This is a genomic window from Rhizobium sp. LjRoot98 (assembly GCF_964252935.1).
Taxonomy (GTDB): domain Bacteria; phylum Pseudomonadota; class Alphaproteobacteria; order Rhizobiales; family Rhizobiaceae; genus Pararhizobium.
In genome coordinates, this window is the sequence record NZ_CAXUPW020000017.1 from 1 (window position 1) to 53,653 (window position 53,653).

Genomic DNA, 53,653 nt, shown 5'->3' on the forward strand with positions numbered 1-53,653 from the left:
CAAAGTTAAAGTGTCCTGATCCCGCAAAGTAAGAATGTCACACTCCCCGGGGTTTTGATGACCTGGGCGATTGCGGATGGGATTGATTGCGATGAGTGAGCGTGATCTGCAGCGGATCAGGAAGACCTGTGCGGCGTCGATCCGGCACAAGACGATCGGCCGGCCGTCAAACAGCCGGATCGGCGATGGGGTTCGCGATTATGCTGTGGCTCTCATTCGAGAGCGCTATGCGGACTTTGGTCCAACCTTGGTGGCCGAGAAGCTTGCCGAGCGCGATGGGCTAACGGTGTCGCGCGAGACCTTGCGGCAATGGATGACGCAGGCCGACCTGTGGCTGTCGTGCAAGCAGCGACGGACGTTCCATCAGCCACGATTGCGGCGCGAGGCCTATGGCGAACTGGTGCAGATCGGTGACGAGCATCGTTGGTTTGAGGATCGCGGTGACCCCTGTTCATTGCTGGTGTTCATCGATGATGCGACTGGCAAGCTCTTGCATCTTCGCTTTGCTGGCTCGGAGAAGCGGTGTGCAACTTTACCCTTTGAGAGATTTTGTTTTTGCCATGCAACAGAACGAACCCGTCACCGGATCCGGTGACGGGTTCTAAATCGCCTCGCAATATAGGTCGTTGAAAAGTCGCTTAATACATAAAGTGGAAAACACTTCCGCAATCAACGCCGTTCCGGTTTCGGCCAAGGTAACAGCATTCATAAATTAGCCTGACCTTATTTAAATGTCCATTCACCATTGCCTAAAACATGAAAGGCGCCGTGATTGCGGCACGGCGCAGTGATGACATTGCGCCGTGCCGCAAATGTTCTCCGCCAATCCTTATCCAAAGGCTGTACGCCAAGCTCCTTATGTCGGAATTGTCTCTTCAAACGCCCGGGGGTACAAAACGGCGTTGGCCTTGAACGCCATAGGGGCATGGCAGTTTGGCATATCTCGTAGCGCCATGCCCCGCCCAAGCTCTTGCTGATACTGAAGATTGTCCTCGGCTGAAAAAGCCAAACCGAGGGAAACAACTGGCAGCACCGTGCGGATTTTCTACGCCTACATTGCGATATGCGCTGTTCTGAGTGGCTTCGCTCTTTGGAGCCTGTTCCTGCTCGTCTCGCCGCCGGAACAAGCTGCACGGCCAACAGCGGGATTTTCCAATTCGGATTCGGTCGGCAAGCCAAACAAAGGCGCGCGAAACTCGTGCGCGATCGGCGGCATATGCCCCTGAAGACTGACGCCGGGTCTGTTTGCGCCATCCGGCGAAGGGTAAGGTTCGGGAAAACGTCCCTTGATGAAGGACAGCCCGGATGTGATGGATCGAAGACAACCTCTCAATTGTGCCAGCTAGAGGTTAAAACTCAGTCCAACCTTGATGTCCTGGGTTTTTAGCTCGGTCGGCTTTCGAAAAAAAACTGCCAAATCCGAGTGTTGCATATCTGGCGTCACCAAAATCGGTATACCGGTACTCAATTCGGCTGTTGATCCGATCTGTGCGACGCCCATGCCGACTGTCGATCCCACCTGCACCTTGGAGCCCGCGACAACGGCCCTGTCCGGTCGTTGCCGCGATGATCGGATCAATGAGGCAAGGTTTGCAACTTCTTTGAAGTCGGTGGATCATATTTTGCCGACCGTCCAGGAGCATTCAAACCGGCCTGTTTGAAGATTTGATCATGACCACCAATCCCGAACCCTGCCCGGTCTGCGGGCAACCGAAATGAGCTATAACGATGCGCATATGATGGTTATAATTCGGCTCGGACAGCGCGAATCCTAGTCCGAATGGATGATGGTCACTCATCGTTCGACTTAAATGAATGTGGCAATGTTTCACCGCTTGCCGAAATATGCTATCCTGTTTCTACACATTGAGTACGCATCCCGCAGTGGACTGCCCCGTGGCCAGCGTCTTGCAGCGTCTGCTCACCCGTTGAACTCAAGTGCTGAAAAGCGCGGTGGAGGAGAATGCAATGCATTACAGCGTGCAGTTTTTCACCTGGACCCCTAAGCAGGGCGTCCATCAGGTCGGGTCGACTATTGAAATCGATGCGGTCAGTCCGAAACTGGCCGCCGTGTCGCTGCTGGGGCTACGGCTGGACGAGACCGGTGTAGCCAAGAAACTTGCGGTGCGCGTCTGGAATACGCCAGATGACAGCAAGGCCGATTGTGCCTGCTTCTATTATCATTAAAGCAAATTGCTGCCCTACCCCACGATAGGCTGCCATGGAGAGCGGATAGGCTTCCAGCCGTCTATTGTCAATTGACGTGTGCCTTGTCGCTAAAGAGCGGCGGGTATGTTTGTTCTAACTCTAGGCGGATCGCTATTCCGACGCCGCGCGATCCTTTGGGAACCAAAGAAAAGGCTGCGTTCTTCCTGATATAATTTCAAATCTGTGGGAGATTTGGAGGCCTCGCCCGGGGTCGAGCAAATCAGCAATTTCAATATCTTGCCGGCGGATATTGCCACACTTGGCAGAAATAATTTCCTTTGATAATCAAAAGCGACTGCCACACCCAGCCACACCCAAGAGTATGTTTAGGCTTTGCTTAATTCCTTGCCTGGCTGGGCATCTGGCCCGATTATCTCTGGTCTCATCTCCCCGTTGATATGTTGACCTGGGCGCCGAAGCGACGGGTGCAGCGGCAAGCCGCTACAGTTTTAAGCAGGCTTTTAGTTTTTTCTCGTAATCGGTCGAAGGCTCCGGCGTGTTTAAGCCGCATGCGAAAAGAATAAAGGGGTCAAGCCGCCTACCGTTTTGTAACCCCAACTTCGTTTCCAGCGTCTCCAGCTTCCCTAGGCAGTGTGGACGGATTTGATCAAGATGAAGCCTGCGGCGATTGCGACGATGGAGGCGAAATTTTGTTTGGTCTTCTCGCATCGTAGCGCGATGCGCTTGAAGCGTTTGAGTTTTCCGACTGCTTGCTCGATGCGGGCGCGACCTTTGTAGAGCGCTTTGGGAAAGAACGTCGGCTTTGATTTTGCCGTTGAACGATAAGGAATGACGGGAACCGCACCCCGCCTTCTTGCGGCCTGCCGGTTAGCCTTGCTCTCATAGCCCTTGTCGCCCATGGCGGCGCGGGGATCTACATCAGGGCCAAGGCCAAGCAGGATTGGAAAGTGCGGAGCGTCACCTTTTTCGCCCCCGGTTAGATCGAAGGCGATGGGATATCCGTCGAAATCGGTCTTCAGGTGGATTTTGGTCGAGAAGCCGCCTCGCGAGCGGCCAAGCGCTTGGCCATATTGCCCCCTTTTGCGCCTGCTGCCGAAACATGCGCGCGCACTACGGTGCTATCGAACATCTGAACCAGATCGGCCGACGTGCTCAGACTGGCAAGGTGCTCGAAGAAAATCTCAAATACGCCTGACTTGCTCAATCGGGAAAAGCGCTTCCAGACACTGTTCCAATGTCCATAGCGCTCCGGCAGACCCCGCCAGGTGATATTGTTGACGGAGAAATAATGCAGGGCCTCCAAAAACAGCCGGTCATCTCGACCCTTGTCGCCCCGCCGCGGAAGCGAGGCGCGGAAAACCTCAAGTGCGACCGCCCAGTCCGCTTCTGTCATCTTCGTCAGCATCGCCGATCTCCTCTGAAACCGGCAACCCATGAATCATTCAAATACTGATTTGGGAATCGCAGAAATTAAACATGCGGCAATCCGTCCACACCGCCTAACATATCGAGCCCAGACCACAGATATTGAAGATACTGCGCGTTTACATGAACTCTAACCGCCGCGTTGGAAGCAAATTCGTTATATAGGCCGTATTTTTCAACGAGCTTTACAACATAATCGATGCTGTTGGGGCTTGAAGCTTCTGAGCACCCGCTCCGGAAGTAACGGGCTGCTGTTGCCTCTGACGTTGCTGCAAGCCGCGCATCATGCATGGCATAAGCCAGGCGATTGAGGGCAATTGACCTCGGCGTCGAAAAAACATCGTTGGCTAGAATAGGTAGATTGATAATTTCGGTTGCGATACCTGAACCTTCAAATGCCGGTCCTGTGTCAGCTCCATAGACCGTTAATATTTGGCCACTTGCTGCCCTTGCAAACTCCATCGCGTGACGAAGTTCGTGAAGTATAGTGCTGTAGTGTTCATATAGTGTGCGTGAAGTACCAATACCTATATTGATATTTCCAGGGTATGTTGTGGTAGAGTTGGACGAAGTTGTAACTTTAATACTTATTCCATGGTAAAAATTTTTTGGATTATTAGGATAATAGTTATAGTTTTTGGCCACCCAATCCTTTGTCTTTTCGAACATGTCGTTTATTTTATCGATATCTTCTTTGCGAATTTGCTCGTCGGGTTGATAGCCCCCGATCTCAACGACATCCTCCCTCCACGCAGCATCCCATTTATCCCGCAATGATTTACCGGAGTTTGCGTCAATAACTTCGAGCATCGCTGGGATTATATCCTTGTAGGCACCGAAAGCTGACGATTGCCGCAGCGCCTCCTTTATTGTCTGCCGATCTTGCAAGCTGAAATCTGCAGGATCGGGAAAGACGAGATCCAGGGCGGTGGAGGCGGAGTCGCGAAACTGAAGGGTTCGATCCGCGATGTATTCGCCAACTTTCTCATTATAAGATTCCAATGACGAGCTTTGATCATTGTTAAATTGCTGATCGGCCGAAAATGCTGTCCAAACCAGCTCGCGATCACCCTCTGTATAAATTGTGCATTTCTTTTTTGAGTCCGGTGATGCCTCTATTCGTTCTATCCACCAATTTTTAAATAATATCATAGCTTTAGCGGTGTCGTTGACTGCAGGGTCTCCCACCAACTTTGCAACAAATGAAGGGTTCGTCACATTGCAATATTTTTTTGCTGAGTTCCATGTACCGACATCTTGCCATTTGAGCGGCATGTTGTTTAGAAATATTGCGTTCGCATCTAGTAATACCTCATCATCATTCTGGTATATCTCTGGACGCTTTTGCTCTAGCTGATACCCTCCGAGAATATCATAGTTCCGGATCATCAATTGGCAGGCGCTGTCATTGTCAGCCCCTCCCCAGCTATCCCCAGTAAATGCGCCTGCTGAATAGGCGCGCATTTTGTAAAGAGCTTCTTCTCTGAAATGAATCTCAGTGGGACTGAGATCGTCATTTGCCAAGCCTCGCAATTCATCTGCAACTTTGAGGGAATAATCTTTAATGTCCGCGTAGGACTTTCTCTCGGGAAGTCTAATTGAGCCAAAAGGTGACGTACCGTCCCAGTCAAGGTTCTCAACTGCGCCGCGGGGGTATCGTAGTGTCGCTCGCTTCGCGGCATACTCTGCGAGGTATGCTTTTTTCAAAGCTTGCCCGAGGTCCTGATTTTTTATCGTTGAGAGCGGGTTTGAAGCACCCGCCGCGGAGGTGAATCTGGCCAGAAAGCGATTGATGTTCAAGTTCATCGCAGCCGTAGGGCATCGCAGCAGGTTTTTTTCTTTCGAGGCCAAGGCACTTGCGTCCCATTCGGAACTAAAGTGCGATAGTCGGGTTTCAGCAAGTACTGAAAGTTGAGATTGCGTTTGCTTCGGCAGATCATCCCATCGAGTATCGATGGGCAAAGGCTTCAGTAGTTTAGAAATTATCGTCCCGTCGGAAGCTGGTGTTGGATGCAGTTTTTTGTATTGACAGTCTTGCGATGCGAATGTTGGTGAAGCAAGCAGAACGACTGATACTGCGGTTACAAGGACTGTAAATGTACGCATGGCTCCCCCTCCTTCTGGATATTAGCATCTAGTATCTACGCAAGGGCGAACAGGTTGCAACGTTTTTCGTTGCGACACGCAATGGTTTGTTCTCGTTTGAACCGGCGCCTACGAACCCAGCAATCGCGGGAGTGGTGAGAGAGACATGACGGACTATGTAGGCCTTGCGCTGTCATCATCCTTATGATCGCCGCCCTAGCTGCGATTCTGGTTTCCCTAGCCATGCAAACCGTACAACTTTTCGGATGGGGTTGACTCTCTTTATGTTGAGAACATAATGAGAACTCTTGCGTCGGATGCGGAACGCCGATCTGAAAATCCATGCACGTTTGATCCATTGCTCGGGCACTGTGGAAGAGGGAAAGCTATGCCTACCATCAGCGCCGCAGCGCACGATATCCAATATCCTGGCCAAGTTGACGATATTGCCGCCGCCCTCGCCTTCCACCATGGTGACGTGCGTGCCACCGGAGCCTTGCTGGCAGATATCAAGTTTCTGAAGGAACAGCTGGCCATCACTCAGGTTGGGATGAGCATAGGCTTCGCCCCGTACTCTTGATGGCCTGCGTAAGCGGCCGTGTAGCCGAAATACAGGTCGTCTTCTAACGAGGCACCCGCAATGACCGCCTCGATGATCCCGAAATCGAACTTATAGGTTCGGCCCTCGACCGGCTTGGCACCAGAATGGATGCTCGGCATTGTTGCCGTCGAGGCCATCAGCGATTGCTGCAAAAAACCTGCCGCGAACGGCATCCGTCCACCTTCGATGTCGAGGGGCTGCATTTCCTTCACCCACATCGGCGGCGTTCTGGTTCCGCACGGCCTCGATGGCTTCCGGTAACTTTCCCGCGAAGTTGGCAACGGCGGCTGCAAATGACAGCGCAGCCATTAGGCAGCTCGTGCCCGATAACGGCGCAGGCCAGCCGCAATATAGTCGATGTCGTATTCCAACCCGGCACTTGCAGCCGATCTTGTGCCTTGCCGGCGCCTTCGGATCGTGAGGATACATCAGCATCGTTCCGTCTGGTGCTACGAATGGGATGTCGAGCGGTACGGCATTCTGTGTGGCCATCTGAACATGCTGCATACGTGGGTGTTCAGAGCCCGAATGCTTCCACTTCTTTGTCACATCTTGAGCGGTGATCTTCCCCGCCTCGATCTGTTGTCGGATCGCGTTGTCGCGCACGGAAAATAGGGCGGTGCGCGTTTCCTCAAGCCTGATCATCTCGCCGCGGAGCAACAGGTTTTTGTCGGACAGGCGCATGACGATCTTGCGCGCAATTTCCGCGTCGACAGGCTTCCCCTCACGAATGGCTCTGGCCACAGTTCGGTCGAACCGCTTTAAGGTCAACGTACTTGCTCATGGCCACCGGATCGCCGGACAAGAGGTTTTCCTTTGCTCTGGCGATGAATTCCACCTGTCGGCTCGTAAGGCCGATATAGCCGCCTTCCCGTCTACCGGTGATCCGGTTGAGCGTGCCGACAACGTCCAATGCCGTTTTCGTTGGGTTCTGGCCCTTGGACAGCCCCGCCTCGAAGCCCATGCGAAGGGCCTCCCGTTGATCATCAGTAATATTGGAGACCAGAGTAGCCGATTGCTCGCGGATAAGTCGCTCGGCTTCTGAGTTTCGCACTCCGAACTGGAAGAGTACCCGCATTCCGTCCGGTGAGATCAAGAAAGGCAGGCTCTGCGCCATGTTGATGCCGCCGGCGTTGAACGCTTCTCGAAGGGACAGTTCCAACGCCGCGAAAGCCTCTGGCTCAAACTGTAGGGCAGCCACCGTGCTGGCAATATCGCCGCGCTCCAATCGGTCTGCGATCGCCTTGAGCACGATGGAGGATTTGGTCGTCTCGATGGCTTCGCGAAACGCTGCGGCAACCTTTGGCTCATACTGGGCAAGAAGCTTGTCAAAGGTCATAATTCCCTACCTGTCATGAAAAAAAAGCCCGCCGAAGCGAGCCGTTTGTAGGTTTCAACTTCGGTATTCCAACTACGCTGGAAGCAGGTAATTGCACACAATCTCGGGCCGCCCACTTGTTTTTACGGTGGCTGCCTTTGTAGCACGATACACAGCGAGATAGTTTTGGAGGGCAGGTACGGCAAGCATTTCCGGACGAGATAGTTGCTGCTCGACAAATCCTGAAACGGTGTTGCCGCAATCCCAAGATCCGTACTTAAGTTCAGCCAATGAAATTTCTAGCAGTACTCCGAGCGGAGCCAATGCATAATCCGCGCGACCCGTATTATATCTCTTCCATGCCACGGTAAGAGCATTCCTGTAATGCTCACGAGCTTTCAAAATTCCAGTAATTCCATCCCGCCCCAATGTATTAGCGGCTAATCCGATGTAAACCTCTTGAGGCTCAAGGTTCTCTCTGTCCGCAGCGACAAGAGCTGACTTATAAAATCTCTGACCATCGTCAAATTTACCAATCACAGTAGCCATTTGAGCCAATGTTAAATTCTCAAGATAACTAGACCCATTAAGCACATAGTCAGGATATCGGCCAATCTTATCGAGCTGATAACTAATTTGTACCTGGCTGATTGTCGTCATCATGATGCCCGATTGGCCGCCAATGGACGATTGAGACTGCGCGAACTCCTTATAAACACGTGTCATTTCGCCTATGGCAACTTTTAGGCCCTCTTCCATTTCTAACTGACTGCTGAAATATGCACGCCATAGTTCACTTGGAAACGTCCAGGAAACGGAAATTATCAATGCTAAAACACCGCAAACATTCGCAGTGCCGTTCCATGTGGCCTTAATACGTTCCTTTACGCTGGCCTTTGCAGTCAGGCCCTTGTCATCTGCACCATTGTTTTCCATTGCGCCCCCGCACCAAATTTGATGGATGGACCAATAGATACGCAATTTCCCGCATTACGCGAGTGTTTGCTGGAAATTATATTCGACCCTGAGCAACGAAGACGACGTTGGTCACGCCGTCGAAATTGTAGGGATCGATGTTCACGATCTGGTAACCTTTGCCCCCGACCGTCGCGATGTCGTCAACCTGGGGCGTGATCGCTAGCCCAACCGCTGAGATGTAGATTTGCACGTCGCCGGTCTTGATCAGTGTCCCGTCGATGTTTCTGGCTTCGTATGCCATCGGCACCAGCGTGGCCGGATACGCTGTTTCCAACGGATCGCCGCCGTTCACCTGGTCTGGTGGGACAATGCGCGTCACGGTGCCTTGCAGGCCAAACTTTTCGATGAGCCGAGCTGCTGTGTCTCGCGCTTTCGAATAGTTGAATTTCATCGCGTACCTCTCCGGTAGTATTAGGTTGGGCTAAAATATAGCAGCAACGATTGGCTGCACTGTGGTATGCTCTCCGTAACCAGGGAGGGAACGATGAAACTGTCGACTTCTGTACTCACTGCTATAGTGCTTGTTCTCCAGCCCACGCTTGCTATGGCCGGGGAGCAATTTGCGACGGTTGAAGCAAGTACCTTGTCGAATAATCAGATTGTCACGGGGTCGCTCTACTCCAGTGAAATCGATAAGGCGCAAGACGGAACCTATGTCGTTCACGGGTATATGGTTGGTTCAGGGCGCACCATGGAGGTGGAAGCTCGGATCCCTGAAGGAGGAATAGAGGTCCCGAAACAAGGCCTGACAGTAAATGGTGCGTCGCTCACCCAGCTCCATTCCTATGAATTCAATACTTTGCAAACGAGAATTACAAAGAGCTTTTACAAGGTGGATGGTGCTGCATCTGGGGCAATCACAGTTACCGATGACCCTCTACCCATTATCGGTTGGCTTGTTATCGCGGGCGTTACGATGATACTTGTTCCGGCTGTCGTTTGCTTGGAGCAGGAAAACAAAAAACTGCTGATTAAGGTAGGGCTCAACTCAGACAACCGTCCCGAGGCCGGGCTTGAGTGTGTGCCTGCAACGTAAAGCGGTCATCAGACCACCAGCATCCCCGGCAGGATCGGGATGAGGAACGGCCAGAGCAGCCCCTCGATGGTGGTGACGACCGGCGTTGCCATGGCGACGAGATCGGCAATGTTCGTCGACGAAGATACCGAATACTCGACCTCAAGCTGCCCGATCTTCTCGCGCTTCACCGTTGCGGATCCGGTCACAACCGGCGACAGGCTGCCCGGGTTGGTCAATTCGAGGAAAGCCGCCTCATAGCTGGCGTTGACTATGGCAACCGGGATTTCACCGGTCGGGATCGCTTCGCCATAAAAGGTGGAAGCTCCTGTCCTTCCCCATGCCCGTTCCTGCTCGTACCCACCGGTGCGCGTGCCAGAGAAGAACCGCTCATACCGATCGATCACCAGCGAACCGCGCTGACAGGCCGCCGTGATGTCTGCCTCTTGGGTGCCATCGGGAATGACATAGCCGGCAGCCTCGGCATAGGCGGTAAGGCCTGCATTGTCGCCATATCCAGCCATGTCTCATCCTTGCACTGTATATTAGGTAATTACAAATCATTGAAAGGCAAAGTTCTCGGGCATGGAACTACCGGCAGATGAGTTTTGAGTACTGCCGGGACTTGAGGGCTCGCCAACCTTCTCTTTCAAGCGAGCCCTCTTCTTTCAGGCCAGCTTTGCGTCGATCAGTTCTTTCAGCTTCTCAGTGCTGATGTTCTTCGGATATTCCAACCCAAGTTCGGCTGCCTGCTTCTTGAGATCGTCCCGCTCCGAGAGCTTCGGATCGTCGTCTTCAACGCCGGTCACGATGAGATGTTCGGCGTTGATCCAAGCAACGACGACGGGATGATCCCTCACGGTATCCCAATCGGCCTGCTCAACATCGAGCGAGGACTTCCCGGCAATGACCGGGCCGCCGGGGATGCCAAAGCCGCCCGGCCGGGTGTTTTCGAGTTTGACCATGATCAGATCCCATCCAGATAGCGAACGGCACCCGGGCGGCGGATTTCGACGCCGCCGAGACGGAAGATGCCAGGCACCTCGAACTTCAACAAGCGGCGCTCCGCCTGTAGGTGCTCGCATTCAGCAGCGCGTTGAATGCGCGGCTCGTGCTGTCAGCGTCGTCGTCATGCTTGGCTTCCGGAAAGCACTTCTAGTGCCGCGAACCACGCGTTGTTCCAGGGAGCGCGCAAGATCACCACGTTCCCCGCTTCCGCCTGAGCGGAGAACGGGCTGAACCGCGTGATCTTGTCTCCTGATTCCGGAGTTGCTCGTACATTAAAGCCGGAAAGCATCTTCGTCAGGTTGGTGACCTGCGACTTGCCTGCCTGCCCCGGGTCCTGTGGCAGCGATATCTGCGTTTCGATCCCGTCGGCGTCGGCCGTATTCTTTATCAGCCGCTCGACGCCGGACGGCGACAGGAAGTCCGTGACGTGATGGCCAACGATATAACTGCCGTCCGGCAACTTGCCGATCTTCGTGCCGGCCGTTGCGTCCGGATCATTCCCTTCGATTTTCGGCGTAGAAGCCAAGTCCCACCCGCGCATCCACCGGACACCAGCTGGCACCGTATCGACAACCCGGCACCATCCGCGCTGGAACAGCAGGCCAGCAGCGGGCCGAATTTTCCAGTTGCCGCCAAGGAGTCGTTCCCGCTCGACCGTGGGCAGCGCCATGAGGCTGGCAAGGTAGCTTGGGTCTGCCGCCATAAGCGCGCGGTTGTCGCTGAGCTTGGCCGGGATGAACGTTACCGACTTTGGCGGGATCGGCGCTTCAATGCCGTCCTCATTCGGCGCGGTGTAGTGGGCAAGCTCCTCCGGGTGCTCCCCCAGATGATGGCGTCACCGATACGGACGAACCAGCGAAGCACGCCGGCACGCGACGGGATTGGTAGGCCCGTATCCTGATCGATCCACCAGGCGATGAACTCGGCGACCCAGCTGTCCGCATCTGGGTTGCATGTCGCCCTGATGTAGGGCTTCACCCCACTCATCGAGCGGTTACGCGAAACCATGTACCAGAACTGCTTGGCGCTGAAATGCGTCAGCTCGTCGAAGCAGATGAGCGGGATCTGCGAGCCCTGCCAGTTTAGGACGGTCTTGTCATGCTCGAGGTGAGCGAACGAGACCGATGCTCCGGATGGGAAGTTCCACTGCAGCACATGCTCTTTCGGAGCCGCGCCGATTGCGGGGTAGAGCTTCTCGCTCTCATCCCAAAGGCCACCCTCGTTTCGAACTTGCACTGTGGATCGCCGGAAGAACACGGCGCCGAACTGCGAATTGGCCACATGGCGCAGCGGTTCCATGAGTAGTGCCCACGTCTTGCCGCCGCCGGCCGAACCACCATAGATCGCAATATCGGCCGCTGACGCCAGAAAGGCCATCTGTGGCCCCGGTTGCGGCCGGATGATTGTCTGGGCTGCCGCGCCCTTCTCAGTTCCTGCCATTGTCGGGCAACTGGAAGATCGTCACCGGCGACACTGGCACCGGCAAATCCTTTCCGTCCTTCCCTGTCAGTTCGCGGCGGTTCGTGTAGCTTCCGCCTACTTCCTCTGCAGCCTGCTTAAGAAGCGACGACGCGAGCACCATGTTACCGCTGTTCTCAGCCTTGTCTGCCATGCGCTGCAATGCGCGGAGACGAACGGCCCGATGGCTGATGGCGATGGACGCCGTGTCTTCGAGGAAGGTCTTCCGGGTCTCTTCGAACAAGGCTCGCCACTTAGGCGCCAGACCGGAAGCCGCTTTCTTATTCGGATCGTGGCTTTCGACCAGCTGACGGCTGGCCTCGACGCCAAACTCCTTCTTGACTGCTGTCGACACGATCGACGGGCTATCAAAGCACGCCAGCGCCTGCACGATGTAGGTCTTGACCTCATCGGAGAGTTTTGCTTTTGCCATAGCTGTGTCAAAGTCCGGTCAAGGTGGGCAAGCCATTTGTGGCCGCCGGTGGAGTACCAATGAAGAGCCGATCGGAAATCATCGAGCTGCCGGAACGGCATGAGGTTTTGTCGAAGCTGACGGACTTGATCAACGGAGCGTGTTCCCCTGCCGAAGCTTCTGATTGGGCAAATCGTTGGGTACTTGCTGATCACGACCCAATCGTTGACGTCAGGATTGACGACCGAGCGGTTTGGGATGCCCTCATGCAGATGAGTGGTGCCGACCTGTATGGAGGCGACCGCGAATTTCTCCACGACCACGTGGACTATCAGGCGTGGCTCGACCAACTGCGCAATGGATTCGCCTAGGCCACCCGAAGCAGGCATGTCCCGCATGAATGCTCGATATGAGCGCGGGCAATCTCGGGCGGCCGGTTGGCTGCATCCACCATAGCACGAACGCCAGCGGCATCTGCCCCATACCGACGGACAACGCCGACGAACTGCTCTACGTCGTGTCCTCTAATCGTGAACACCGGCTGGCCTGTCATCTTGTTGAACTTGGGAGCGCCGAAAGCATCGACGTCCTGGGCGGCGTGGTAAAGCTCATGCTCGACCAGCGCCATGAACTCGGCATCGCCGCACTCCTGGCAGTATTCAGCATCAAGCGTGATGATGAAGTCCGGAACGGAGCCGAACCACTCGACGACCTGTTGCTCTGCTCGGGCCTTGGACCACTTGCCCATCGCGCCCTGAGGTGATCCGGTCTCGCACTGGCCTATCACCCGCTTGCCCTTGCGGTTGTTCTCAACCACGGTCCAGAGGTAGCCGATATGGGCATAGCAAGATGCTCGTGCTCTGGATTGGCAACAGGTGACGACGGGTCAAAGAATGTCGCCTCTACCCACTCGCTGACGTCAGGCGCCGGAGCGAACGATTTGAAACCGTCGAGGCCAAACATAGTTTCCGGGGGATATGGGCGCTGGGAGTTCATTCACCCACCATTCAACCTATGATACTTATAGACGTGTTTATTTGTGTTTGGTCGCTATCACTGTGAACAACGTGGATAAGTGGCGATTATCTTGGCTGATACTGACACTCGCCGGGATCGCTATTGCAACTCAGGGTCGTTCATCGTTCCATTCTGATGCAACCAGAAAGGGATAGATGCATGCTTTATAATGACCCCAAGTACTTTCAGCAGATAGACCACCAAAACTTCCACGAGGAACGGTCGCCCGGTTGGATATCCCCTGACTCAGCGATTTATGGGTGCGTTCACTGCGGGGACGAGATTGCTGCCAACAAAGGCAATCCTCTACCACCTCAGAATCATCACCAACACAACCCGCCAGCGCCGATACGATGGAAGTTGTTGGCGGTGGCCGTGCAGAAGTAGGGAAACTAATGAGCCGGACTTAAACACCCGGCTCTCCATTTCAGGACTGCGGGGGTTAAGTTCCCACATTGATCTATTGCCTTTGACGGGTGCTTGAGCGAATTTCGAAGGCCGAGCATTTCTATGGACTGGCATTGAAAGCTATGAGCAAAACTGTATTCGACACTCTGACCGGCATGTACTTCACGGTTGATGACTCCGATGGAAGCTATGGCACAGGCCAGGTCATTCGCCTCGCTGCGGAGGGCGTCTACTTCATCCGTTTCGACGGAAACGAGGTGCCGCTGCCTTTGGAACTGGCCTCAATCGGCGAGATGTTGGAATCCACTGAAGAAGAATTCAAACGCTGGCGTTTCTTCGACACGATCGAGGAGCGAGACAAGTGGATCGAGTGGTTGGATGCTCCTTCCAAGCCCCGCGTCGTGTCGCTCGTGAGGCCGACGAAGTAATTGGTGTCGCCCCCCCAAATGCAAAAACTCCGCCATCAATAAAGGCATGGGAATGCGGGTCGTTCTCTTGATGCAGCTAAAATACGTGATCGCTAAACCAAGCATGAACGGTTTACGAACGGACAATGCACGGCTGTCGAACTAGTCCGTAAAGCTAATCCTTTTGGTGTAGAGCTACGCCCTCTCACCGGCGGCGTTACTGCACGCGGCTTCTACGACCATTTCCGTTAAATGCGCAAAACCGATTCGCACCCTAGATAGGGCCGGCGCACTGGCAACCGCCAACTCCATTACATCCTTGAGCAATCGGCTTATGTACTGGGCCATCCGCTTTTCTGCGGCGGTAACGGATGAGCTGGCCAGTATCATCATGACGAGACCGTACATGCGCCGGTAGCTATGTGGCTGACGAGCTTCCCGGAGCCATTCAATTCGATCGATTTCCATGCGTCCCCCAAATGTGAAGAGGGGAAACGGTAGAGGCTCTCGATAGTTTCAGAATACGGCGGCGAAAGGTAAATGATCAATTAAGGTTGCCAGAGGTGCGGCGCCCGGATTTCATTGAGTGCGCTCGACTGTCTGTCGCCCTCGTCGCTTGCCTTTGGTCGACATCAGGAAGACAATCACTGGCGGGCACACGGACTGGCTGGCCTTGCGCTCCATTAAAGGAGAAAATCATGAAACTCAAATATACGGTGACAGCGATCGCTATTGCGCTTGCGACTTTGACGATTTCGGCGTGTCAGACTAGGCCAAACTACGATAATCGCCCTTCCTACAGTGGCAACGACCATGGCGGCGGCAACAGCGGTGGCGGTAGTTCCGGATACTAGCCTGCCCCCCAATGAATCTTGCTGGCACTGGAGGCGTCAGCGCTCCCATTCGGTTGACAGAACGAAAACCGTGATCTCTAAATCAAGCATGAACGGTTTACGAACAGACAATGCACGGTTGCCGTAAAGGTAGTCCTTTTGGACGAGTCGCTACCCTTGGATAGCGGGATAAATGGTTGCCCTAGTTGGACCCGAAGAAGACCAGCCGTCTCACGAGGACTTTCCCGGCACGCTTAACCGACACTGAGGGTATCGACGGTTACCCCGTCACGGCATTCTCGGTGGTTTCGGGCAGTATCCGTCAACCCGTGGCGAGATGTGCGCCTGATTTAACCCGCCGCCTCTTATGACCTACCTAGCCGCAATCACATATCTGACGCCGCGGCCTATTCCATAAAGCGCAGCGGCGATAACGAAGAACACAACAACCTTTTCCAAGTCCCCTGAGCCGTTGCCCAGCACAAGGCCAAGCGCCCCGATAGCGGCTGAAAGGATGGCGAGAGCAGTAAAGCCCCAGCAAATCACATTCGCCAGGCGAATCATCATGGGCGATGATGTGGCGGGCTCAGACATGGCAAACTCCAATTGGGATGTTGCCGTATCGCTTACACCAGAAATCCTAACTGGATTGCAAACTCCAAGCTATCTGCCGGGCTACCCCCCCAGCTTGGCTGACGGTGCTGGGTGCGTATCCAGCAGCTTGCTTTAGTGCGGGGCTCGTCAGCTTCCCCTCGGATATGGTTGCGGACACAGGATTTGAACCTGCGACATCCAGCTTATGAGGCTGGCAAGCTACCGGGCTGCTCTACTCCGACAAACTGAAAAATTGGCAGCGTTCTTTTTGAGCGATTGGCGGTGAAAAACCGATCAGAGGCCCGGTGATACCGCAACAGATCAGCCATAAAATCACCTTATGGCTTGAAATATTACACTGCTTCGGAAAATTCAGAAATATCAAGCTATACGGGTACCAAGCCGTTCAGCGTCTCAATCATCGCTTTTATGGTGTTGCGGCCGGTGGCGTCCACAACATATCCGCCCATACCCTTTAGGAAGCCGCCATTGACGACGACGCGGTGGTTTTTCGGGAAAACGTCGCGAGCTTCTTTCCGGGTGAGTTTAGGGCCAGCCTGGTTTTCCTTTTCGATCCGGCGGGCCGGTCGCCGTTCCATTGATTCCAGTTCGGCCGCCTCGGCGGCGCGGATGTTCTCGATGTCTGTAGCTAGGATGCGCAGCGGGCAACCGGCCACACCAAGGATAGCCGAAACTCCGTCGCAGTCGGAAAGCGTATAGAAGCTGTGGGGATCGCGCACGAAGGCGTAACCTACCATCAGTGGGAACCGTTTCACGATGCACGCGTCCGTCCGGTGAAGCGAAGCGAGGGGAAGACGCTGACGACGGTGAAGACTGGCGGGCGTCTGCATGACGGACGTGGCCAATATCGATCTGCTATGTGGAGAAGAACAAGAGCCGTCACGGCACGATGCGCTATTACCTGCGCATCGATGGAAAGCGGATATGCCGACTTCCGGATGATATTCAGAGCGAGCAATTTTCCATTGAATACTGGAAGGCCTGCAAGACCGCCCAGCCCGTGATGGCGCGTGTCGATATTCCGAAAGCTCTGTCCTTCATCGTGAAGCCAAACAGCTTCCGGCTCTGCGTGGAATACATGTGCAGCAACGCTTTCACCACGCTCGACAAGTCCACGCAGGATCGCCGGCGGAATATCATGGAGGCGATGTGGCTGGAACCGTTGAGCGAAAAAGACGGCAGGCTATTTGCCGACATGCCGGTGTCAAAAATGGATGTGGAAAATTTAGAGGTCCTGCGGGATCGCAAGAAAGAGGTGCCCTTTGTGGCTGACGATGCGCCGTGTCTTCGACACGAAGAAGGATGGCAAGCCCGTGGTGCCGAACATCGCTCGGCTCGTTGAACCATTCCGCGCCTATAGCGACGGGCACCACACCATCGCGCCCGACGAGATCGGCAAGTTCATCGATCACCACGGCCAGAAGTCGAAAGCCGTACTGGCGCTGTCGCTGTTAATGCAGACCGGCTTTCGCGTATCGGACTTGGCTGTTATCGGCCCGCAGCATCGGTGTGGCGATATTCTCAAGCTGCGGCTATTCAAGAACCGCAACCGGACGCCGGTGGATATCGAGATTGCCATTCACCCGATCCTTGAAGCCGTGATGGAGTTGCACCCTGTCACCGGGCTCACCAATGTGCGGACTGAGTTCGACAAAGCTTTCACAGTGAAGGGACTTGGAAACAGAGTGTCCGCATGGTTCAGCCAGGCAAGGGGCTGGCAACTGATCAGGCGCACAACGAAGCCACCGACTATATGCTGGAAGCGATGTTCGGCTGGAAGGACGGGAAGACATCCAAGATCTACACGCGCAACGCAGACCATGCGCGGCTGGCCAGACAGGCCGTATCGAAGATCAACTGTGATGGGATGGGCACGAATTGCTCGAAAGCAAGGACGGGACGGAGGGGTGAAATAGGAACCGACTGCCACACCCGCTATATTTTCGATTGATTTCAAGGTCTTACTGGTGGAGCAAGAAAGGTTTGGAGGCCTCGCCCGGAATTGAACCGGGGTGCAAGGATTTGCAGTCCTCTGCGTCACCACTCCGCCACGAGGCCTCACCAGTTCAAATAGTCGAACTGTGGCGGCGGTTTAGAATGATCCTAGACAAATCGCAAGAGGGTATTTCTGAAAAACGTTCTTGGTCATTTCTGAGATGCCGTTTCCGAACCCTTCTTCCACAGCTTTGGGGATGAACAAGCCGGTGTGCGAGGAGCCGAAAACGAGATTGCGGCGTCCCGGTCAAAGCGCCACGTCCCTGCCCTGTTGCCGGGCGCATTCTCACGAAGGTGACGGGCGACGGATTCGTGAATTGGTGCGCAAGTGCTGCCGTCGGCTGTTCGATTGATGAAGCGCCAAAGCCCTTAGCGAAACGGCACTGTTTCTAACGCCCTAACGATGCCAATCGTTCAGCTCTTGGCTGGAGCGATCCGCATTATCTGTCCACGTCTCAATTGACGCGCGGGCAACCCTGGCGGTTTGCAAGTTTCAAGACAGTGTATTCGCCACGGCGTCCAATGCCGTCAACGACAACAAGGCGCCGGTTTATCGAGCGGATGCCGGGATCACGCATTCCGTACTGATAGGCACGGCGGATTGCCTGCCGTTCACTGCAATTGCTGCGCGGACGATACTCATTATTGTATCGCCGGTCTCTGTATTCAACTGCGGGACTGTCGCGTCCGATGTATATGTCCAAGGATTGGGCCAACGATGCTGGTGCCTGAACAGTCGAAATGACTGTGGCCATCAATGCCACGACCAAAACTTTTGTAAAAACGGTTCTCACATTGGCCTCCTGGGTTCCGTCCACGAATAGAGCCGATAGGTCAACGAAATCCTACTAAATAGGTTCCAAAAATAGGGTGCGATAGGGGAACGGCAACATTTGCCGATGCGCAAGCCGCATTGAAAATTCATAGGCTTACAGCCCGTTAATCGGGCGTATTGAAGGAAAAATCATGTCCCTTATTTCCGCCGCTACTCATGATTTAGAGTGCTCCGGTCGGTTCATGAGGTCGCTAAGGCATTATCTTTCAGGGGGCAAAACTATCGTCGCGCCGGACGGTGACAGGTTTGCAGCCATGTCTACAAATCACGCAATCTTCCCCACTCCTTTAAGCTGCCATAGCTGAAGTGATATCAGATCAATGATAACGGCGGATCAGCCCGACGAGTTTTCCCTGTATCTTGACCCGGTCCGGTCCAAAAATCCGCGTCTCATAGGCAGGGTTGGCGGCTTCCAGGGCGATCGAGGCGCCTTTGCGGCGAAACCGCTTCAATGTCGCTTCCTCGTCATCAACCAGGGCGACGATGATTTCACCGGGGCTGGCGCTGTTCGTATTGCGGATGATGACCGTGTCGCCGTCGAGAATGCCCGCCTCGATCATCGAATCACCGCGCACTTCAAGTGCGTAGTGCTCACCGGTCCCAACCATCTCGAGCGGCACGGAAATATCATGTGTATTGTTCTGGATCGCGGAGATCGGTACGCCGGCGGCGATCCTGCCCATGACCGGTATGGAGACGGTATCGTTGTTTGCGGCGGCCTTGACGGGTGCGGCAGGTGCCGGTTGTGCACCAAGACTGCCCTGGATGACGCTCGGTGAAAAGCCGCGCTTGGGCTGGAGGCTCGTGGTATAGGCTTCTGGTAACTTGATCACTTCCAGCGCCCTCGCCCGGTTGGGCAGACGCCGGATGAAGCCTCGCTCCTCAAGCGCTGTAATCAGCCGATGAATGCCGGATTTCGACGCAAGATCCAGTGCATCCTTCATCTCGTCGAACGATGGCGGTACGCCCGATTCCTTCATTCTTTCGTGAATGAACAGAAGCAGTTCCTGTTGCTTGCGGGTCAGCATGAACGATCACTCCAGAATCGAGAAACAAATCAAGAACGAACACTATCTGTTCCATATGTGTTCCGCAAGTCCCTAAAATTCGTGAGTGTTTTCAACGCAACAGAAAATCATGCTGCATAGCGGCTCCTTTCCGCTCAGCATTCCGCCTGCCATTTATCGCGGGAAGCTATCTGTTGGAACCTTTGCGCGGCCGGTACCGTTTCGGTTTATCTCGTAACAATGCGATGGACGGCCTGCTCCGGATGCCGTCCGAGGAGGCTTTGATGGCGAAATACACCGATGAGCGCGCTTCCGATGCCGATGTGCAGAAAACCGTGGAATTGAGCGGCGTGCAGGCCCGTCAAGGCTTTTTAGGCCGGCCGGTACTGATGGTATTAATCTGCGGCCTGGTCCTTGCAATGCTCGCCTGGGCCGGTGCGGAAGTGTTTGGCGAAAGCACAGACAACGACGCTGCGACCAAGGTTGAGGAAAAGCTGCCTGCCCCGAACAATGGCGCTCCGGCCACGCAGGGAACCCCGGCCGATCCGGCGCAAATGGCACCTGCGGACAAGGACCCGACGCCACAGACAGGCTCAGGCGGATAAGCGGATCGGATCCGGCTCAAGCCTCTGCCGAATCGGGAGAAGGCCTTACGCCCAGCTTCCTAGCTGGAAGCCGGCCATTTGCGCGCCCACCAGACCGAAAGCCGCCGCCGCTTTCGCCGGACGAAGGCAAGGTCGTGCGACAGGACGAGAAGGCCAAGGGGAATCATCCAGAAACCGAGAACCGGGAGAAAACCGAGAATGCCGCCAAAGATCAGCGCGCCGCCGATGGAAATGCGCAAAAGGCGCGATTGCGGCAGCCGCATGCGCCACGTGCCGATGACGAGTTCGTGGGTGCGGGCATCGATGCCGAATTTTTTTGTTTTCCGCTGTTCTGCCATCAAATACCACCTGCCAAATGTCTGGCCACCCGCCATGCCCTGCGAACGCTGCAATCCTGCGGGTTTACCCCCGGCAAATCAACGGCGCGCTTTCAACTCTCACATGGGGAGTTGTCCACAATCAGACAAGATTGTGCATTTTTTTTGAAAAACCGCTTGGCAAATCGGAAAAGCATTTGTATTAGCAGCCTCACTTCTGCAGCACACACCGCCGCAGATTATCCCTGGTAGCTCAGCGGTAGAGCATTCGACTGTTAATCGACAGGTCGCCGGTTCGAATCCGGCCCGGGGAGCCAATTTCCAAAGGCCTTGCTGAAAAAGCAAGGCCTTTTTGGTTTCTGGCAATACCGCCCTGCGCCGCCTTCATGTCCTACCGGTAACCACTGGCGTCCGCCGGTTTTCCGGCATCCTGCACCTCGGTCATGTAGCGCCAGCAGTCCGGCCGCGATCCGTCGAGATCGGTAAAGCCGTAAATCTTGGCGAGATCGCCGCTTGAGGTCGATTGCCCGTTGAGGCGTCCCCGCTCCGGATCCGCAGCCAGGGCTGAAACGGCGCGGCCGGTAAAGCGCGGGGTTTCGGAAATCACGAAATGCGGCTGGGCCTTTATCGCTTCCATCCAGTTTTCCTCGCGCACACCAAAGATGTCGAGCATCATTTCAGAACGCATCCAGCCTGGAGAGATTGCCACCGATGTCGCTGCATGCGGCGCCAGATCCTGCGCGTGTGCCCACGCCATGCGAATGACACTGGTCTTGGCGAGATCGTAGAACGGGCTGAGCCGGTAGTGGGTGGCATTGTATTGCGCCGTGCCATCGGTCATCTCGACCAGCAAGCCACCAGGATTCTCGATCATCAATGGCAATGCGTAATGGGCGGTGACCAGATGGGTATCGATCGCCAACCGCAAGAGTTTCAGGCCATTTTCAAGCGAGTGTTCCCAGACCGGCTTGTTCCATTCGGTCAAATACTCGCCGCCCCAGATGTCATTGACAAGGATATCGAGCCGCTTTTCGTCGCGGCGGATGCGGGCGACCACAGTCTCGACTTCGGCGTGGATGAGATGATCCACCCGCACGGCAATGCCTTTGCCACCAGCCTGTGTCACAAGTTCAGCGGTTTCTTCGATCGTTTCCGGGCGGCCATAGTCCGATTGCCGGGTTCGTGTTGTGCGGCCGGTCACGTAGACGGTTGCGCCCGCTGCCCCCAGTTCCACGGCGATGCCACGGCCAGCACCACGCGTCCCGCCGGCCACAAGTGCGATTTTCCCTTGCAGGTCGCTTACCATGTGAATGTCCTCCTTACTGGAATCGGAACCACAAACAGAGTTGATAATAACCGAACGTTCGTTCATAAACAAAGTGAACGCAAGGGGAAAATAATGCCGCGCCCACGCACATTGTCTGACGAACACCTGCTTGATCTGGTGCTGACGCTGATCCACGCAGAGGGGCCGGAGACGGCGACGTTTGCCGCTGTCTCCAAGGCAAGCGGCCTGTCCGGCTCGACACTGGTGCAACGTTTTTCGACCAAGGCAGCGATGCTGCGTCAGGCTTTGCTGCATGCCTGGGATCAGCTGGACGCCGAGACGGCCCAGCTGTGCGAAGCAATCCCTAGGACACCGCAAGGTGCCGTTACCTTGCTTGCCGGTCTGTCAGGAAATTATGGTGACAGCTCTGCCGTCTATGCCGACGGCCTGCGTTTGTTGCGAGAGGACTTTCGGGATCCCCAACTGCGAGCGCGGGGTGCAGCCTGGGGGCGAACGCTGGTCGGGGCCCTCAGCACGTGTTTTACGAATGCCAACCGCCCGGAAGTGACCGCACGGCTGATTCTTGCTCAATGGCAGGGCTCACTGGTTTGGTGGGGATTTGAGGCGAATGGTCCGGTCGTGCCTTATGTCGAATCGCAGCTTCAGGAATTTCTCGCCGAACTCGGCCATTCACCTCGCCCCTCGCCGGCCGTCGCCGCCAAGCGAGATTTCGCGTAAAAACTTGGACATTTTCTGTCCGGTGATGGTGAAATCGCGGCTCGCAATATCTATCTGGGGCGGAGGCGTGAAATCGCCTTCGCCAAGCAAGTCGTGGGGGATGGTGCGTGACTGACTATCGATCCCGTGCAGCCCGGTTGAAGAGCTTTTCTCTCGGAAGCCAGTGGATTGCCTATCATCACGGCGAATCGGGTGATGCGCTGTTTCGGCGTGCCGATGGTAGCGCCTATGCCAAAGTGGCGACCGGCAGCGGCGTGGCGCTGCTGGATGACGAGCGCCGGCGCACTGCATGGCTTGCCCCCTTCAAGATCGGATCCCCGACCGTTCTCGATTGGCAGGTGTCGGACGACGTCGCATGTCTCGTGACAAGCGCCGTGCGCGGCATTCCTGCGGACCAGCTCGAAGCAGCGAGCCTTCTCAAGGCCTGGCCTTCGATCGCGGCGCGCGTGCGCGATCTCCACGCTATTCCGGCAAAAGATTGCCCGTTTGACCGTGGGCTTCAGACCATGTTCGACCGGGCGGCTGATGTTGTTGAACGCGACGGCGTCAATCCGGATTTTCTCGATCCGCGCGATCAGGACACGCCGCCGCACGTCTTGCTCGACAGAGTGCGGGCCGAGTTGCCCGAACGCCTTGCGCAGGAAGACATTGATCGCGTCGTTTGCCATGGCGATGCCTGCATGCCCAATTTCATGATCGACCCGGAAACGCTTCGCTGCACGGGAATGATCGATCTCGGACGGTTGGGCATGGCGGACCGCTATGTCGACTTGGCGCTGCTGACCGGCAATACCCGTGAAATATGGCGCACCGCCGAAGAGGCGCAGACCGCGCAAAATCGTTTGTTCGACCTCCACGCGATCGCACCTGCCGACCGGGGAAGGCTCGATTTTTACCTGCGTCTAGACCCACTGACCTGGGGCTAGCGAAGGACGGCGGCCACGCGACTTCTTAAAAAACATGGTGTATAGATCAGGCTTACAACCATGATCGGGAAGAGGAGCAGACTATGCCGTCGATCGAGATTCTTATTGCTTTCATCGCTACTACGGCTGTCTTTGCCTACATTCCCGGCCCGGCCATGCTGTATGCAGCCGCCCAGACTATTGCTCGCGGCCGCTGGTCCGGGCTGATGGCGGCGCTTGGCATTCACCTCGGCGGCTACGTCCACGTCATTGCTGCGGCCGCTGGCCTATCGATCCTGTTTCACGCCGTGCCGACCCTGTACATGATCGTCAAATTGGCCGGTGCAGCCTATCTTGTCTGGCTGGGCATTTCCCTGTTTCGGGCCAAGGTCGAGGGTGATACCGCCCTGCCCGGTATCGAACCGAAGTCCGGCCGGCGTGCCTTCTTCGAAAGCGTCACCGTCGAAGTCCTTAATCCGAAGACGGCGATCTTCTTCGTGGCTTTCCTGCCGCAGTTTGTGGATGCGTCAGCTGCTTTCCCGGTGTGGCTGCAACTGGCGATCCTTGGAATGATCGTCAACATGATGTTTTCGTCTGCGGATATCGTTTGCGTGTTTCTGGCCGGTGCCGTGATGACCAAGCTGCGCCGCTCAAGCTCCGCGCAACGCCTGATGCAGCGCGCTGGCGGCACCATGCTGATTGGGCTCGGTGCGCATCTGGCTTTCCAGAAAAGCTGAATTCCCCTCGCCGCTAATGGCTGCGGCCGTCGCTTTCTAAAGAGAAGCGGCGGTTGAAATTTCGCCACCGGCATTCCGTCGCAAAACGATGAAATAAAAAGCTTTCTCCGCGAAACCTTTGATCTGTCATACCCGTATCTGCGTACACACTGACGTAAGATGTGATGCGCGGATTAAAATGAAAAACAACGGCCTTTCCCACGAAAAACCCATTATCATCTGGTTTCGCAAGGACCTGCGGCTGGACGACAATCATGCGCTGCATGCGGCTGCCCAAACCGGGCGCGATATCATCCCTGTTTATATCCGTGAACCTTCACGGCTCGGCACCGGGCCGCTTGGGGCAGCCCAGGCCTGGTGGCTGCATCATTCGCTGACGGGACTGGAAAAGGCGCTCAAGGGCCTTGGAAGCCGGTTGATCCTGCGCAGCGGCAAGCCGGACAGTGTTCTGTCCGAGCTGATAGCCGAGACCGGTGCATCGACTGTCCACTGGAATCGCAGGTACGATCCGGATGGCATCGCCGTCGATAGCCCGCTGAAAGATACGTTGGCTTCGGCTGGAACAACCGTCAAGAGTTTTGCTGGCCAGCTTCTGCACGAGCCCACCCGGTTGAAAACGGGCTCGGGAACGCCCTATCGGGTCTATACGCCGTTCTGGCGGGCGCTTGAGGCATCCGGCGAACCGGATCAGCCGCTTGACCGCCCGGACGCGCTGGTTTCTCCAACCAAATGGCCTGGCAGCGATACTTTGGCCTCTTGGGCGCTTTTGCCAGCCGCGCCGGATTGGGCAAAGACGTTTTCAGACGTCTGGACACCGGGTGAAGAAGCGGCGCTCGAGCGGCTGGAGGCATTTGTCGAGGACTGTCTGTCAGGCTACAAAGTCAGGCGCGATCTGCCGGCCGCTGATGGCACATCGCGGCTCTCGCCGCATCTGGCCATGGGAGAAATATCCCCTGCCCGCATCTGGCACGCCACCCGCAATCTAAGGGACACTCCTACTGAGGATGTCGTCACGTTTCGCAAGGAACTGGTCTGGCGCGATTTCTCTTATCACCTGCTCTTCCACAATCCGGATTTGCCAAGGGAAAATCTCAACCGGAAATATGATGCTTTCGCATGGTCAGGAACCGGCGATGCGTTCAAACATTGGACGAAAGGGCAAACCGGCTATCCGATCGTCGATGCGGGCATGCGCCAGCTCTGGCGGCACGGCACGATGCACAACCGGGTCCGCATGATCGCGGCATCCTTCCTGATCAAGGATCTTCTGATCGACTGGCGCCGTGGTGAAGCCTGGTTCCGTGACACGCTGGTGGATGCGGATCCGGCCTCCAATGCGGCAAGCTGGCAGTGGGTGGCCGGCAGCGGCGCCGATGCGTCGCCTTTCTTCCGGATATTCAATCCTGTCCTGCAGGGCGAAAAATTCGATCCTGATGGCGTTTACGTCAAAACCTTCGTGCCAGAGCTGCGAGACCTGCCTGCAAAGTTCGTTCACCGGCCATTCGAGGCGCCTCCGAGCATCCTTGATGCCGCCGGGGTGACGCTCGGGGAGACATACCCGAAGCCGCTCGTGGATCATGCAAAGGCGCGCGACCGCGCTCTTGCCGCCTATAGCAAGATCAAGGACGCAGGATGAACGCCCCGTTTTCCCATGCTTCGCATCATGTACCTGGCCACCGCTTGTCGATTGCAGTCATAGGCTCAGGCGTCTCCGGCAGTTCGGCCGCCTGGGTACTTAATCCTGTCCACGATGTCACGCTCTATGAAAAGGATGATCGCCCCGGCGGCCATACGGCAACCGTCGATATCGATTATGATGGCACGCCGATCTCGGTCGATACCGGTTTCATCGTCTATAACGAGGCCAACTATCCGAACCTCACAGCGCTGTTTGCCGAACTGGATGTCACCACGCACAAGAGCGACATGAGCTTTTCGGTGTCACTCGATCAGGGACGGCTGGAATGGAGCGGCGACAATCTGGCGACCGTCTTTGCCCAGAAGCGCAATCTCGTCCGGCCGTCCTTCCTGTTGATGCTGCGCGAAATCCTCCGCTTCAATCGCATCTGCCTCGAAGATCGCAGCGCCGGGCTGCTCAAGGCCATGTCGATCGGCGACTATCTCAATTGGCGCGGTTTCTCTCCCGGCTTCACAAACAATTATCTGGCACCAATGGCTGCCGCGATATGGTCGTCACCGGCAGCCAGGATGCTGGATTTTCCGGCCGAGAATTTCATCCAGTTCTTCGATAATCACCGCCTGATCTATTCCAAGCCACACCCCTGGCGCACGGTTACCGGTGGCAGCCGCAATTATCTGTGCAAGCTGCTGCGGCCGCTTGGAGACCGCGTCCGTCTCGGCTGCGGGGTAGCGTCGATCCGGCGGGAGGACGGCAGGGTCACTATCATTGACGTGCAAGGCACAACGAAAACCTTCGACAAGGTGATCATCGCTGCGCACAGCAATCAGGCGCTGGCGATGCTTTCCGATCCGACACCCGCAGAGCACGCGCTGCTGTCGGCCGTTCCCTATCATCCCAATCGGGTCATCCTGCACCGCGACACGGCGTTAATGCCGAAACGGCCAAAGGTCTGGGCGTCATGGAATTACCTGCGGTCGGTCAAATCCTGCGGCTCGCAGGGCGTCGCCGTCAGCTATTGGATGAACCGCCTTCAGGGTATCGCCCCGGAGCATCCTTTGTTTGTGACGCTGAATCCGGAGCGCGAGCCAAAGTCTGGGGCGGTGTTTGCCGAATTCTCCTATGATCATCCGCAGTTCGACGCAGGCTCCATGGCCGCCCAGCGTGCCCTGCAGGCGATTCAGGGCGATAACGGTACCTTTTTTGCCGGTGCATGGACCGGATATGGTTTTCATGAGGACGGCCTGACATCCGGGCTTGCAGCTGCAGAGGCACTTGGCGGGGGCATCCCCTGGCGCCAGCAGGTCTCATCGGTGCTCAGGGAGGCGGCAGAATAGAGATGCGCGCGTCACCCGGCTCGGACATGACGAAGAATGGCGCACCGCCACAAGCGGCGGCCGTGCTTTATGCCGGTAAGGTGATGCATCAGCGGATGAAGCCGGTCGGCCACCGTTTCAGCTATGGCGTGTTTTCTCTGATGATCGATCTGGACCGGTTGGACGAGGCGGATCGGCTGAGCAGTGTTTTTTCTGTCAATCGCCGCAATCTTCTATCCTTTTATGAAGAGGATCATACGGGCGACAGCGCGGTGCGGCTGCGCGGCTATGTCGATGCCCTGCTGGCCAAGAATGGCTTGCCGATGCGGCCAGAACGCATACTTCTCGTGTGCTATCCGCGCATTTTGGGCTTTGTCTTCAATCCACTGGCTGTCTACTACGCCTATGATAGCGGCGGCGCGCTCAGTGCGATGATCTATGAGGTCCGCAACACATTCGGCGAGCGCCACACCTATGTCTGTCCAATCGGTCCCGGTGATGTGTCCGATGCCGGTATCCGCCAGCAATGCGACAAGCTGTTTCATGTCTCACCGTTCATTCCAATGGCCATGCGCTACCAATTCCGCATGCTGCCGCCGGGAGAGGAAATCCGCTGGCGCATTCTGGAGACGGACAAGGATGGGCCTTTGCTTGCCGCAACCTTCTCCGGTGTTCAAGTGCCGTTGAAAACAGGCAAGATTTTGCGTCTTGTTGCCCGCATTCCGCATCTTACATTCAAGATTGTCGCAGGGATTCATTGGGAGGCATTGAAGCTCTGGGGCAAAGGCGTCCGCTATATTCCGCGGCCGCAAGCGCCGGAACTGACGAGCGCGTGGAAGGAGGGTCGCAGGACAAGCCTTGTTTTTTCTCCTGAATCCCAGGTTGGCGGTCCGGCGGAATGAGGTTATTTTGCGTCAAGAACAATGATTGCTGAGGATCTGTCGCATGAGCACAGCAGGCACCGGTTATTGTGATCCGAAAGACGGAGAGCGTCTTTCCGCTGAAAATCTTTCGCGCATAGTCAAAGGATTGCCCGCCAAAGCGCAGATGGTTCTGCGTGGTCTTGTGCACATGCAGGCCGGTTGTCTGAAATTGACCTTACCCGATAGCCGCACCGTGGTCGTCAAGGGCAAGGTCCATGGACCTGTCGCCTCCGTGACATTGCACAACTGGAATTTGCCGCAGCGCGCGCTGACCGGTGGCACCATCGCCGTTGCCGAAAGCTATATGGATGGTGACTGGGACAGCCCGGATGTCGGTGCGTTTCTCGAACTCTTCCTCGTCAACACCGATGTTGGCCGCAATTTCTCCAATGGCGCACGCGGCGTGCTGCGTCTGGTCGAAAAATTCCGTCACTGGATGAACGCTAATACCAAATCCGGTTCCAGGAAGAACATTTCTGCCCATTACGACCTGGGCAATGCCTTCTACAAGCAGTGGCTCGATCCGACGATGACCTATTCGTCTGCGCTCTATTCGACGGGTGCCAATGACCTGCAATCTGCCCAGCGCGCCAAATACAAGGCCCTGGCGGACGCGGCGGGCATTACCTCCAGCCATCATGTGCTGGAGATCGGCTGCGGTTGGGGTGGTTTCGCCGAATATGCGGCGAGTGAGATCGGTTGCAAGGTGACAGGCCTGACCATCAGCCGCGAACAGCTGGCCTTTGCCAATGAACGCATGAGGAATGCGGGCCTGTCCGATAAGGTAGAGATCAAGTTCCAGGATTATCGCGACGAGGCGGGCCTCTATGACCGGATCGTTTCCATCGAGATGTTCGAGGCCGTCGGCGAAAAATACTGGCCGGCCTATTTTTCCCAATTGCAACGCTGCCTGAAGCCGGGCGGCAAGGCTGGGCTTCAGATCATCACCATCAAGCCTGAAGCCTATCAGGAATACCGGGCCAATCCGGATTTTATCCAGAAATATGTCTTCCCCGGCGGCATGCTGCCCACCCCGCAACATCTGATCGACCTCGGCCGCAAGGTGGGCCTGAAGATCAGCGGCGATTTCGGCTTTGGGCTGGATTACGCTCGCACGCTCGCAGAATGGCGCCAGCGCTTCTGGAGTGTCTGGGACAAGGTAGAGCCGCTCGGCTTCGATATCCGCTTCAAGCGGCTATGGGAGTTTTACCTGTTCTATTGCGAAGCCGGTTTCCGCGCCCGGAATATCGACGTCCGGCAAATCGTGTATGAATAAGACCGCAGCAGGGCGGCTCGGCTCAACCTGCCGCCATCACACCGCCTGTGGATCCCGTTTGAGCATGTCGACGGCATGTCCACCGGTCACCAGCGGGCGCGTTTTCCATCCCGTAGCCTTGTTGATCAGCCAGAAATAGAGACTGTAAGGCAAGAGGTTGAGCAGCTTCATCGTCAAGGTGAAGCGCTTTGGAAACGTGATCTCGAAGCCGCTGGATTTCAGGCCGTCGGCAATGCGGTCTGCTGCGACCTCGGCGCTGACCAGGGCAGGCATCGGGAATGCGTTCCTGGCTGTCGCTGCCGTTTCGACGAAACCCGGATTGATGATCTGCAGGCGCACGCCGACCTTGTCGAGATCGAATTTCAGGCTTTCCGCCATGTTGATCAACGCTGCCTTGCTGGCCCCGTAGGCCGCGCTTGTCGGCAGGCCGCCATATCCGGTGACGGACGAGACGATGGCAATCTGGCCATGCCCCCTCGCCCTCATGTGACGCACCGCCGGTAGCAGGCAATTGACCGTTCCGTGCAGATTGACCGCAAAAGTCTTTTCAAAATCTTCGCGGTGCAGGTCCTCGCCGTGAACGGCAACGTAGACGCCGGCATTGAGAACCGCGAGCACCATCGATCCGTGCTCGTATTCGATCGCGGAGAAAACCCGCTCCATATCCCGCGGATCGGTCACGTCGCCGTCGAGGACGATGATCTTGCCGGGTCCGGGAGATTCGTGCTGCAGTTTGACCAGTTTCTCGTGGTCGCGCGCCGTGACAACGACGTTGTAACCGTCCTTCGCCAGCCGTAACGCCAAGGCGCGGCCGATGCCCGAACTTGCCCCCGTGACCCAAGCCAAACCCATATCAGGGTGTGCGACATAGTTGGTCATCGGGCTTCCTTTCGCTGCTTCATTGTGGACCCCGGAAGCCGGGATCACCAAACAATACGCATTGAAATGTAGTTTGTTCCCGCATTCGGGCCAATGTTCGGCAGAACTCAGCCGATCAGGTCGCCGAGCAATTGTTTCCATGAGCCGGTCAGTTTGAGCGGTGCCTGGAAGACGGCAAAGCCGATGCAGGGACATTCCGATTCTGCCACGGGACGGTGGTCGATACTCTCGTCTGCGACCGATATGTCGCCCTTGGCAAAGCGCCCCCGCGTATCGTTGAATGCGCCGTCTAGCACCAGCGAGAGCTCGTAGCCTTCGTGCGTATGGGCCGGAATTACGCGGCCGGGCTTCAACCAGAAAAAGCTGACGTCGCAGCCATCGATTTTTCCAAGACTGTATTCCTTGAAACCGGGCAGTTTTCGTTTCCAGGGAATTTCGGTAGCATCGAGCCCGGCAAAATCACGAATGGCCTTTGGAAAAAACGCGCTTGCGGGCTGTACTGGTGCGACCTTGGCGGCTGCCAGGGGGGGGGCTGCGAAAATGGCTCTCAATGCGCTGTCTCTTGACCTGAAAGAGACTGGCTCCATATGTTCCAGAATATCACCGGCGACCGTTTCGTACTCGGCGACCCTGGGCCTGTTGACGGATTGAATCTCGAGATGTGCTTCGACAAGCACGCGTGCTGGCTCCGGCAGAACGCCGGCAGCATACCGTGCCATCAAGGCATCCACTGTATCCAGCTGAACATCAGCCATTCATTTGATTTACCTGTTTTGCCGCATGAGCGCCGCGGAAACTATCGCCTCATTACGCCAGGGGTCAACAAATGGATCACGCCGATTGCGAAACGCGATCTTCCACTTTTGGGTCAATTTTGCCCACGACAGCGCCAAGGCGAAACGCTATTTCTTGCTTCGACGGGAGTGTGGGCCGAAAAGACGCTAGGATTTCGGTATGTTGAACGGCAAGGGCTTTTGTGGCTCAGGCCGTTCCCATACGACCTGTTCAAATCGTCATCAGCGTCAGGTTCTGCCTGAAGCGACCGCCTGCAGCCAAGAGGTTCACTCATGTCCGTTCTGCCTTCCGTTCTCGATGCCATCGGCAATACGCCGCTGATCCGCCTCAAGGGTGCCTCGGAAGCGACGGGATGCACCATTCTTGGCAAGGCGGAGTTTCTCAATCCGGGCCAGTCGGTCAAGGATCGTGCCGCACTGTCGATCATCCGTCATGCTGAAAAATCCGGACAACTGAAACCAGGCGGGGTGATCGTCGAGGGGACAGCTGGCAATACCGGCATCGGTCTTGCCCTTGTTGCCGAGGCGCTCGGCTATCGCACGGTCATCGTCATTCCGGAGACGCAGAGCGAGGAAAAAAAAGATGCCCTGCGGCTTCTTGGCGCCGAATTGATCGAAGTTCCCGCGGTTCCTTACAAGAACCCCAACAATTACGTGAAGCTGTCCGGCCGCCTCGCTGCCCAGCTTGCAAAGACCGAGCCGAACGGCGCGATTTGGGCCAATCAGTTCGATAACGTCGCCAATCGCGACGCCCATGTTGAAACGACCGCGCCGGAAATCTGGCGCGATACGGACGGCAAGGTCGATGGATTCGTCTGTGCAGTCGGGTCGGGTGGTACATTGGCTGGCGTAGCGCTTGGCCTGAAAGCAAAGAACCCGGGCGTCAAGATCGGCATCGCCGATCCGGAAGGGGCGGCCCTTTACAATTTTTATGCCCATGGCGAGCTGAAATCGTCTGGCGGGTCGATCACCGAGGGCATCGGCCAGGGACGCATCACCGCCAATCTCGAAGGTTTCACGCCGGATTTCGCCTATCAGATACCGGATGCCGAAGCCGTACAGCTGGTGTTCGATCTTGTTGAAAAGGAAGGCATCTGCGTCGGCGGCTCCTCGGGCATCAATATTGCCGGTGCCATTCGCCTGGCAAAAGATTTGGGACCGGGACATACCATCGTGACGATCCTGTGCGACTATGGTAACCGCTATCAGTCGAAACTGTTCAATCCCGCATTTCTGAAGTCAAAAGGCCTTCCTGTTCCGGCCTGGCTGACGCGGAATTCCGGAATAACGGTCCCCTACGAACCCGCCGGATAAGCATCTCATGACAACGACTGCCCTTTTTCGCGACGACTTCTACCTTTCAACCACGGAGGCGATCGTCACGGGAATACGGGAGGACGGTGGCATCGAGCTGGATCGGACCTGCTTTTACGCGACCTCGGGCGGCCAGCCCGGCGATAACGGCTTTTTCGAGCGTGCCGATGGCACCCGCATCGAGATAGCAACGACGCGCCACGGCGATACCAAAGACATCATCATTCACGTCCCGGCAGCCGATCAGCCATCCGTGCTGGTCGGTGAAAAGCTGGTGCTGCATATCGACTGGCCGCGTCGCTACAAGCTGATGCGCATGCACACGGCTTGCCACTTGCTCTCCGTCGTTTGCCAGTATCCGATTACGGGTGCGGCTGTCGGTGAGGATGAGAGCCGTGTCGATTTCGACATGAGCGAGACCATCGACAAGGACGCGGTCACGGCTGCGATGATGGTGCTGGTTGAAGACAATCATCCGATCTACCTGCAATGGATCACCGACGAGGAATTGGCAGGCAATCCCGATATCGTCAAATCGAAGAATGTCCGCCCGCCGATGGGCCTTGGCCGGGTCAGCCTTGTCTGCATCGGCGAGAATGCCTCGGTTGATAGCCAGCCCTGCGGCGGCACGCATGTGTCGGAAACCCAGGAGGTCGGCGCAATCCACATCGCCAAGATCGAAAAGAAGGGCAAGGAAAACCGGCGTTTTCGAATCCGTTTCGGTACGCCGGACGCCGCATCCACCGGAGAATAATCGATGACCGAACAGAAAAGCGCCTTCGTCGTTTCCGCGGATTGGCTTGAGCAGCGCCTCAACGATCCTTCCGTCAAAATCCTCGATGCCGCCTGGTATCTGCCGGCGCAGAAGCGGGACCCTAAGGCCGAATATGCGGCCGGCCATATTCCGGGCGCCGTCTTCTACGACCAGGACGCCATCGCCGATCTGACCAGCGGTCTGCCGCATACCATCCCCTCACCGCAATCCTTCGCCGAATCTCTTGGCCAGCTTGGAATCAGCGAGACCGACACGATCATTGTCTATGACGGCCCTGGCATATTCACGGCGCCCCGTGTCTGGTGGCTGTTGCGCACAATGGGCGCCCAATCGGTGTTCGTACTTGATGGCGGTATCGATGGCTGGAAGGCCGAGGGGCGGCCGATCACCACTGACGTTCCTCAGCCGGCACCTGCCACATTCCATCCGAAGTTCAATGCTGAAGCCGTGACCTCGTTTGCACAAATGCGCGACATCGTCGCCACCGGCTCCCGCCAGATTGCCGATGCGCGCGGTGCTGCACGTTTTACCGGCGAGGAAGCGGAACCGAGAGCCGGCATGCGATCCGGTCATATGCCCGGCGCCAAGAGCCTGCCCTCCGGTGTTTTCTCGACCGGCGGCAAGTTCAAATCGCTTGACGCCCTGCGCGAAACGATTGAGGCAGCCGGTATTGATCTTAACAAGCCGGTCGTCACCTCCTGCGGCTCAGGCGTCACTGCGGCGATCATCACGCTGGCGCTGCAATCTCTGGGCCATACGGACAATACGCTCTATGATGGCTCTTGGTCCGAATGGGGCAGCCGGGCAGACACACCCGTCGTTACCGGGAAAGAATGATCAGCATGACCAAGGGCAACGCAGCCGAATCGCTTGATGTTCGCATCACCGAACTGGAAATGACCGCACCGCCCAAGCAGAGCCTGCCGGTGCCGGTCAATATCCAGACGGCGATCATGCGCGTGCCGGAAATTCCGCTTCCTTTCTATCGTTTCCTTTATCTGCAGGTCGGTAAACGCTGGAACTGGGTCGACCGGCTGCGGATGAGCGACACCGACCTTGCCGGCGTCCTGCATGACAAGCGCAATACCGTGACCGTGCTTTATGTTAACGGTGCGCCGGCCGGTTTCTTTGAGCTGCTGCAGGTGGACGAGGATACCGTCGAGCTTTCCCATTTCGGTATGTTCGAACATGCACTCGGCCTTGGGCTCGGCAAATGGTTTCTGCTGCAGACATTGTATGCCGCCTGGAGTTCGAATCCGAAAATCGTCCGGGTTGCGACGAACACGCTCGATCATCCGCGCGCACTGCAGCTTTACCAGCGCTTTGGCTTCTCGCCGGTTTCGACCCATGATGCCAAGGTCTTGCCACTCACCGACGACGAACTGCTGGCATTCGCACGCGGACTCTGAATCTCGCTACGGCAAGTTTCGGGTGTCGCTGTATGTCGGCACATGGCATTTCCTTCAGTATTGAAGCTGGAGGAACCAAAGATGCCGCTAAACTACCAACCGATGCCAAGCGATCTTGCTGCACGCTACCGCCGGCGCGAACCCGACGCCTACGGTCTGACGCCGGAACGGCATGTCTCCGATGGCCAAGGCATGCCCTGCCGCCATTGCCTTGCCAATATCGCCAAGGGCGACCGATATCTTATCCTTGCCTATCGCCCCTTCCCGGAACTTCAGCCCTATGCGGAAACCGGGCCTATTTTTCTGCATGCGGACCCATGCGACGCCTATGCCGGTGGCGAGACGGTTCCACCGATCCTGACCACCAGCAAGGATTATCTTTTGCGCGGTTATGGTGCCGACGATCGGATCGTCTATGGCACCGGCGCCGTAACGCCGGTTGATACCGTCGACGCCCGGGCAAGCGAATTGCTGGAACGGCCCGAAGTGGCCTATGTCCATGTCCGCTCGGCCCGCAACAACTGTTATCAATGCCGCATCGAGCGCGCATGAAAACGGGGCCGGATGTGACCGGCCCCGCCATAATGCTTGACCAGCGACGGGGTCAGGCGGACATCAGCACAGCTTCCGGGGCATAGCTCTCATAACCAAGCGCTTCGGCAACTGCCTTGTTGGTAACGCGGCCCTTGTGAACGTTGAGGCCAGCCCGCAGATGCCGGTCCTCGGCAATCGCCTTTAAGCCACGGTCGGCCAGCTGTAGGCCGTAGAACAACGTCGCATTGTTGAGCGCATGTGCCGAGGTCACCGGAACGGCACCCGGCATGTTGGCAACGCAATAGTGCACGACACCATCGACTTCATAGGTCGGATCGGAATGTGTCGTCGCATGTGATGTCTCGAAGCAGCCGCCCTGATCGATGGCGACATCGACAATGACAGCGCCTTTCTTCATGCCGGACAGCATTTCGCGCGTCACCAGTTTTGGCGCTGCAGCACCGGGGATCAGCACAGCGCCGATGACGAGATCGGCTGAAAAGACTTCCTCTTCCAGCGCGTCGATCGTCGAGAACCGGGTGTGGACACGGCCGGCGAAGAGATCATCGAGTTGGCGCAGGCGTGGGATGGACCGGTCGAGAATGCACACATCTGCGCCAAGGCCGGCCGCCATGCGGGCTGCATGCAAGCCGACGACGCCGCCGCCGATTATGGTAACCTTGGCAGGCAGAACGCCTGGTACCCCACCGAGCAAAATGCCGCGGCCGCCATTGGCCTTCTGCAGCGAGGTAGCTCCCGCCTGAATGGCGAGCCGTCCGGCCACTTCCGACATCGGCGCCAGCAGCGGTAGGCCGCCGCGATCATCGGTGACGGTCTCGTAGGCGATTGCGGTCACGCCAGAGCCAAGTAGCCCCTTGGTCTGCTCGGGATCGGGGGCAAGATGCAAATAGGTATAGAGGATCTGACCATCGCGGAGCTGCGCCCATTCGGAGGGCTGCGGTTCCTTGACCTTGACGATCATGTCGGATTTTTCAAAGACTTCCCTGGCCGTGGCGACTATTCTTGCGCCGGCCGCTCGATAGCTGTCGTCTTCCGCGCCAATGCCTGCGCCCGCCTTTGTCTCGATGATCACTTCGTGGCCATGCGCCACATATTCCCTCACCGAGCCGGGCGTCAGACCGACACGATATTCATGGTTTTTGATTTCCTTCGGGCAACCGACACGCATCTTCGCGTTCCTCTCCTATGCGGCTTACGCCTTTGTTGTTTTGCCCGCGTAGCGAAACAGAAAGATCATCGCATGTCCTTGCAAAATGACGGATCGATATCGTAATCTTTCGCAGATTATTGCGTTTTAAGTTAGAAACTCGAAGGATATTCGACTGATGGCGATGGATGCAATTGATGCTGCGATCCTGCGGATTCTTCAGCAGAATGGCCGGATTGCAAATGCCGAACTGGCCGAAAAAATCGGCCTTTCGCCGTCCGCCTGCTCGCGCCGGGTCGATATCCTCGAGAAGACCGGCGTCATCAGCGGCTATCATGCCCGTCTGTCGCACAAGGCGCTCGATTACCGCATCATGGTGATCGTCCACATCTCGCTATCAGGCCAGTTTGCCAAGACATTGACGGAGTTTGAAGCGGCGGTGAAACTCTGTCCGAATGTGCTGGTCTGCTACCTGATGTCGGGAGAATACGACTACATTCTGAGGGTCGCGGCGAAGGACCTTGAGGACTACGAGCGTATCCATCGGGATTGGCTTTCTGCCTTGCCCCATGTGGTCAAGATCAATTCCAGCTTTTCGCTTCGCGAAATTATCGACCGGCCGAATGTCGGCGTTTGAATGCGAGTGACCGGATAATTTCAAGCGTGTCCGACCACACGATTGCGTCCTGCGCGCTTGGCTTCATACAGCCGCATGTCGGCCTTCGACAACAGATCGCGAGTCGTCGTTCCATCAATAGGCGTCGAGGCAATACCAATGCTGACGGTAACGGCAGACTTATCCGAGGTCGTCACATCGCTCAGCACCCGTAGCCGCAACTGTTCGGCGCGTGACAAGGCGCTGCTATGATCCAGACCATCGCACAGGACGACGAATTCTTCTCCACCATAACGGAAAAGGTAGTCGTTCGGACGCAGTCCTGCCTGGATAGCATCGGTGATGGATTTCAGCACCCGGTCGCCTTCGAGATGGCCGAAGCGGTCGTTGATGCTCTTGAAGTGATCGGCATCAATCATGATCAGGCTGATGACACTCCCTGACGCCACCGCGTGGCGGATCAGCCTTGGCGCTTCGAATTCAAAGCGGCTGCGGTCGAGTACGCCTGTCAGCATGTCCCGTCCCGACTTCGACAGCAAGTCCTCGTAACGCTCCCGAAATGTCAGCGTGTTGAAAATGTCGCCGATCGGCTGCCGCACGACGGAGAGTACCGAATGGCTGGAAAAATGCAGGTAAGCACCGAGAATCAGTGAATAGACGACCGCTGCCCCCATCTTGGCAATCCAGCCGCCCCAGAACACCTCGGCCGGTGCATCGTTGAGCGCATGCAGCGCGACATAAAATCCGGCCTGGTCGAAGGTCAGAATAACGACGCCGCAGATGAGGAACCGTAAAGTGAGCATACCCCGCACCCACCGGCCGATCCGTTCGTAGAGCAGGATGATCAGCAGCGAATCGAGATAGAGCATCAGCGTCCCCCACAGCATCAGCCAGCCCATCTCGTCGATGAAGGCGAGATCGGCACTGCGATTTGGCACGGCCGAAACGGTCTGGTGCATCTGCAAGAGCAGGCTGAGCGCGACAGTGAGAAAATTACCCGCAAGAAGGCCATAAATCGGCTGACGCACTGTCGCCGCGTCCTCCTTCACGTAGAGAAGGAGGATCATCATCAGCTTGCCGGCAAACAGTACGGCCGAGCCCGGCGAAATCACGCCGAATGGCAATTGTACGTAAAAGACAGCCGCAAGATAGGTCTCGATGAAATGCAGTACGCCAAGCGCAGCGATGAAGACGCCGAGGCCCAACCGGTGGCGCAAATGCAGCAGCGTGACCATGACTGCGACGTAGACAAGGCCTTCGCAGAAAAACAACACTACATTGGTCATCGCCGGATGTTCACTCAGATTTTCACTGTGCGGATCTATAAACGGCAAATTTAAAGAAACGTTTAGGGTGTTGCCGCCGATTGTTGAAGGCGAACCGGCTCGAGCGCCGTTAGAGCCGAGTGTGCGAATGTTTACATCAGCACGGTAACGGCATCTGCCGATGGCAGGTCAAACAAGCAGTATCAAATGGGCGGAGTTAGACCTGCCGGGAAGCAACGTCGTCGGCAAACAATGACGGGCCGTGCTGGTCGATGATCTGATGCGCCTTGCGCAATGTCGCATCAATCACATCCTGTTCAGACGTGAAAACATCGGCGCGGATGAAGGTGCGGACACGCATCGTCCCTTCGACGTCCTTTTCAACCGAACCGGCCAGCCTGAATTGGGAGCCCTCGCGGATCGGCGTGGCGCGGATGAGGCAATCGCCATAGGTTTCCGTCTTGCCGGAGGGCGCAGCCGCCTCGGTTCCGGAGCCATTGGAAAAGCCGAACAGTTTTGACAGAAAAGAAGCCATGCAAAAGACTTAACCATGGCAAACAGGCCTGTCAAAGGCTAACTTCTTTCATCAGTAATCCATGCCCAGGCTAGAGGAGAAACGGAATGACGAGGCTGCTGTCGCGATCATGATATCGGGTTTTTCGGCCATCGGATCGATTGACGATGTCGAGGCATATCTGGCCGCCAGCGAATCGGCCCTTCCCGATATCAGGCCCGGCCTGGCCAAGCAGGTCATTTGGGCCGATCCTGCCGAAAAGCCCCGGACAGCGCTTGCCATTGTCTACATTCATGGTTTTTCCGCGTCCAAAGGCGAGGTCCGGCCCCTGCCCGATCTGGTGGCAAAGGCGCTGGGCGCCAACCTGTTTTATACGCGCCTGACCGGACATGGCCGCAGCGGCGACGCGATGACCGAGGCCTCGGTGACCGACTGGCGGGCTGACATGCGCGAGACACTGGATATTGCCGGCCTGCTTGGTGAAAGAACACTCATTATTGCAACTTCGACCGGCGCAACACTCGCCACGTGGGCCTTATCGCAGCCGGAGTGGGTAAACCGCGTCGCCGGTGCCGTCCTGCTTGCTCCGAACTTCAGGATCAGGGGGCGTGGCGCGTTCCTTTTGACTGCACCGCTTGCCCGTCTCAGCGCACGCCTTACCCTTGGCCGCCGCCGCTCCTTCGTTCCGATCAACGCCCTGCACGCCGCCTATTGGACCACGGACTATCCGGTCCGCGCGCTGCTGCCGATGGCATCGCTAGTCGCGCAAGCCCGGACACTGCCCTTTGAAGCGATATCAACCGCAGCGCTGTTCATTCAATCTCCGGGAGATCAGGTTGTCGATGCACGGCAAACATCTGCCGTCGCCGCGCGTTGGGGCGGACCTGCGGTAGTTCTCGACCCCGGTGATATAGACGATCCCTATGGGCACGTGGTTGCTGGCGATGCCCTGTCGCCAAAGACAACAGGGCATCTCGCAGAAATCATCGTTGATTGGTTTAATAAAACAAATCAACATTCAGATATAAAACGATAATATCAGATAACCAGGTTGGCCAATATCTCGTTGTTGGTGATATCCTGATAATGCAGACCGGCACCGTCAAAGGCGGCCTTCAGCTTTGGAAAATTCTCCGGATGTTTGGTTTCGATACCGATCAGGATGGAGCCGAAGTTCCGCGCCGATTTCTTCAGGTATTCAAACCGGGCGATATCATCGTCTTCGCCGAGCAGGCCAAGAAAGTCCTTCAGTGCGCCCGGGCGCTGCGGCATCCGCAAAATGAAGTATTTTTTCAGGCCTGCATGCCGCATAGCCCGTTCCTTGACGTCAGGAAGGCGTTCGAAGTCGAAATTACCACCAGAGACGACGGCAACGACGGTCTTTCCCTCCAGGGCCTCCCGCCCCAGCATTTCCAGCGCCGTGATCGACAAGGCTCCGGCCGGTTCCAGCACGACACCTTCGACATTGAGCATGTCGGTGATTGTCACGCAGATCGCGTTTTCTGCCAGAAGCAGAACCTGGTCTATCGAAAAATGCTTGAGAGCTGCGAAGTTGAGATCGCCGATACGTCCGACGGCCGCTCCATCGACGAAGTTGTCGACCTGTTCCAGCGTCACCACGGAACCCGTCTCCAGGCTGCGGCGCAGGCTGGGTGCACCCTCCGGTTCGCAGAACACGAAAGCGCCGGGAGCAACCTTGCTCTTCAGATAGCCGGTCATGCCGGCAGACAACCCGCCGCCGCCGACAGGCATGATCACCAGATCCGGAACGACGCCCTCCGGCAGTTGCTCGATCATCTCGACTGCCACCGTTGCCTGTCCCTCGATGATGTCGGCATGGTCGAAAGGCGGAACCATGACGCCATCGATACGCTCGACGTGATCGCGCGCCGCCTGGTAGCATTGGTCGAAGAAGTCGCCGACCAGCTTGATGGTAATGAATTCCCCGCCGAACATCCGGGTCTTGTCGATCTTCTGCTGCGGCGTCGTCACCGGCATGAAGACGACGCCCGGCACGCCAAAATGTCGGCAGACGAAGGCAAACCCTTGTGCGTGATTGCCCGCGGACGCGCAGACAAAGGTCTTACCGATTCCACCAGCCGCGATCACCTTACGGAAAAAGTTGAACGCGCCGCGGATCTTGTAGGATCGCACCGGGGAAAGGTCTTCGCGCTTAAGATAAATCGTCGCGCCGTAGCGGGCACTCAGGTGATCGTTGAGCTGCAGCGGCGTCGCCGGGAACAACGCGCGCAAAGCCTCGACGGCATTATCAACGTCCTGCTTCATGGGATGCGGTCTTTCGTTGGTGTTCGTATGGCCCTGCCTATGCCACAACGCCGCTGACGAAACCACAGCTATTCGTCAATAAGTGGAGTATTTAAATCACCTTTGTTTGAAGTGACGGCCTGCCTTGACACCGGTCGGCAAATACCGAACATCCGCAATCAACGCAGGATCAGGGGAGAGGCAATGCGCACCGACAATCGTAGAGGTGGCCTGACGGCCGCAATCAGCGCGCTACCGCTCCTGTTGTTGCTGGCGGCACCCGCCCTCGCCGGCCCGCTTGCCGACGCAGCAACCAAAGCCGAGGCGCTGGCAGCCTCTGGCGATACGCTGGGTGCTCATGATCTTTTGCGCTCGGCAACCGGCGCGTTTTCATCAACGCTGCCGTTTTCCATCGGCAAGGCTGTATTCGTAGGAGTTCCTCCGGTTGGCTACGCGATGTATGAGCCCAAACCGCAGCCGATATTCAAGCCGGGCGAAGCCCTCGTCTCTTATGTCGAGCCGATTGGCCTCACCTGGACACCGGCGGCGGCCGGAAAAGTACAGACGCATTTTACGGTCGACCTGGATATCCTCAGCGCTTCAGGTGAAGTGCTTGCCAACCAGAAGGCTTTTGGCGACTTCACGTTCACCAGCTTCTTCCGCAATCAGGAAATCTACGCGACATTGACCACGGATGTCAGTGGTGCCGCAGCTGGCGATTATGTGCTCCGGTTTCACTTCAACGATCTGAACAGCGGCAAGTCCGCAAGCGTCGATCAGAAATTTACGATCGCCGCAATGTCTCCAACGCCTTAGTAACTCAGGCGTTGCTTTTCGATGCGGCGATTGTCTCGATCATCGCCTTCACATCCGCTTCCGCCGCATCGAGCAAGGCTTCGTCGCGGGCACGGATCACCAGATCGGTCGAAAACGACGTACCGTCGAACTTTGGATAGGACCCGATGCTGGTCAGCGGATGTGCCTTCTGCACCTCGCCGAGTGGCCCGCCAATATCGCCTTCCCCGAAAGGAGAGCGCACGGTGCGCGATTTGACGACGGTACCGCTTTCCAGCTGTGGCAGGAGCGCATCCAGCATCGCCTGGAAGACCTGTGGGACGCCGGCCATCACGTGAACGTTGCCGATAATGAATCCGGGCGCTGTCGATACGGCATTCGGAATATGACGTGCGCCATCCGGCATACGCGCCATGCGCTGCCGCGCCTCGGTAAACTCCAGGCCGCGCCGCGAATACATGGCACCAAGCAGGGTCATGGCATCCGGGTCGTGAATGCACGCGACGCCGAACGCCCGTGACACCGCATCAGCGGTGATATCGTCGTGGGTCGGGCCGATCCCGCCCGACGTGAAGACATAGTCGTATTCAGCCCGCAACCCGTTGAGAGCCGCCACGATCGCCGGCTCGTCGTCGGCAACGATACGGACTTCCTTCAGATCGATACCGGCCAGCGTCAGTACATCTGCCAGATGGCCGATATTCTTGTCCTTGGTCCGGCCGGAGAGCAATTCGTCGCCGATGGCGAGCATGGCGGCGGTGACGATTTTTTCGCTGGTCATCGGAAGGTCCTATGTAACGCTGGGATCGTTCAGTCGAAAAATCCGATTGTCTCTTATTCTCGAACGGTCTGTCGCCCGCTTCGCTTCTGACAACGGACAGGTAAACTGATAAATCCGATCTCCAGCGGCAATCAAGCGGAATTGCCAACTCAAAGGAGAATACGATGGCTAAGGTATTGGTGCTTTATTATTCGGCATACGGACATATCGAAACCATGGCGTATGCCGTCGCCGAGGGCGCCAAGTCCGCGGGCGCCGATGTCACCGTCAAGCGCGTGCCGGAACTGGTGCCGGCCGACGTTGCCAAAGCCTCTCATTTCAAGGTCGATCAGGCTGCCGAAATCGCCAAGCCGGATGAACTGGGCGACTACGACGCCATCATCTTTGGCGCGGGTACGCGTTTCGGCACTGTCGCGTCGCAGATGCGCAATTTTGTCGATCAGACCGGCGGTCTGTGGATGAAGGGCGCGCTAGTCGGCAAGGTCGGCTCGGTGTTCACGTCCTCGGCAACCCAGCATGGCGGCCAGGAGTCGACGATCCTCGGCTTCATTCCGACCCTGATGCATCAGGGCATGGTCGTTGTCGGACTGCCCTATGCTTTCCAGGGACAGACAGGCGTCGATGAAATCAAGGGCGGCTCGCCCTATGGCGCATCGACGATCACCGGCGGCGACGGTTCGCGCCAACCATCGGAAATCGAACTGGAAGCCGCACGCTACCAGGGCGCCCATGTTGCCAAGATCGCCGCCAAGCTGTCGGCCTGAGCGACATAAAGACCATTACGACAGGTGTGAAGGGCGATCGCAAGACCGCCCTTTTTTCGTCTGTGCGCCATATGGGAAAGGCTAAAAGGCCGGGCTACTGCCTCCGGCAACTGGAAAACTGGAAAAACGCCGGTGTTTCATGCTACTTTGCGCTGCCAGGATGCGCTGCGGCAATGTGCAACGTAGGTTTTGGCGACGGGAACGTTTGCCACACTGGCCGTTCCAGTCCGGTCACGTCGACTCCATGAGATATTGGAATGCGGCGCACTCCAGGGAGTACGAGATGACCAAAGTGGTGTATGCGATTGTCGAGCACGATGGCGGCTGGGCCTACAAGCTTGCCGACGTGTTTTCCGAGACCTTCCCGAACCGCGAGATAGCGGTAGCGGCAGCAAAGGCCGCAGCAGCCGAGCAGCAGGTCGGCGGCGACGATGAAGAAATCAGTTTTCAGGATCCAAGCGGCCGATGGCATTTTGAACATGCAGACGGCGGTGACCGGCCGGAAGCCGTTGTCGAGGATCAATAGACGGCGGCGACGTGCCAACATAAGTGCGGCACATCTGGCGCGTTTGCGGTTTAACGAAACCAGAATGCCCCTCTCCGGCGCCGAAGAGGGGCTTATGGTTTGGTACTGAAAATGCCGAGTTTCCCTCCCTCGGCATCACTGGTTAAAGCGCTGTTCTACCGGTGCATCAACTGAAACCGTTGATTAACCTTCACGGGTAGGGTTAATCACTGGACCTAATGCCAAGAGGCCGCAGCTCAATCGAGATACTGCTCTTCATTCCCCAAAAACGATCAGCCGCTATTTCTCTGCCCCGGTGACTTCTGCCCCGGTGAATGATGACCGGATTTACCTCACGCCGCCCTTGCGGTTCCCTCCTTCGGGACCTGCTTCGCTTCAAGAATGGCCATGCAGATCAGATAACTCAGCATTACATTCTGCTGAGAGTCGGCTAATAACTTTGCAGCCTGCAGAAGATCCGTGACATGCGTTTTATCCGACATCGGAAGCCTCATTTTTCAACGATTGCGATACCGATAGTAATATTCAATGGTTGTAATTCAACTATGGGTTCTTGCTGATTATTATCGATAGTTGATTTTTTTGATAATACACGCTATGTACCATCCGCCTGGAAAAACCGTTTACGCCGATGTGGACGTGTTCAGCAGGCCCGCCAGCCGAAACCATTCGTCAATACTGGCCTGGACGGCGGCCTTCGCCTCATCCAGCGTTTCAGCGGACTGGAAGTCGTAGCGGATCGTGCCGTTGCAGCCGGAAACCATCCATTCCCAACTCGTCTGACCGTCATGCTGCAACACATAAGCCAGTTCCTGCTGGCCAAGCATGCCAGCGAACGAGCGGTTCCGGATCGGCTTCCACGTCAATGGGATTTCTTGCAACACGTCGTCCATGCCCCAGCATTGATTCATAATACTATTATAAGTCTGCAGCCGGTTTGGCATAACCCTGTGGTTTGAGGGGTTTTTGCAAATCGGCTATTATTGCTTAATCGGGATCAAATGTGTTGCCCGGATCATGTTTTGGGAAGCAGCCTATTGACCTTAAAGCCCAAGTGTCTGAAAGGAAAAACACGCGGACGTGGCGAAACTGGTAGACGCAAGGGACTTAAAATCCCTCGGAGAGATCTGTACGGGTTCGACCCCCGTCGTCCGCACCACTCCCGAAACCGGATGCCTCGATCAACTGGAGCTTGAGCATGTCACTTCCTGAAAAAGCATTTCCCGTTTCCTGGGACCAGTTTCACCGTGACGCACGTGCGCTGGCCTGGCGTCTTGCCGACAATGGCGGCGAGTGGAAGGCGATTGTCTGCATCACCCGCGGCGGCCTCGTTCCGGCGGCGATTGTCTGTCGCGAGTTGAACATCCGGCTGATTGAGACAGTCTGCGTTGCCTCCTATCATGACTATGATGCACAGGGGCAGATGTACGTCCTCAAGGGGATTTCGGAGGAGCTGAAGGCTGATGGGGGCGAAGGCGTACTGATCATCGATGACCTCACCGACACCGGCAAGACCGCAGCCGTGGTCCGCGCGATGCTGCCAAAGGCGCATTTCGCCGCCGTCTATGCCAAACCAAAGGGCCGGCCGCAGGTCGATACATTCGTGACCGAGGTCAGCCAGGATACATGGATCTACTTCCCCTGGGACATGGGATTCACCTATCAAGAGCCGATCGCCAAGGGATCGCGCGGCTGAGGCCGTCTTGTGAAGCGGCTTACTAGCCGCCGCATACGACGCTTCATGAATATCCCTGTGTAAACAACGATCTGTTTCACTAAATTAATCTATTTTCTGCGGCGCCTTCGCCGCGGAAACAGGCGCCGAGCAGAAGGCTCCAGGGCTTTTCTCAACGGATCGCAGAAGAAGGACGCATGACGGTGCGCAACACGCGCGTTAGGGCTGCGATTGGCGCAACGCTCTGTTTGCTGCCGGTTCCTCCGGCAATGGCGAGCGATGTTCACGTGGCGCCGGTCACCGCTTATATCGAGGCCAACATTCGGGCGTGGATCGAAGACCCGATCATCATAAAAGCGCTCAGAAGCCAGAACGCCCTCCATTCCCACATGAGCCAGACAGCGATCGATCGCCTGGATGCCAACTGGCGCGCAGAGTTTTCAGGGGACGTCCGGCCGCTGATCGATGCGGTCATCGGTAATCCGCTGTCAAAATTCCTGAAGGCAAAGCAGGCCGCCTCCGGTGGCGTCGTCACCGAAATCCTTGTGATCGATGCGAAGGGTTTGTCTGTTGGCGAAAGTGAGATCAGTTCCGATTATTGGCAGGGGGATGAGTTGAAATGGCAGAAGACCTACCTTGCCGGATCCTCGGCCCTTTTCGTCGATGCCGCGCAAAAGGATGAATCGACGCAAATGCTGCAATCGCAGGCCAGCCTGACCGTGTCCGATCCCAAGACCGGTAAGCCGATCGGTGCCATTACCATCGGTATCAATCTCGACGCACTTTGAGCCGGTTGCCCCTCTTTCCGAATCAGTTTGTCCCACCGCCACATTTCGCCCGGCTTGGCTATGACCGCCGGGCACCATGGTAAATATACTGTGGTTTCTCACCCGCAAAATTTTGCAAATTTGCTTGCCGCTGCGGACGATGCTGGAGGGAACCCGGCGAAGCATCTGATTTTGCTTGATATGCCCACTGTCCCCGTTTTCCACAGGTCACACACACAACATCTGGTGTTCGCAATTACGACACAAACCAGCCCTTGACGGACTCGGGTCGAATACCGTTAATGGTTTCTACGTTGCGGCGGCGGCGGGACCGGAAAGTAACGAGGCCGGTTCATTTCAGAAGAAATCGTCTGTGTTTTCAAAACTGTCCGGTGGATGATCCATTGGTCGTGACGGTTATTTTTTGTGATCTCTCCAGGCGCCAAACACGTCACAAAAAGCTGGCGTAAGGAAGCTGTTGATACTATATTTAGTATTTGCAGCTGCAATCAGCACAAGATACAGGGTTCCCGAGACGGGTTTCCCATCAAGGCGGAAAACGGAAACTGGCTGCACGCTCAACGCGCGGCCGGATGCGAACAATTGCGCCCTGAGCCTTTGAATGGGTTCGGGCATGCGGCAAACAAAGGACAAGGGACAGATGCAGATCGAACGTCGTTTCACCAAACCAGGCCAATCGGCCTATGCTGAAATTGAGTTCCGCAAGGCCATCAGCGAGATCAAGAATCCCGATGGCTCGATCGTGTTCCGTCTCGCGGATATCGATGTGCCTGCCCAGTTTTCCCAGGTCGCGGCCGATATTCTCGCGCAGAAATATTTCCGCAAGGCCGGTGTTCCCGCGCGCCTGAAGAAGGTGGAAGAAAATTCCGTTCCGTCCTGGCTATGGCGCTCGGAAGCCGATCTCGCCGCCATGAAGGACTTGCCGAAGGAAGAACAATACGGTTCCGAAACCGACGCCCGCCAGGTTTTCGATCGCCTGGCCGGCACTTGGACCTATTGGGGCTGGAAGGGCAATTACTTCGCATCCGAAGAAGACGCCCTCGCCTTCCGTGACGAGCTTGCCTACATGCTGGCCACCCAGCGCGTCGCGCCGAACAGCCCGCAGTGGTTCAACACCGGCCTGCATTGGGCCTATGGCATCGATGGCCCCGGCCAGGGCCATTTCTATGTTGATCCGTTCACCAACAAGCTGGTGAAGTCGAAATCCTCCTACGAGCATCCGCAGCCGCATGCCTGCTTCATCCAGTCGGTCGGTGACGATCTCGTCAACGAAGGCGGCATCATGGACCTGTGGGTGCGTGAAGCCCGTCTGTTCAAGTACGGCTCCGGCACCGGCTCCAATTTCTCGTACCTGCGCGGCGAAGGCGAGCGCCTGTCGGGCGGCGGCAAGTCGTCGGGCCTGATGTCGTTCCTGAAGATCGGTGACCGCGCTGCCGGCGCTATCAAGTCGGGCGGCACCACGCGCCGTGCGGCCAAGATGGTCGTCGTCGATATCGATCACCCGGATATCGAGGATTACATCAACTGGAAGGTCAAGGAAGAGCAGAAGGTTGCTGCCCTCGTTACCGGCTCCAAGATCGTTGCCAAGCACCTCAAGGCGATCATGAAGGCCTGCGTCAACTGCACGGCCGATAACGACGCCTGCTACGACCCGAAGCAGAACCCTGCCCTCAAGCGCGAAATCAAGGCCGCCAAGCAGAGCCAGGTTCCGGAAAACTACGTCAAGCGCGTTATCCAGTTCGCCAAGCAAGGCTACAAGGATATCGAGTTCAAGACCTACGACACCGACTGGGATTCGGAAGCATACCTCACGGTATCCGGCCAGAACTCCAACAACTCCGTCTCCCTCAAGGACGACTTCCTGCGCGCTGTCGAAGCCGACGGCACCTGGAACCTCACCGCCCGCAAGGACGGCAAGGTGATGAAGACGCTGAAGGCCCGCGATCTCTGGGAACAGATTTCCCACGCTGCCTGGGCATCGGCCGATCCGGGCCTGCATTTCAACACGACCATGAACGACTGGCACACCTCGCCGGCCGCAGGCTCGATCCGTGCATCCAACCCCTGCTCGGAATACATGTTCCTGGATGACACGGCCTGCAACCTCGCCTCGCTGAACCTGCTTCAGTTCAAGGATGCTGCCACCAAGAACATCAATATCGCCGACTACGAGCATGCCGTCCGCCTCTGGACGCTGGTTCTCGAAATCTCGGTGATGATGGCGCAGTTCCCGTCGAAGGAAATCGCCGAGCGCTCCTATGAATACCGTACGCTGGGCCTCGGCTACGCCAATATCGGTGGTCTGTTGATGTCTTCGGGCATCCCCTACGACTCAACCGAAGGCCGCGCTATTGCCGGTGCCCTCACCGCCATCATGACCGGTGTTTCCTATGCCACATCGGCTGAAATCGCTGCCAAGCTTGGCCCGTTCCCGGGCTACAAGCCGAATCGCGAATCGATGCTGCGCGTCATCCGTAACCACCGCCGCGCCGCCCATGGCGAAACCCAGGGTTATGAAAGTCTGTCGGTCAATCCGGTGGCGTTGATCCATGGTGAATGCCCGGATCAGGCACTGATCGCTCATGCGACCGCCGCGTGGGACAAGGCGCTGCAACTTGGCGAAAAACATGGCTACCGCAACGCCCAGGTTTCGGTCATCGCACCGACCGGCACGATCGGTCTGGTCATGGATTGCGACACGACCGGCATCGAGCCTGATTTCGCTCTGGTAAAATTCAAGAAGCTGGCCGGCGGCGGTTACTTCAAGATCATCAACCGCGCCGTTCCGGAAGCCTTGCGGACGCTCGGTTACACGGAAAGCCAGATTGCGGAGATCGAGGCCTATGCCGTCGGTCACGGCAACATCAACCAGGCTCCGGCCATCAACCCCGGCTCGCTGAAGGCCAAGGGCTTTGGCGACGACAAGATCGAGGCGATCAACGCCGCCACCAAGGCTGCCTTCGACATCAAGTTCGTCTTCAACCAGTGGACGCTCGGTGTCGACTTCCTGAAGGATACGCTGAAGGTCTCTGACGAGCAGCTCGCCGACATGAGCTTCAACCTGCTGGAGCATATCGGTTTTTCCAAGAAGGACATCGAAGCCGCCAACGTGCATGTCTGCGGCGCGATGACGCTGGAGGGCGCACCGTTCCTCAAGAACGAGCACCTGCCCGTCTTCGATTGCGCCAACCCGTGCGGCAAGATCGGCAAGCGTTACCTCTCGGTCGAAAGCCACATCCGCATGATGGCAGCCGCCCAGCCGTTCATCTCCGGCGCAATCTCCAAGACCATCAACATGCCGAACGAGGCGACGGTCGAGGATTGCAAGGCCGCCTACATGCTGTCCTGGAAACTGGCGCTGAAGGCCAACGCGCTCTACCGCGATGGCTCCAAGCTCTCCCAGCCGCTCAACGCCTCGCTGATCGAGGACGATGAGGACGAGGATGCGATGGAAGATTTCCTGGCAGCGCCCGCCGCCGCCCAGGCTGTGACCGTCACCGAGAAGATCATCGAGCGCGTCATCGAACGGGTCACCCGCGAGCGTGAAAAACTGCCGAACCGCCGCCAGGGCTATACCCAGAAGGCGATCGTCGGTGGACACAAGGTCTACCTGCGCACCGGTGAATTCGGCGATGGCCGTCTCGGCGAAATCTTCATCGACATGCACAAGGAAGGCGCCGCTTTCCGTGCGATGATGAACAACTTCGCCATCGCCATCTCGCTTGGTCTGCAATATGGCGTTCCGCTGGAAGAATATGTGGAGGCCTTCACCTTCACCAAGTTCGAACCGGCCGGCATGGTGCAGGGCAATGACGCGATCAAGAATGCCACGTCGATCCTCGACTACGTGTTCCGCGAACTCGCCGTCTCCTACCTCAACCGCCATGATCTTGCCCATGTCGACACGTCCGACTTTGGCAACACCGCACTCGGCAAGGGCATCCAGGAAGGCAAGACCAACCTGATCTCCACCGGCTGGACCCGCGGCCACAAGCCGACGCTCGTCTCTGGTGGCCAGATCGACCGTGCTTCCGGCGAGCCGAAGGGGGCTGCAACCGCTGCTCCCGCCAAGGCATCGTCGGGCGCAACGATCACCGCCTTCTCCGGCAGTGCAGCGCGTAAGCTCGAAACGACAGTTGCCATCTCGACCTCCGAAATCGTCGCCTTCAAGCGCGATTACGAGGAGCGGGCTGCGGAACTGGCCGAAGAGATCGCGGAAGAGACGACGGACGTCGAAACCACCAGCGAAGTGACGGCCCTCTTCTCCGACAAGGCAGCGGCCGAAGCCGCAGCCGCGAAGTCGGACGCAAAGAAGATCGAAGCCGAACGCCGCATCCGGTCGATTGCACAGGGCTACACCGGCAACATGTGCTCGGAGTGCCAGAACTTCACGATGGTGCGCAACGGCACCTGCGAGAAGTGCGACACGTGTGGAGCCACAAGCGGCTGCAGCTGATCGCCGGTTGAAAAATGCGCCGTGCCTACAGAAATGCGTCTTAGCCCCTGATTTGCGTGTGACGCACCCTATGAAATGCATCTCACTCATCGGTAGAGATGAAATATTAGGTTATCAACTCTGTGGAAGGCACTGGAATAACTAGAGTATTGTCGGCCCGGCATGTTTTGTCGGGCCGATTTTCTGATCGCCAGACAAACCTGTGCCTTCGCCTTTGTGGAGTGCGTTGCCCGCTCTCGCCGCAATCCGACTTCCTGCTAGTTTGCAAACCGGCACGGTATCTCAGCCAAAGAATCTCACTTTGACCACGGCAGGTTTTCAATATTAGTTGGCAGTAAGCCCGAGCCATTGCCTGGGCGCCGGTGATTCGCCCTGGTCCGAGCGAAAGTCTTCGTTACGCTGATAAGCCTTGGCTTTTACCGCTAGGCGCTTCAATGAAGCGACACACAACATCTTTGCCGGTCAGCTCAGCACAATGGAAACCGACCAGGACGTCATGCTCGAAGATAGCAGCGGTGATGCGGCCAGTTTTGTACGAGCCTGTATCTATGGCAATGCGGTTGGAGAAAACTTCGGGAAGGCCGGTTGGCGTAATGGAATGGCCATGCACAATTACTTTCTCGAATTGCTCCCTGTAATCCAGAAACTCTTCGCGGATCCATCGCAAAGTCCTGTCCTCTTGGTCGGCCAGTGACTTCTTCGGATCCACCCCTGCGTGGACAAAGCAATGCCTCTCAGTAACGACCATCGGCACTGCCCGCTCGAGAAGCCGTAAATGACTTGGGAAGGCACCGTTGACCGCCTCCCTAAACTCTTGAATGATGAAGCTATCGTAAAAGGCATAGGACTCCGCTGTGGTGTCGGCGCCATTGGACCACCATCGTTTAGCCTTCGCTATGTCCATATCGCCGCGCAAACAGTCTCGCAGATACTCGTCGTGATTCCCTAAAATTATTACGGAAGATGGCTGAGCTTCGAAGAACGAGCAGAGGTCCTCCATAACGCGAAAACTCGCGGGACCGCGATCAATGAGGTCCCCGAGGAATATAAACCTAGACTCGGAGGGCGAATATCGCCGTTGCAGCTGTTCGAGAAGGGGGCGAAGTACCTGGCACATCCCATGGATGTCACCTATTGCAATCGTGAATTTTTCAGGCACTTCAACACCACTAGTGATTTCCCTTTTGGCCATTTAGCAGTCAAAGAGTTAAAGGTTGCGTATTCGCCTGGCTTGGAGAACCAGCGCCAGTAGTAGCAGCTGAAACCACCAGTGCCGCCTTACAAACATTGAGAAAACTCAGCTGGGCAATTCTACAATTTCCTGGAGCTGGTCCTTTTAAATTTTGCGAGACAATTGATCTTCGAGTGCATTCCAAATCTTTTCAGTTTGAAAAACTTCACGATCTTCATCTTTTCGGTTGCGGGTCAAAAATTCTCGATCAACACTTTTGGTATCGAGGTGTGGAGACGCGATCAGATCGCTACCTGAACCACATTAACAAGCACACAACCGACTGAAGACGCTGACGGCTTCGCCCGGCGACAGTGATGACCTGTGCGTAGGAGCTTAGATTGAGAATGAAGAGTTACAGATCTGTCGACCTGTGCAAATGCTCGCCAACCTCCGTCTTGAAGACGAAAGCCGACAACCAATGAATTATTTGCATGGAGAGATTGATGTAATTGATGGACCTCAAAACGTCCCCGCATACGGACCAACATTGCCGATAGCGATAGCTCACGCGATGCCAGATCTGGCCAGTAAGCTTGGAAACGCCGACATGGTGCTTGGTATCCGCCCCCGCAGTGACTTCGAGCCGACAACCGAGCTATTTCCCCTCGTCATCAAGCCTTTCAAGAATTTGGCGGAGAGGGAAGACAATCGGTATCAGACCAAGGAGGTGCTGGTTTCCGACGAGCTCGTCGCTTTCGACGTCTACAGGAACCTGGATGATATTGAAGGTATGTTGCGTGATGCGGCAAACAAGAGGTTCGGCAGGCCAAACGAACCAAGCCTCCTGTCAGACCTTGGAATCGACTATATGGATGCGATCAATGACATCGCGGTTTACGATCCAGATGCTCGAATTCCACTTATTTTTAAACTTGAAGAAATATTTGACGGGGCGGATTGGCGACTTTGGATTCCGACGTCGGTACCATCGGTTGTCGACATACGAAACGTCGAGATTGTAGGACATGGCAGCGACGTAGGACATGGCATCGACGAAGCTCTTTTTCGTTTCGAATACTATTTTTCAAAGCCAGGCGGGCTATCGGTTCATGAAAGAGGGCTGGAATATGCTGACCTGAAGTGCGACCGATGGGTCGTGCGACAAGATCGATACAGCGCGTTGAGAGGGATTGACCCGCCATTTAAAGGGTTGCAGCTGCCGCAGGTCTATCACTCATTGCAATCGGCGCTGGATAGAGGGTGCTACGTGGGCAATCTGTAGGACGACCGTTTAGTATATACTGACCTGCAACCGACATGGCTGCTTCCAGACAGCTCTGTTCTCGACCTTTTGGACAGGTACTTCACTTTCATTCGAGATTGTTCGATATTCCTGGCAGGTTTGCATCTCGTCCGCCGCGAGCACTTTCTCTACCCCATATGGATCGAATTTGCCTCAGGACGAAGCCAAATACCCTAACCTCCACGATCTGGCGGCCAGCATAGGCAAAGTTCAGATCTACTGGAGCTTTCTCGAGACAGAAATGCGCACTCTGTTGGCAAAGTACGCACCACCCGGCGCTTCACGTGGGCCAGTCGTTGCGCGTTGGCGTAAGATCTTACCGATTATAAAGCCGGACGCCCTTGATGGCACCCTCTCCAAGCTTATCGCCGACATAGATAAAGCAGCGTTCAAGCGTAATATTTTGGTGCATGGCATTCAGACTGCTTCTGGGGATCCATGGCGAAGCGACGGAGCGTTTGTCGTATGCGCGGACCCTCAAGACCTACATCACACGCTTCGCATCGGGGACATCCTAGATTTGGCCGATGAAATCGACCGTATACGGCT

General features: G+C 56.5%; 58 protein-coding genes, 4 tRNA genes and 4 pseudogenes (1 of these 66 cut by a window edge). 35 read left to right on the top strand and 31 right to left on the bottom strand.

Annotated features, from left to right (window positions below; all coding sequences use genetic code 11):
- Positions 1-76 precede the first annotated feature (76 nt).
- Positions 77-517, top strand: a pseudogene (locus ACSQ3J_RS28575) (ISNCY family transposase); the annotation flags it as partial.
- Positions 518-1,968: 1,451 nt separating this feature from the next.
- Entirely contained in the window at positions 1,969-2,187 is a 219-nt protein-coding gene (locus tag ACSQ3J_RS28580) for a hypothetical protein (RefSeq protein ID WP_060505424.1), read from the top strand.
- A 605-nt stretch (positions 2,188-2,792) separates the two neighbouring features.
- On the opposite strand, the pseudogene ACSQ3J_RS28585 reads toward ACSQ3J_RS28580, so the two are convergent.
- The 3 genes and pseudogenes from ACSQ3J_RS28585 to ACSQ3J_RS28595 all read right to left on the bottom strand — a co-directional run.
- Positions 2,793-3,203: pseudogene (locus ACSQ3J_RS28585) on the bottom strand (transposase); the annotation flags it as partial.
- Entirely contained in the window at positions 3,185-3,604 is a 420-nt protein-coding gene (locus tag ACSQ3J_RS28590; protein WP_436040824.1) for a transposase, read from the bottom strand. The pseudogene ACSQ3J_RS28585 and the gene ACSQ3J_RS28590, both read right to left, overlap by 19 nt.
- A gap of 35 nt (positions 3,605-3,639) precedes the next feature.
- A complete protein-coding gene (locus ACSQ3J_RS28595) occupies positions 3,640-5,700 on the bottom strand; it encodes a hypothetical protein (RefSeq protein ID WP_436040825.1) in 2,061 nt (686 codons plus the stop codon).
- A 367-nt stretch (positions 5,701-6,067) separates the two neighbouring features.
- On the opposite strand from ACSQ3J_RS28595, the gene ACSQ3J_RS28600 reads away from it, so the two are divergent.
- Positions 6,068-6,259 (top strand): hypothetical protein, encoded by a 192-nt coding sequence (locus ACSQ3J_RS28600; protein WP_060505426.1) that lies wholly within the window; start codon positions 6,068-6,070, stop codon positions 6,257-6,259.
- A gap of 90 nt (positions 6,260-6,349) precedes the next feature.
- Here ACSQ3J_RS28600 and ACSQ3J_RS28605 read toward each other — a convergent pair whose 3' ends face one another.
- The 4 genes from ACSQ3J_RS28605 to ACSQ3J_RS28620 form a co-directional block, all read right to left on the bottom strand.
- On the bottom strand, positions 6,350-7,051 hold the full coding sequence (locus ACSQ3J_RS28605) for a hypothetical protein (protein ID WP_348270822.1): 702 nt from the start codon (positions 7,049-7,051) through the stop codon (positions 6,350-6,352).
- Positions 7,005-7,619 carry a hypothetical protein gene (locus tag ACSQ3J_RS28610; RefSeq protein ID WP_347360133.1) on the bottom strand — a complete coding sequence of 205 codons (615 nt, stop codon included), beginning with the start codon at positions 7,617-7,619 and terminating at the stop codon, positions 7,005-7,007. Before ACSQ3J_RS28610 ends, ACSQ3J_RS28605 begins: the two co-directional genes overlap by 47 nt.
- 72 nt (positions 7,620-7,691) lie before the next feature.
- Positions 7,692-8,534, bottom strand: coding sequence for a hypothetical protein (locus tag ACSQ3J_RS28615; protein WP_060505428.1), 843 nt, complete (start codon positions 8,532-8,534; stop codon positions 7,692-7,694).
- Positions 8,535-8,610: 76 nt separating this feature from the next.
- A complete protein-coding gene (locus ACSQ3J_RS28620; protein ID WP_060505429.1) occupies positions 8,611-8,967 on the bottom strand; it encodes a hypothetical protein in 357 nt (118 codons plus the stop codon).
- Positions 8,968-9,060: 93 nt separating this feature from the next.
- On the opposite strand from ACSQ3J_RS28620, the gene ACSQ3J_RS28625 reads away from it, so the two are divergent.
- Entirely contained in the window at positions 9,061-9,612 is a 552-nt protein-coding gene (locus ACSQ3J_RS28625; RefSeq protein WP_060505430.1) for a hypothetical protein, read from the top strand.
- 8 nt (positions 9,613-9,620) lie between these two features.
- On the opposite strand, the gene ACSQ3J_RS28630 is transcribed toward ACSQ3J_RS28625, so the two are convergent.
- From ACSQ3J_RS28630 to ACSQ3J_RS28655, 6 genes and pseudogenes are all read right to left on the bottom strand, one after another.
- The gene (locus ACSQ3J_RS28630; RefSeq protein WP_060505431.1) at positions 9,621-10,115 is read right to left on the bottom strand and encodes a DnaT-like ssDNA-binding protein; all 495 of its coding nucleotides are present in this window, start codon (positions 10,113-10,115) and stop codon (positions 9,621-9,623) included.
- Between the two features lie 144 nt (positions 10,116-10,259).
- Positions 10,260-10,556 carry a hypothetical protein gene (locus ACSQ3J_RS28635; RefSeq protein ID WP_060505432.1) on the bottom strand — a complete coding sequence of 99 codons (297 nt, stop codon included), beginning with the start codon at positions 10,554-10,556 and terminating at the stop codon, positions 10,260-10,262.
- A 2-nt stretch (positions 10,557-10,558) separates the two neighbouring features.
- Positions 10,559-10,645 (bottom strand): annotated as a pseudogene (locus ACSQ3J_RS28640) (major capsid family protein); the annotation flags it as partial.
- A gap of 75 nt (positions 10,646-10,720) precedes the next feature.
- Positions 10,721-11,302 carry a phage terminase large subunit gene (gene terL / locus ACSQ3J_RS28645; protein ID WP_436040826.1) on the bottom strand — a complete coding sequence of 194 codons (582 nt, stop codon included), beginning with the start codon at positions 11,300-11,302 and terminating at the stop codon, positions 10,721-10,723.
- Positions 11,303-11,340: 38 nt separating this feature from the next.
- Positions 11,341-12,039: a terminase large subunit domain-containing protein gene (locus tag ACSQ3J_RS28650; RefSeq protein WP_277996002.1), complete on the bottom strand. Its 699-nt coding sequence runs from the start codon at positions 12,037-12,039 to the stop codon at positions 11,341-11,343.
- Positions 12,026-12,490, bottom strand: a complete 465-nt coding sequence (locus ACSQ3J_RS28655) for a DUF2280 domain-containing protein (protein WP_060511029.1) — start codon at positions 12,488-12,490, stop codon at positions 12,026-12,028. Before ACSQ3J_RS28655 ends, ACSQ3J_RS28650 begins: the two co-directional genes overlap by 14 nt.
- Before the next feature lie 59 nt (positions 12,491-12,549).
- On the opposite strand from ACSQ3J_RS28655, the gene ACSQ3J_RS28660 reads away from it, so the two are divergent.
- Complete coding sequence (locus tag ACSQ3J_RS28660) at positions 12,550-12,840, top strand: hypothetical protein (protein ID WP_060505434.1); 291 nt, start codon at positions 12,550-12,552, stop codon at positions 12,838-12,840.
- Here ACSQ3J_RS28660 and ACSQ3J_RS28665 read toward each other — a convergent pair.
- Positions 12,837-13,465: pseudogene (locus tag ACSQ3J_RS28665) on the bottom strand (putative metallopeptidase). The gene ACSQ3J_RS28660 and the pseudogene ACSQ3J_RS28665 sit on opposite strands and share 4 nt — an antisense overlap.
- A gap of 551 nt (positions 13,466-14,016) precedes the next feature.
- Here ACSQ3J_RS28665 and ACSQ3J_RS28670 point away from each other — a divergent pair.
- Both ACSQ3J_RS28670 and ACSQ3J_RS28675 read left to right on the top strand, forming a co-directional pair.
- Positions 14,017-14,322 carry a hypothetical protein gene (locus tag ACSQ3J_RS28670; protein WP_060505436.1) on the top strand — a complete coding sequence of 102 codons (306 nt, stop codon included), beginning with the start codon at positions 14,017-14,019 and terminating at the stop codon, positions 14,320-14,322.
- Between the two features lie 677 nt (positions 14,323-14,999).
- Positions 15,000-15,155, top strand: coding sequence for a hypothetical protein (locus ACSQ3J_RS28675; RefSeq protein WP_156393865.1), 156 nt, complete (start codon positions 15,000-15,002; stop codon positions 15,153-15,155).
- A 351-nt stretch (positions 15,156-15,506) separates the two neighbouring features.
- On the opposite strand, the gene ACSQ3J_RS28680 is transcribed toward ACSQ3J_RS28675, so the two are convergent.
- From ACSQ3J_RS28680 to ACSQ3J_RS28690, 3 genes are all read right to left on the bottom strand, one after another.
- Positions 15,507-15,728 carry a hypothetical protein gene (locus ACSQ3J_RS28680; protein WP_060511025.1) on the bottom strand — a complete coding sequence of 74 codons (222 nt, stop codon included), beginning with the start codon at positions 15,726-15,728 and terminating at the stop codon, positions 15,507-15,509.
- 165 nt (positions 15,729-15,893) lie between these two features.
- Positions 15,894-15,971, bottom strand: a tRNA-Met gene (locus ACSQ3J_RS28685).
- 143 nt (positions 15,972-16,114) lie between these two features.
- A complete protein-coding gene (locus ACSQ3J_RS28690; RefSeq protein ID WP_156393864.1) occupies positions 16,115-16,579 on the bottom strand; it encodes a hypothetical protein in 465 nt (154 codons plus the stop codon).
- A gap of 29 nt (positions 16,580-16,608) precedes the next feature.
- Here ACSQ3J_RS28690 and ACSQ3J_RS28695 point away from each other — a divergent pair, with 29 nt between their 5' ends.
- Both ACSQ3J_RS28695 and ACSQ3J_RS28700 read left to right on the top strand, forming a co-directional pair.
- Positions 16,609-17,091 carry a hypothetical protein gene (locus tag ACSQ3J_RS28695; protein WP_156393863.1) on the top strand — a complete coding sequence of 161 codons (483 nt, stop codon included), beginning with the start codon at positions 16,609-16,611 and terminating at the stop codon, positions 17,089-17,091.
- Positions 17,012-17,665 carry a hypothetical protein gene (locus ACSQ3J_RS28700; RefSeq protein ID WP_436040827.1) on the top strand — a complete coding sequence of 218 codons (654 nt, stop codon included), beginning with the start codon at positions 17,012-17,014 and terminating at the stop codon, positions 17,663-17,665. Before ACSQ3J_RS28695 ends, ACSQ3J_RS28700 begins: the two co-directional genes overlap by 80 nt.
- A 68-nt stretch (positions 17,666-17,733) precedes the next feature.
- Here ACSQ3J_RS28700 and ACSQ3J_RS28705 read toward each other — a convergent pair.
- Positions 17,734-17,807: transfer RNA gene (locus tag ACSQ3J_RS28705), tRNA-Cys, on the bottom strand.
- 1,089 nt (positions 17,808-18,896) lie between these two features.
- The gene (gene lexA, locus ACSQ3J_RS28710; protein WP_436040828.1) at positions 18,897-19,607 is read right to left on the bottom strand and encodes a transcriptional repressor LexA; all 711 of its coding nucleotides are present in this window, start codon (positions 19,605-19,607) and stop codon (positions 18,897-18,899) included.
- A gap of 263 nt (positions 19,608-19,870) precedes the next feature.
- Between lexA and ACSQ3J_RS28715 the strand changes: the two genes are divergently transcribed.
- The gene (locus ACSQ3J_RS28715; RefSeq protein ID WP_436040829.1) at positions 19,871-20,191 is read left to right on the top strand and encodes a hypothetical protein; all 321 of its coding nucleotides are present in this window, start codon (positions 19,871-19,873) and stop codon (positions 20,189-20,191) included.
- Between the two features lie 59 nt (positions 20,192-20,250).
- Here the strand turns inward: ACSQ3J_RS28715 and ACSQ3J_RS28720 are convergent, their stop codons facing one another.
- Positions 20,251-20,529 carry a hypothetical protein gene (locus tag ACSQ3J_RS28720; RefSeq protein ID WP_436040830.1) on the bottom strand — a complete coding sequence of 93 codons (279 nt, stop codon included), beginning with the start codon at positions 20,527-20,529 and terminating at the stop codon, positions 20,251-20,253.
- Between the two features lie 221 nt (positions 20,530-20,750).
- Between ACSQ3J_RS28720 and ACSQ3J_RS28725 the strand changes: the two genes are divergently transcribed.
- Positions 20,751-20,825 (top strand) — tRNA-Asn (locus ACSQ3J_RS28725).
- 74 nt (positions 20,826-20,899) lie between these two features.
- On the opposite strand, the gene ACSQ3J_RS28730 is transcribed toward ACSQ3J_RS28725, so the two are convergent.
- Positions 20,900-21,814, bottom strand: a complete 915-nt coding sequence (locus ACSQ3J_RS28730) for an SDR family oxidoreductase (protein ID WP_436040831.1) — start codon at positions 21,812-21,814, stop codon at positions 20,900-20,902.
- A 93-nt stretch (positions 21,815-21,907) separates the two neighbouring features.
- Here ACSQ3J_RS28730 and ACSQ3J_RS28735 point away from each other — a divergent pair, with 93 nt between their 5' ends.
- The 7 genes from ACSQ3J_RS28735 to ACSQ3J_RS28765 all read left to right on the top strand — a co-directional run bounded on the left by ACSQ3J_RS28735 (position 21,908) and on the right by ACSQ3J_RS28765 (position 29,309).
- Positions 21,908-22,513 carry a TetR/AcrR family transcriptional regulator gene (locus ACSQ3J_RS28735; protein WP_436040832.1) on the top strand — a complete coding sequence of 202 codons (606 nt, stop codon included), beginning with the start codon at positions 21,908-21,910 and terminating at the stop codon, positions 22,511-22,513.
- Positions 22,514-22,650: 137 nt separating this feature from the next.
- Positions 22,651-23,439 (top strand): APH(3'') family aminoglycoside O-phosphotransferase, encoded by a 789-nt coding sequence (locus ACSQ3J_RS28740; RefSeq protein ID WP_436040843.1) that lies wholly within the window; start codon positions 22,651-22,653, stop codon positions 23,437-23,439.
- An 83-nt stretch (positions 23,440-23,522) separates the two neighbouring features.
- Positions 23,523-24,155, top strand: coding sequence for a LysE family translocator (locus ACSQ3J_RS28745; RefSeq protein ID WP_436040833.1), 633 nt, complete (start codon positions 23,523-23,525; stop codon positions 24,153-24,155).
- A gap of 178 nt (positions 24,156-24,333) precedes the next feature.
- Positions 24,334-25,791 carry a cryptochrome/photolyase family protein gene (locus ACSQ3J_RS28750; RefSeq protein WP_436040834.1) on the top strand — a complete coding sequence of 486 codons (1,458 nt, stop codon included), beginning with the start codon at positions 24,334-24,336 and terminating at the stop codon, positions 25,789-25,791.
- The gene (locus ACSQ3J_RS28755) at positions 25,788-27,131 is read left to right on the top strand and encodes an NAD(P)/FAD-dependent oxidoreductase (protein ID WP_436040835.1); all 1,344 of its coding nucleotides are present in this window, start codon (positions 25,788-25,790) and stop codon (positions 27,129-27,131) included. Before ACSQ3J_RS28750 ends, ACSQ3J_RS28755 begins: the two co-directional genes overlap by 4 nt.
- Before the next feature lie 2 nt (positions 27,132-27,133).
- A complete protein-coding gene (locus tag ACSQ3J_RS28760; protein WP_436040836.1) occupies positions 27,134-28,012 on the top strand; it encodes a DUF1365 domain-containing protein in 879 nt (292 codons plus the stop codon).
- A 43-nt stretch (positions 28,013-28,055) separates the two neighbouring features.
- Positions 28,056-29,309, top strand: coding sequence for an SAM-dependent methyltransferase (locus tag ACSQ3J_RS28765; RefSeq protein WP_060505449.1), 1,254 nt, complete (start codon positions 28,056-28,058; stop codon positions 29,307-29,309).
- Between the two features lie 36 nt (positions 29,310-29,345).
- Here ACSQ3J_RS28765 and ACSQ3J_RS28770 read toward each other — a convergent pair whose 3' ends face one another.
- Positions 29,346-30,188, bottom strand: a complete 843-nt coding sequence (locus tag ACSQ3J_RS28770) for an SDR family NAD(P)-dependent oxidoreductase (protein WP_060505450.1) — start codon at positions 30,186-30,188, stop codon at positions 29,346-29,348.
- A 107-nt stretch (positions 30,189-30,295) separates the two neighbouring features.
- Positions 30,296-30,865 (bottom strand): cupin domain-containing protein, encoded by a 570-nt coding sequence (locus ACSQ3J_RS28775; RefSeq protein WP_436040844.1) that lies wholly within the window; start codon positions 30,863-30,865, stop codon positions 30,296-30,298.
- On the opposite strand from ACSQ3J_RS28775, the gene ACSQ3J_RS28780 reads away from it, so the two are divergent.
- The 6 genes from ACSQ3J_RS28780 (at position 30,776) to ACSQ3J_RS28805 (ending at position 35,032) form a co-directional block, all read left to right on the top strand.
- Positions 30,776-31,225: a hypothetical protein gene (locus ACSQ3J_RS28780; protein ID WP_436040845.1), complete on the top strand. Its 450-nt coding sequence runs from the start codon at positions 30,776-30,778 to the stop codon at positions 31,223-31,225. The genes ACSQ3J_RS28775 and ACSQ3J_RS28780 overlap by 90 nt on opposite strands.
- Before the next feature lie 30 nt (positions 31,226-31,255).
- Positions 31,256-32,296, top strand: coding sequence for a cysteine synthase A (locus ACSQ3J_RS28785; RefSeq protein ID WP_060505452.1), 1,041 nt, complete (start codon positions 31,256-31,258; stop codon positions 32,294-32,296).
- 7 nt (positions 32,297-32,303) lie between these two features.
- On the top strand, positions 32,304-33,050 hold the full coding sequence (locus ACSQ3J_RS28790) for an alanyl-tRNA editing protein (protein ID WP_060505453.1): 747 nt from the start codon (positions 32,304-32,306) through the stop codon (positions 33,048-33,050).
- Between the two features lie 3 nt (positions 33,051-33,053).
- Positions 33,054-33,908, top strand: coding sequence for a 3-mercaptopyruvate sulfurtransferase (sseA, locus tag ACSQ3J_RS28795; RefSeq protein WP_060505454.1), 855 nt, complete (start codon positions 33,054-33,056; stop codon positions 33,906-33,908).
- Positions 33,909-33,913: 5 nt separating this feature from the next.
- Positions 33,914-34,480 carry a GNAT family N-acetyltransferase gene (locus ACSQ3J_RS28800; RefSeq protein WP_060505637.1) on the top strand — a complete coding sequence of 189 codons (567 nt, stop codon included), beginning with the start codon at positions 33,914-33,916 and terminating at the stop codon, positions 34,478-34,480.
- A gap of 81 nt (positions 34,481-34,561) precedes the next feature.
- Positions 34,562-35,032, top strand: a complete 471-nt coding sequence (locus ACSQ3J_RS28805) for a DUF1203 domain-containing protein (RefSeq protein ID WP_436040837.1) — start codon at positions 34,562-34,564, stop codon at positions 35,030-35,032.
- Between the two features lie 52 nt (positions 35,033-35,084).
- On the opposite strand, the gene ald is transcribed toward ACSQ3J_RS28805, so the two are convergent.
- Positions 35,085-36,203 (bottom strand): alanine dehydrogenase, encoded by a 1,119-nt coding sequence (gene ald / locus ACSQ3J_RS28810; RefSeq protein WP_060505456.1) that lies wholly within the window; start codon positions 36,201-36,203, stop codon positions 35,085-35,087.
- Between the two features lie 154 nt (positions 36,204-36,357).
- On the opposite strand from ald, the gene ACSQ3J_RS28815 reads away from it, so the two are divergent.
- The gene (locus tag ACSQ3J_RS28815) at positions 36,358-36,819 is read left to right on the top strand and encodes an Lrp/AsnC family transcriptional regulator (RefSeq protein WP_060505457.1); all 462 of its coding nucleotides are present in this window, start codon (positions 36,358-36,360) and stop codon (positions 36,817-36,819) included.
- A gap of 20 nt (positions 36,820-36,839) precedes the next feature.
- Here the strand turns inward: ACSQ3J_RS28815 and ACSQ3J_RS28820 are convergent, their stop codons facing one another.
- Positions 36,840-38,084, bottom strand: coding sequence for a GGDEF domain-containing protein (locus ACSQ3J_RS28820; protein WP_060505458.1), 1,245 nt, complete (start codon positions 38,082-38,084; stop codon positions 36,840-36,842).
- Between the two features lie 196 nt (positions 38,085-38,280).
- Complete coding sequence (locus ACSQ3J_RS28825) at positions 38,281-38,598, bottom strand: HlyU family transcriptional regulator (protein WP_060505459.1); 318 nt, start codon at positions 38,596-38,598, stop codon at positions 38,281-38,283.
- Between the two features lie 61 nt (positions 38,599-38,659).
- On the opposite strand from ACSQ3J_RS28825, the gene ACSQ3J_RS28830 reads away from it, so the two are divergent.
- Positions 38,660-39,613 (top strand): alpha/beta hydrolase, encoded by a 954-nt coding sequence (locus ACSQ3J_RS28830; RefSeq protein ID WP_244482274.1) that lies wholly within the window; start codon positions 38,660-38,662, stop codon positions 39,611-39,613.
- A 2-nt stretch (positions 39,614-39,615) separates the two neighbouring features.
- Here the strand turns inward: ACSQ3J_RS28830 and ilvA are convergent, their stop codons facing one another.
- Positions 39,616-40,863, bottom strand: coding sequence for a threonine ammonia-lyase (gene ilvA, locus ACSQ3J_RS28835; protein ID WP_060505461.1), 1,248 nt, complete (start codon positions 40,861-40,863; stop codon positions 39,616-39,618).
- A 183-nt stretch (positions 40,864-41,046) separates the two neighbouring features.
- Between ilvA and ACSQ3J_RS28840 the strand changes: the two genes are divergently transcribed.
- Entirely contained in the window at positions 41,047-41,658 is a 612-nt protein-coding gene (locus ACSQ3J_RS28840; RefSeq protein ID WP_060505462.1) for a hypothetical protein, read from the top strand.
- A 4-nt stretch (positions 41,659-41,662) separates the two neighbouring features.
- Here the strand turns inward: ACSQ3J_RS28840 and ACSQ3J_RS28845 are convergent, their stop codons facing one another.
- The gene (locus tag ACSQ3J_RS28845; RefSeq protein WP_060505463.1) at positions 41,663-42,418 is read right to left on the bottom strand and encodes a competence/damage-inducible protein A; all 756 of its coding nucleotides are present in this window, start codon (positions 42,416-42,418) and stop codon (positions 41,663-41,665) included.
- 164 nt (positions 42,419-42,582) lie between these two features.
- Here ACSQ3J_RS28845 and wrbA point away from each other — a divergent pair, with 164 nt between their 5' ends.
- A complete protein-coding gene (gene wrbA, locus ACSQ3J_RS28850; protein WP_060505464.1) occupies positions 42,583-43,182 on the top strand; it encodes an NAD(P)H:quinone oxidoreductase in 600 nt (199 codons plus the stop codon).
- Between the two features lie 283 nt (positions 43,183-43,465).
- Positions 43,466-43,708: a DUF2188 domain-containing protein gene (locus ACSQ3J_RS28855; RefSeq protein WP_060505465.1), complete on the top strand. Its 243-nt coding sequence runs from the start codon at positions 43,466-43,468 to the stop codon at positions 43,706-43,708.
- 332 nt (positions 43,709-44,040) lie between these two features.
- Here the strand turns inward: ACSQ3J_RS28855 and ACSQ3J_RS28860 are convergent, their stop codons facing one another.
- Together ACSQ3J_RS28860 and ACSQ3J_RS28865 are read right to left on the bottom strand one after the other, a co-directional pair.
- Entirely contained in the window at positions 44,041-44,190 is a 150-nt protein-coding gene (locus tag ACSQ3J_RS28860; RefSeq protein WP_156397710.1) for a hypothetical protein, read from the bottom strand.
- Positions 44,191-44,331: 141 nt separating this feature from the next.
- A complete protein-coding gene (locus ACSQ3J_RS28865; RefSeq protein WP_244482276.1) occupies positions 44,332-44,574 on the bottom strand; it encodes a hypothetical protein in 243 nt (80 codons plus the stop codon).
- A 208-nt stretch (positions 44,575-44,782) separates the two neighbouring features.
- Between ACSQ3J_RS28865 and ACSQ3J_RS28870 the strand changes: the two genes are divergently transcribed.
- From ACSQ3J_RS28870 to ACSQ3J_RS28885, 4 genes are all read left to right on the top strand, one after another.
- Positions 44,783-44,867, top strand: a tRNA-Leu gene (locus ACSQ3J_RS28870).
- Between the two features lie 39 nt (positions 44,868-44,906).
- Entirely contained in the window at positions 44,907-45,404 is a 498-nt protein-coding gene (gene gpt, locus ACSQ3J_RS28875; protein ID WP_037095505.1) for a xanthine phosphoribosyltransferase, read from the top strand.
- A 176-nt stretch (positions 45,405-45,580) separates the two neighbouring features.
- Positions 45,581-46,171, top strand: a complete 591-nt coding sequence (locus tag ACSQ3J_RS28880) for a hypothetical protein (protein WP_060505466.1) — start codon at positions 45,581-45,583, stop codon at positions 46,169-46,171.
- Between the two features lie 640 nt (positions 46,172-46,811).
- On the top strand, positions 46,812-50,627 hold the full coding sequence (locus tag ACSQ3J_RS28885) for a vitamin B12-dependent ribonucleotide reductase (RefSeq protein ID WP_060505639.1): 3,816 nt from the start codon (positions 46,812-46,814) through the stop codon (positions 50,625-50,627).
- A 394-nt stretch (positions 50,628-51,021) separates the two neighbouring features.
- On the opposite strand, the gene ACSQ3J_RS28890 is transcribed toward ACSQ3J_RS28885, so the two are convergent.
- Positions 51,022-51,819, bottom strand: a complete 798-nt coding sequence (locus tag ACSQ3J_RS28890) for a metallophosphoesterase (protein ID WP_436040838.1) — start codon at positions 51,817-51,819, stop codon at positions 51,022-51,024.
- Positions 51,820-52,237: 418 nt separating this feature from the next.
- Here ACSQ3J_RS28890 and ACSQ3J_RS28895 point away from each other — a divergent pair, with 418 nt between their 5' ends.
- The gene (locus ACSQ3J_RS28895; RefSeq protein ID WP_436040839.1) at positions 52,238-53,083 is read left to right on the top strand and encodes a hypothetical protein; all 846 of its coding nucleotides are present in this window, start codon (positions 52,238-52,240) and stop codon (positions 53,081-53,083) included.
- Between the two features lie 169 nt (positions 53,084-53,252).
- Positions 53,253-53,653 carry the 5' portion of a hypothetical protein gene (locus tag ACSQ3J_RS28900; protein ID WP_436040840.1) on the top strand. 55 nt of this gene lie beyond the right edge of the window, so the window shows 401 of its 456 coding nt (coding positions 1-401); its start codon is at positions 53,253-53,255; its stop codon lies off the right edge, out of view.

Excerpts from the sequence above, each read along its gene's own strand:
- ACSQ3J_RS28580 (WP_060505424.1), top strand. The coding sequence starts at position 1,969 with ATGCATTACAGCGTGCAGTTTTTCACCTGGACCCCTAAGCAGGGCGTC.
- ACSQ3J_RS28590 (WP_436040824.1), bottom strand. The coding sequence starts at position 3,604 with ATGGGTTGCCGGTTTCAGAGGAGATCGGCGATGCTGACGAAGATGACA.
- ACSQ3J_RS28595 (WP_436040825.1), bottom strand. The coding sequence starts at position 5,700 with ATGCGTACATTTACAGTCCTTGTAACCGCAGTATCAGTCGTTCTGCTT.
- ACSQ3J_RS28600 (WP_060505426.1), top strand. The coding sequence starts at position 6,068 with ATGCCTACCATCAGCGCCGCAGCGCACGATATCCAATATCCTGGCCAA.
- ACSQ3J_RS28610 (WP_347360133.1), bottom strand. The coding sequence starts at position 7,619 with ATGACCTTTGACAAGCTTCTTGCCCAGTATGAGCCAAAGGTTGCCGCA.
- ACSQ3J_RS28615 (WP_060505428.1), bottom strand. The coding sequence starts at position 8,534 with ATGGAAAACAATGGTGCAGATGACAAGGGCCTGACTGCAAAGGCCAGC.
- ACSQ3J_RS28620 (WP_060505429.1), bottom strand. The coding sequence starts at position 8,967 with ATGAAATTCAACTATTCGAAAGCGCGAGACACAGCAGCTCGGCTCATC.
- ACSQ3J_RS28625 (WP_060505430.1), top strand. The coding sequence starts at position 9,061 with ATGAAACTGTCGACTTCTGTACTCACTGCTATAGTGCTTGTTCTCCAG.
- ACSQ3J_RS28630 (WP_060505431.1), bottom strand. The coding sequence starts at position 10,115 with ATGGCTGGATATGGCGACAATGCAGGCCTTACCGCCTATGCCGAGGCT.
- ACSQ3J_RS28635 (WP_060505432.1), bottom strand. The coding sequence starts at position 10,556 with ATGGTCAAACTCGAAAACACCCGGCCGGGCGGCTTTGGCATCCCCGGC.
- terL (WP_436040826.1), bottom strand. The coding sequence starts at position 11,302 with ATGGCGGCAGACCCAAGCTACCTTGCCAGCCTCATGGCGCTGCCCACG.
- ACSQ3J_RS28650 (WP_277996002.1), bottom strand. The coding sequence starts at position 12,039 with ATGGCAGGAACTGAGAAGGGCGCGGCAGCCCAGACAATCATCCGGCCG.
- ACSQ3J_RS28655 (WP_060511029.1), bottom strand. The coding sequence starts at position 12,490 with ATGGCAAAAGCAAAACTCTCCGATGAGGTCAAGACCTACATCGTGCAG.
- ACSQ3J_RS28660 (WP_060505434.1), top strand. The coding sequence starts at position 12,550 with ATGAAGAGCCGATCGGAAATCATCGAGCTGCCGGAACGGCATGAGGTT.
- ACSQ3J_RS28670 (WP_060505436.1), top strand. The coding sequence starts at position 14,017 with ATGAGCAAAACTGTATTCGACACTCTGACCGGCATGTACTTCACGGTT.
- ACSQ3J_RS28675 (WP_156393865.1), top strand. The coding sequence starts at position 15,000 with ATGAAACTCAAATATACGGTGACAGCGATCGCTATTGCGCTTGCGACT.
- ACSQ3J_RS28680 (WP_060511025.1), bottom strand. The coding sequence starts at position 15,728 with ATGTCTGAGCCCGCCACATCATCGCCCATGATGATTCGCCTGGCGAAT.
- ACSQ3J_RS28690 (WP_156393864.1), bottom strand. The coding sequence starts at position 16,579 with ATGCAGACGCCCGCCAGTCTTCACCGTCGTCAGCGTCTTCCCCTCGCT.
- lexA (WP_436040828.1), bottom strand. The coding sequence starts at position 19,607 with ATGCTGACCCGCAAGCAACAGGAACTGCTTCTGTTCATTCACGAAAGA.
- ACSQ3J_RS28715 (WP_436040829.1), top strand. The coding sequence starts at position 19,871 with ATGGCGAAATACACCGATGAGCGCGCTTCCGATGCCGATGTGCAGAAA.
- ACSQ3J_RS28720 (WP_436040830.1), bottom strand. The coding sequence starts at position 20,529 with ATGGCAGAACAGCGGAAAACAAAAAAATTCGGCATCGATGCCCGCACC.
- ACSQ3J_RS28730 (WP_436040831.1), bottom strand. The coding sequence starts at position 21,814 with ATGGTAAGCGACCTGCAAGGGAAAATCGCACTTGTGGCCGGCGGGACG.
- ACSQ3J_RS28735 (WP_436040832.1), top strand. The coding sequence starts at position 21,908 with ATGCCGCGCCCACGCACATTGTCTGACGAACACCTGCTTGATCTGGTG.
- ACSQ3J_RS28745 (WP_436040833.1), top strand. The coding sequence starts at position 23,523 with ATGCCGTCGATCGAGATTCTTATTGCTTTCATCGCTACTACGGCTGTC.
- ACSQ3J_RS28750 (WP_436040834.1), top strand. The coding sequence starts at position 24,334 with ATGAAAAACAACGGCCTTTCCCACGAAAAACCCATTATCATCTGGTTT.
- ACSQ3J_RS28755 (WP_436040835.1), top strand. The coding sequence starts at position 25,788 with ATGAACGCCCCGTTTTCCCATGCTTCGCATCATGTACCTGGCCACCGC.
- ACSQ3J_RS28760 (WP_436040836.1), top strand. The coding sequence starts at position 27,134 with ATGCGCGCGTCACCCGGCTCGGACATGACGAAGAATGGCGCACCGCCA.
- ACSQ3J_RS28765 (WP_060505449.1), top strand. The coding sequence starts at position 28,056 with ATGAGCACAGCAGGCACCGGTTATTGTGATCCGAAAGACGGAGAGCGT.
- ACSQ3J_RS28770 (WP_060505450.1), bottom strand. The coding sequence starts at position 30,188 with ATGACCAACTATGTCGCACACCCTGATATGGGTTTGGCTTGGGTCACG.
- ACSQ3J_RS28780 (WP_436040845.1), top strand. The coding sequence starts at position 30,776 with ATGTTCCAGAATATCACCGGCGACCGTTTCGTACTCGGCGACCCTGGG.
- ACSQ3J_RS28785 (WP_060505452.1), top strand. The coding sequence starts at position 31,256 with ATGTCCGTTCTGCCTTCCGTTCTCGATGCCATCGGCAATACGCCGCTG.
- ACSQ3J_RS28790 (WP_060505453.1), top strand. The coding sequence starts at position 32,304 with ATGACAACGACTGCCCTTTTTCGCGACGACTTCTACCTTTCAACCACG.
- sseA (WP_060505454.1), top strand. The coding sequence starts at position 33,054 with ATGACCGAACAGAAAAGCGCCTTCGTCGTTTCCGCGGATTGGCTTGAG.
- ACSQ3J_RS28800 (WP_060505637.1), top strand. The coding sequence starts at position 33,914 with ATGACCAAGGGCAACGCAGCCGAATCGCTTGATGTTCGCATCACCGAA.
- ACSQ3J_RS28805 (WP_436040837.1), top strand. The coding sequence starts at position 34,562 with ATGCCGCTAAACTACCAACCGATGCCAAGCGATCTTGCTGCACGCTAC.
- ald (WP_060505456.1), bottom strand. The coding sequence starts at position 36,203 with ATGCGTGTCGGTTGCCCGAAGGAAATCAAAAACCATGAATATCGTGTC.
- ACSQ3J_RS28820 (WP_060505458.1), bottom strand. The coding sequence starts at position 38,084 with ATGACCAATGTAGTGTTGTTTTTCTGCGAAGGCCTTGTCTACGTCGCA.
- ACSQ3J_RS28825 (WP_060505459.1), bottom strand. The coding sequence starts at position 38,598 with ATGGCTTCTTTTCTGTCAAAACTGTTCGGCTTTTCCAATGGCTCCGGA.
- ACSQ3J_RS28830 (WP_244482274.1), top strand. The coding sequence starts at position 38,660 with ATGCCCAGGCTAGAGGAGAAACGGAATGACGAGGCTGCTGTCGCGATC.
- ilvA (WP_060505461.1), bottom strand. The coding sequence starts at position 40,863 with ATGAAGCAGGACGTTGATAATGCCGTCGAGGCTTTGCGCGCGTTGTTC.
- ACSQ3J_RS28840 (WP_060505462.1), top strand. The coding sequence starts at position 41,047 with ATGCGCACCGACAATCGTAGAGGTGGCCTGACGGCCGCAATCAGCGCG.
- ACSQ3J_RS28845 (WP_060505463.1), bottom strand. The coding sequence starts at position 42,418 with ATGACCAGCGAAAAAATCGTCACCGCCGCCATGCTCGCCATCGGCGAC.
- wrbA (WP_060505464.1), top strand. The coding sequence starts at position 42,583 with ATGGCTAAGGTATTGGTGCTTTATTATTCGGCATACGGACATATCGAA.
- ACSQ3J_RS28855 (WP_060505465.1), top strand. The coding sequence starts at position 43,466 with ATGACCAAAGTGGTGTATGCGATTGTCGAGCACGATGGCGGCTGGGCC.
- ACSQ3J_RS28860 (WP_156397710.1), bottom strand. The coding sequence starts at position 44,190 with ATGTCGGATAAAACGCATGTCACGGATCTTCTGCAGGCTGCAAAGTTA.
- gpt (WP_037095505.1), top strand. The coding sequence starts at position 44,907 with ATGTCACTTCCTGAAAAAGCATTTCCCGTTTCCTGGGACCAGTTTCAC.
- ACSQ3J_RS28880 (WP_060505466.1), top strand. The coding sequence starts at position 45,581 with ATGACGGTGCGCAACACGCGCGTTAGGGCTGCGATTGGCGCAACGCTC.
- ACSQ3J_RS28885 (WP_060505639.1), top strand. The coding sequence starts at position 46,812 with ATGCAGATCGAACGTCGTTTCACCAAACCAGGCCAATCGGCCTATGCT.
- ACSQ3J_RS28890 (WP_436040838.1), bottom strand. The coding sequence starts at position 51,819 with ATGGCCAAAAGGGAAATCACTAGTGGTGTTGAAGTGCCTGAAAAATTC.
- ACSQ3J_RS28895 (WP_436040839.1), top strand. The coding sequence starts at position 52,238 with ATGCTCGCCAACCTCCGTCTTGAAGACGAAAGCCGACAACCAATGAAT.